At 51.8% G+C, this 55,279-nt stretch carries 65 protein-coding genes and 4 tRNA genes (2 of these 69 cut by a window edge); 52 read left to right on the top strand and 17 right to left on the bottom strand.

Going from position 1 to position 55,279, the window contains the following annotated elements:
• The 3 genes in view from GO013_RS00895 to GO013_RS00885 are tightly spaced (at most 1 nt apart) and all read right to left on the bottom strand, a layout consistent with a single transcriptional unit that may run on beyond the window.
• On the bottom strand, positions 1–1,101 hold the 5' portion of the coding sequence (locus tag GO013_RS00895) for a glycosyltransferase N-terminal domain-containing protein (protein WP_163808154.1). It extends 186 nt beyond the left edge of the window; the window shows 1,101 of its 1,287 coding nt (coding positions 1–1,101); the start codon lies at positions 1,099–1,101; the stop codon falls past the left edge of the window.
• 1 nt (position 1,102) lies between these two features.
• Positions 1,103–2,017: a D-alanine--D-alanine ligase gene (locus tag GO013_RS00890; RefSeq protein WP_163808153.1), complete on the bottom strand. Its 915-nt coding sequence runs from the start codon at positions 2,015–2,017 to the stop codon at positions 1,103–1,105.
• Entirely contained in the window at positions 1,983–2,624 is a 642-nt protein-coding gene (locus GO013_RS00885; protein WP_163808152.1) for an HDIG domain-containing metalloprotein, read from the bottom strand. The genes GO013_RS00890 and GO013_RS00885 overlap by 35 nt, the downstream gene beginning before the upstream one ends.
• A gap of 319 nt (positions 2,625–2,943) precedes the next feature.
• On the opposite strand from GO013_RS00885, the gene hypD reads away from it, so the two are divergent.
• Both hypD and hypE read left to right on the top strand, forming a co-directional pair.
• Positions 2,944–4,038 carry a hydrogenase formation protein HypD gene (gene hypD / locus GO013_RS00880; RefSeq protein WP_163808151.1) on the top strand — a complete coding sequence of 365 codons (1,095 nt, stop codon included), beginning with the start codon at positions 2,944–2,946 and terminating at the stop codon, positions 4,036–4,038.
• A 2-nt stretch (positions 4,039–4,040) separates the two neighbouring features.
• Entirely contained in the window at positions 4,041–5,045 is a 1,005-nt protein-coding gene (gene hypE / locus GO013_RS00875) for a hydrogenase expression/formation protein HypE (protein ID WP_163808150.1), read from the top strand.
• A gap of 531 nt (positions 5,046–5,576) precedes the next feature.
• On the opposite strand, the gene GO013_RS00870 is transcribed toward hypE, so the two are convergent.
• Entirely contained in the window at positions 5,577–6,590 is a 1,014-nt protein-coding gene (locus GO013_RS00870) for a chemotaxis protein (protein ID WP_163808149.1), read from the bottom strand.
• 62 nt (positions 6,591–6,652) lie between these two features.
• On the bottom strand, positions 6,653–7,672 hold the full coding sequence (locus tag GO013_RS00865; protein WP_163808148.1) for a tRNA-dihydrouridine synthase family protein: 1,020 nt from the start codon (positions 7,670–7,672) through the stop codon (positions 6,653–6,655).
• Positions 7,673–8,280: 608 nt separating this feature from the next.
• On the opposite strand from GO013_RS00865, the gene GO013_RS00860 reads away from it, so the two are divergent.
• From GO013_RS00860 to GO013_RS00630, 47 genes are all read left to right on the top strand, one after another.
• A tRNA-Thr gene (locus tag GO013_RS00860) sits at positions 8,281–8,356 on the top strand.
• 7 nt (positions 8,357–8,363) lie between these two features.
• A tRNA-Tyr gene (locus GO013_RS00855) sits at positions 8,364–8,449 on the top strand.
• 61 nt (positions 8,450–8,510) lie between these two features.
• A tRNA-Gly gene (locus tag GO013_RS00850) sits at positions 8,511–8,587 on the top strand.
• 188 nt (positions 8,588–8,775) lie between these two features.
• Positions 8,776–9,969, top strand: a complete 1,194-nt coding sequence (gene tuf / locus GO013_RS00845) for an elongation factor Tu (RefSeq protein ID WP_163808147.1) — start codon at positions 8,776–8,778, stop codon at positions 9,967–9,969.
• Positions 9,970–9,971: 2 nt separating this feature from the next.
• Positions 9,972–10,121 carry a 50S ribosomal protein L33 gene (rpmG, locus tag GO013_RS00840; RefSeq protein ID WP_163808146.1) on the top strand — a complete coding sequence of 50 codons (150 nt, stop codon included), beginning with the start codon at positions 9,972–9,974 and terminating at the stop codon, positions 10,119–10,121.
• 12 nt (positions 10,122–10,133) lie between these two features.
• Positions 10,134–10,210, top strand: a tRNA-Trp gene (locus tag GO013_RS00835).
• An 81-nt stretch (positions 10,211–10,291) separates the two neighbouring features.
• Positions 10,292–10,549 carry a preprotein translocase subunit SecE gene (secE, locus tag GO013_RS00830; RefSeq protein ID WP_163808145.1) on the top strand — a complete coding sequence of 86 codons (258 nt, stop codon included), beginning with the start codon at positions 10,292–10,294 and terminating at the stop codon, positions 10,547–10,549.
• A gap of 33 nt (positions 10,550–10,582) precedes the next feature.
• Positions 10,583–11,140, top strand: a complete 558-nt coding sequence (gene nusG, locus GO013_RS00825) for a transcription termination/antitermination protein NusG (protein WP_163808144.1) — start codon at positions 10,583–10,585, stop codon at positions 11,138–11,140.
• A 44-nt stretch (positions 11,141–11,184) separates the two neighbouring features.
• Positions 11,185–11,610, top strand: a complete 426-nt coding sequence (gene rplK, locus GO013_RS00820) for a 50S ribosomal protein L11 (RefSeq protein WP_163808143.1) — start codon at positions 11,185–11,187, stop codon at positions 11,608–11,610.
• A gap of 15 nt (positions 11,611–11,625) precedes the next feature.
• Entirely contained in the window at positions 11,626–12,333 is a 708-nt protein-coding gene (rplA, locus tag GO013_RS00815; RefSeq protein WP_163808142.1) for a 50S ribosomal protein L1, read from the top strand.
• Positions 12,334–12,494: 161 nt separating this feature from the next.
• Positions 12,495–13,016, top strand: coding sequence for a 50S ribosomal protein L10 (gene rplJ, locus GO013_RS00810; RefSeq protein WP_163808141.1), 522 nt, complete (start codon positions 12,495–12,497; stop codon positions 13,014–13,016).
• Positions 13,017–13,055: 39 nt separating this feature from the next.
• On the top strand, positions 13,056–13,436 hold the full coding sequence (rplL, locus tag GO013_RS00805) for a 50S ribosomal protein L7/L12 (RefSeq protein WP_163808140.1): 381 nt from the start codon (positions 13,056–13,058) through the stop codon (positions 13,434–13,436).
• Positions 13,437–13,733: 297 nt separating this feature from the next.
• Complete coding sequence (rpoB, locus tag GO013_RS00800; RefSeq protein ID WP_163808139.1) at positions 13,734–17,855, top strand: DNA-directed RNA polymerase subunit beta; 4,122 nt, start codon at positions 13,734–13,736, stop codon at positions 17,853–17,855.
• An 84-nt stretch (positions 17,856–17,939) separates the two neighbouring features.
• Positions 17,940–22,097, top strand: a complete 4,158-nt coding sequence (rpoC, locus tag GO013_RS00795) for a DNA-directed RNA polymerase subunit beta' (protein ID WP_163808138.1) — start codon at positions 17,940–17,942, stop codon at positions 22,095–22,097.
• A gap of 216 nt (positions 22,098–22,313) precedes the next feature.
• The gene (rpsL, locus tag GO013_RS00790; protein ID WP_163808137.1) at positions 22,314–22,685 is read left to right on the top strand and encodes a 30S ribosomal protein S12; all 372 of its coding nucleotides are present in this window, start codon (positions 22,314–22,316) and stop codon (positions 22,683–22,685) included.
• Positions 22,686–22,778: 93 nt separating this feature from the next.
• Positions 22,779–23,249 carry a 30S ribosomal protein S7 gene (gene rpsG, locus GO013_RS00785; protein WP_163808136.1) on the top strand — a complete coding sequence of 157 codons (471 nt, stop codon included), beginning with the start codon at positions 22,779–22,781 and terminating at the stop codon, positions 23,247–23,249.
• 15 nt (positions 23,250–23,264) lie between these two features.
• Positions 23,265–25,337, top strand: coding sequence for an elongation factor G (gene fusA, locus GO013_RS00780; RefSeq protein ID WP_163808135.1), 2,073 nt, complete (start codon positions 23,265–23,267; stop codon positions 25,335–25,337).
• Positions 25,338–25,468: 131 nt separating this feature from the next.
• Positions 25,469–25,789, top strand: coding sequence for a 30S ribosomal protein S10 (gene rpsJ, locus GO013_RS00775; protein ID WP_163808134.1), 321 nt, complete (start codon positions 25,469–25,471; stop codon positions 25,787–25,789).
• Between the two features lie 10 nt (positions 25,790–25,799).
• Positions 25,800–26,432 carry a 50S ribosomal protein L3 gene (gene rplC / locus GO013_RS00770; RefSeq protein ID WP_163808133.1) on the top strand — a complete coding sequence of 211 codons (633 nt, stop codon included), beginning with the start codon at positions 25,800–25,802 and terminating at the stop codon, positions 26,430–26,432.
• Between the two features lie 12 nt (positions 26,433–26,444).
• Entirely contained in the window at positions 26,445–27,065 is a 621-nt protein-coding gene (rplD, locus tag GO013_RS00765) for a 50S ribosomal protein L4 (RefSeq protein ID WP_163808132.1), read from the top strand.
• Positions 27,065–27,358 (top strand): 50S ribosomal protein L23, encoded by a 294-nt coding sequence (gene rplW, locus GO013_RS00760; RefSeq protein WP_163808131.1) that lies wholly within the window; start codon positions 27,065–27,067, stop codon positions 27,356–27,358. The genes rplD and rplW overlap by 1 nt, the downstream gene beginning before the upstream one ends.
• A 2-nt stretch (positions 27,359–27,360) precedes the next feature.
• Positions 27,361–28,191 (top strand): 50S ribosomal protein L2, encoded by an 831-nt coding sequence (gene rplB / locus GO013_RS00755; protein WP_163808130.1) that lies wholly within the window; start codon positions 27,361–27,363, stop codon positions 28,189–28,191.
• Between the two features lie 11 nt (positions 28,192–28,202).
• Positions 28,203–28,472 carry a 30S ribosomal protein S19 gene (gene rpsS, locus GO013_RS00750; protein WP_163808129.1) on the top strand — a complete coding sequence of 90 codons (270 nt, stop codon included), beginning with the start codon at positions 28,203–28,205 and terminating at the stop codon, positions 28,470–28,472.
• A gap of 14 nt (positions 28,473–28,486) precedes the next feature.
• On the top strand, positions 28,487–28,819 hold the full coding sequence (gene rplV, locus GO013_RS00745; protein WP_163808128.1) for a 50S ribosomal protein L22: 333 nt from the start codon (positions 28,487–28,489) through the stop codon (positions 28,817–28,819).
• A gap of 1 nt (position 28,820) precedes the next feature.
• A complete protein-coding gene (gene rpsC, locus GO013_RS00740) occupies positions 28,821–29,462 on the top strand; it encodes a 30S ribosomal protein S3 (RefSeq protein ID WP_163808127.1) in 642 nt (213 codons plus the stop codon).
• Complete coding sequence (gene rplP / locus GO013_RS00735) at positions 29,462–29,875, top strand: 50S ribosomal protein L16 (protein WP_163808126.1); 414 nt, start codon at positions 29,462–29,464, stop codon at positions 29,873–29,875. The genes rpsC and rplP overlap by 1 nt, the downstream gene beginning before the upstream one ends.
• Positions 29,876–29,878: 3 nt before the next feature.
• On the top strand, positions 29,879–30,070 hold the full coding sequence (rpmC, locus tag GO013_RS00730; RefSeq protein WP_163808230.1) for a 50S ribosomal protein L29: 192 nt from the start codon (positions 29,879–29,881) through the stop codon (positions 30,068–30,070).
• Positions 30,071–30,074: 4 nt separating this feature from the next.
• Positions 30,075–30,341, top strand: a complete 267-nt coding sequence (gene rpsQ, locus GO013_RS00725) for a 30S ribosomal protein S17 (protein WP_163808125.1) — start codon at positions 30,075–30,077, stop codon at positions 30,339–30,341.
• A 14-nt stretch (positions 30,342–30,355) separates the two neighbouring features.
• Entirely contained in the window at positions 30,356–30,724 is a 369-nt protein-coding gene (gene rplN, locus GO013_RS00720; RefSeq protein WP_163808124.1) for a 50S ribosomal protein L14, read from the top strand.
• Positions 30,725–30,731: 7 nt separating this feature from the next.
• The gene (gene rplX, locus GO013_RS00715) at positions 30,732–31,055 is read left to right on the top strand and encodes a 50S ribosomal protein L24 (RefSeq protein WP_163808123.1); all 324 of its coding nucleotides are present in this window, start codon (positions 30,732–30,734) and stop codon (positions 31,053–31,055) included.
• 8 nt (positions 31,056–31,063) lie between these two features.
• Entirely contained in the window at positions 31,064–31,603 is a 540-nt protein-coding gene (gene rplE, locus GO013_RS00710) for a 50S ribosomal protein L5 (RefSeq protein ID WP_163808122.1), read from the top strand.
• A gap of 11 nt (positions 31,604–31,614) precedes the next feature.
• Positions 31,615–31,800: a type Z 30S ribosomal protein S14 gene (locus GO013_RS00705; RefSeq protein ID WP_163808121.1), complete on the top strand. Its 186-nt coding sequence runs from the start codon at positions 31,615–31,617 to the stop codon at positions 31,798–31,800.
• 15 nt (positions 31,801–31,815) lie between these two features.
• The gene (gene rpsH, locus GO013_RS00700; RefSeq protein WP_163808120.1) at positions 31,816–32,199 is read left to right on the top strand and encodes a 30S ribosomal protein S8; all 384 of its coding nucleotides are present in this window, start codon (positions 31,816–31,818) and stop codon (positions 32,197–32,199) included.
• Between the two features lie 12 nt (positions 32,200–32,211).
• Entirely contained in the window at positions 32,212–32,748 is a 537-nt protein-coding gene (gene rplF / locus GO013_RS00695) for a 50S ribosomal protein L6 (RefSeq protein WP_163808119.1), read from the top strand.
• Positions 32,749–32,760: 12 nt separating this feature from the next.
• Complete coding sequence (rplR, locus tag GO013_RS00690) at positions 32,761–33,120, top strand: 50S ribosomal protein L18 (RefSeq protein ID WP_163808118.1); 360 nt, start codon at positions 32,761–32,763, stop codon at positions 33,118–33,120.
• Positions 33,121–33,137: 17 nt separating this feature from the next.
• Entirely contained in the window at positions 33,138–33,629 is a 492-nt protein-coding gene (gene rpsE / locus GO013_RS00685) for a 30S ribosomal protein S5 (protein WP_163808117.1), read from the top strand.
• 11 nt (positions 33,630–33,640) lie between these two features.
• Positions 33,641–33,811 carry a 50S ribosomal protein L30 gene (gene rpmD, locus GO013_RS00680; protein WP_343219512.1) on the top strand — a complete coding sequence of 57 codons (171 nt, stop codon included), beginning with the start codon at positions 33,641–33,643 and terminating at the stop codon, positions 33,809–33,811.
• On the top strand, positions 33,811–34,257 hold the full coding sequence (gene rplO, locus GO013_RS00675) for a 50S ribosomal protein L15 (protein WP_163808116.1): 447 nt from the start codon (positions 33,811–33,813) through the stop codon (positions 34,255–34,257). The genes rpmD and rplO overlap by 1 nt, the downstream gene beginning before the upstream one ends.
• Before the next feature lie 26 nt (positions 34,258–34,283).
• Positions 34,284–35,594 carry a preprotein translocase subunit SecY gene (gene secY, locus GO013_RS00670; RefSeq protein ID WP_163808115.1) on the top strand — a complete coding sequence of 437 codons (1,311 nt, stop codon included), beginning with the start codon at positions 34,284–34,286 and terminating at the stop codon, positions 35,592–35,594.
• Positions 35,595–35,596: 2 nt separating this feature from the next.
• Positions 35,597–36,367 carry a type I methionyl aminopeptidase gene (gene map / locus GO013_RS00665; protein ID WP_163808114.1) on the top strand — a complete coding sequence of 257 codons (771 nt, stop codon included), beginning with the start codon at positions 35,597–35,599 and terminating at the stop codon, positions 36,365–36,367.
• Between the two features lie 129 nt (positions 36,368–36,496).
• Entirely contained in the window at positions 36,497–36,610 is a 114-nt protein-coding gene (gene rpmJ, locus GO013_RS00660) for a 50S ribosomal protein L36 (RefSeq protein ID WP_014324049.1), read from the top strand.
• Between the two features lie 12 nt (positions 36,611–36,622).
• Positions 36,623–36,994: a 30S ribosomal protein S13 gene (gene rpsM / locus GO013_RS00655; protein ID WP_163808113.1), complete on the top strand. Its 372-nt coding sequence runs from the start codon at positions 36,623–36,625 to the stop codon at positions 36,992–36,994.
• An 81-nt stretch (positions 36,995–37,075) separates the two neighbouring features.
• Complete coding sequence (rpsK, locus tag GO013_RS00650) at positions 37,076–37,462, top strand: 30S ribosomal protein S11 (protein ID WP_163808112.1); 387 nt, start codon at positions 37,076–37,078, stop codon at positions 37,460–37,462.
• Between the two features lie 14 nt (positions 37,463–37,476).
• Entirely contained in the window at positions 37,477–38,103 is a 627-nt protein-coding gene (gene rpsD, locus GO013_RS00645; protein WP_163808111.1) for a 30S ribosomal protein S4, read from the top strand.
• A 12-nt stretch (positions 38,104–38,115) separates the two neighbouring features.
• Positions 38,116–39,156 carry a DNA-directed RNA polymerase subunit alpha gene (locus tag GO013_RS00640; RefSeq protein ID WP_163808110.1) on the top strand — a complete coding sequence of 347 codons (1,041 nt, stop codon included), beginning with the start codon at positions 38,116–38,118 and terminating at the stop codon, positions 39,154–39,156.
• A complete protein-coding gene (gene rplQ / locus GO013_RS00635; RefSeq protein WP_163808109.1) occupies positions 39,146–39,649 on the top strand; it encodes a 50S ribosomal protein L17 in 504 nt (167 codons plus the stop codon). Before GO013_RS00640 ends, rplQ begins: the two co-directional genes overlap by 11 nt.
• Before the next feature lie 78 nt (positions 39,650–39,727).
• Positions 39,728–40,618: a selenium metabolism-associated LysR family transcriptional regulator gene (locus GO013_RS00630; RefSeq protein WP_163808108.1), complete on the top strand. Its 891-nt coding sequence runs from the start codon at positions 39,728–39,730 to the stop codon at positions 40,616–40,618.
• 9 nt (positions 40,619–40,627) lie between these two features.
• On the opposite strand, the gene GO013_RS00625 is transcribed toward GO013_RS00630, so the two are convergent.
• The 4 genes from GO013_RS00625 to GO013_RS00610 all read right to left on the bottom strand — a co-directional run bounded on the left by GO013_RS00625 (position 40,628) and on the right by GO013_RS00610 (position 44,402).
• Positions 40,628–41,452, bottom strand: coding sequence for a menaquinone biosynthesis protein (locus GO013_RS00625; RefSeq protein ID WP_163808107.1), 825 nt, complete (start codon positions 41,450–41,452; stop codon positions 40,628–40,630).
• Positions 41,452–42,522, bottom strand: a complete 1,071-nt coding sequence (mqnC, locus tag GO013_RS00620) for a cyclic dehypoxanthinyl futalosine synthase (RefSeq protein ID WP_163808106.1) — start codon at positions 42,520–42,522, stop codon at positions 41,452–41,454. The genes GO013_RS00625 and mqnC overlap by 1 nt, the downstream gene beginning before the upstream one ends.
• Positions 42,523–42,642: 120 nt before the next feature.
• Complete coding sequence (gene mqnE / locus GO013_RS00615) at positions 42,643–43,737, bottom strand: aminofutalosine synthase MqnE (RefSeq protein WP_163808105.1); 1,095 nt, start codon at positions 43,735–43,737, stop codon at positions 42,643–42,645.
• 14 nt (positions 43,738–43,751) lie between these two features.
• Entirely contained in the window at positions 43,752–44,402 is a 651-nt protein-coding gene (locus tag GO013_RS00610; RefSeq protein WP_163808104.1) for a TetR/AcrR family transcriptional regulator, read from the bottom strand.
• 121 nt (positions 44,403–44,523) lie between these two features.
• On the opposite strand from GO013_RS00610, the gene GO013_RS00605 reads away from it, so the two are divergent.
• Positions 44,524–45,408 (top strand): 1,4-dihydroxy-6-naphthoate synthase, encoded by an 885-nt coding sequence (locus tag GO013_RS00605; RefSeq protein WP_163808103.1) that lies wholly within the window; start codon positions 44,524–44,526, stop codon positions 45,406–45,408.
• On the opposite strand, the gene GO013_RS00600 is transcribed toward GO013_RS00605, so the two are convergent.
• The 7 genes from GO013_RS00600 to GO013_RS00570 form a co-directional block, all read right to left on the bottom strand.
• The gene (locus tag GO013_RS00600) at positions 45,405–46,307 is read right to left on the bottom strand and encodes a DMT family transporter (protein WP_163808102.1); all 903 of its coding nucleotides are present in this window, start codon (positions 46,305–46,307) and stop codon (positions 45,405–45,407) included. The genes GO013_RS00605 and GO013_RS00600 overlap by 4 nt on opposite strands.
• Positions 46,308–46,444: 137 nt before the next feature.
• Positions 46,445–46,714 carry a hypothetical protein gene (locus GO013_RS00595; protein ID WP_163808101.1) on the bottom strand — a complete coding sequence of 90 codons (270 nt, stop codon included), beginning with the start codon at positions 46,712–46,714 and terminating at the stop codon, positions 46,445–46,447.
• Positions 46,715–46,806: 92 nt separating this feature from the next.
• Positions 46,807–47,340, bottom strand: a complete 534-nt coding sequence (yjgA, locus tag GO013_RS00590; protein WP_163808100.1) for a ribosome biogenesis factor YjgA — start codon at positions 47,338–47,340, stop codon at positions 46,807–46,809.
• The gene (locus GO013_RS00585; RefSeq protein ID WP_163808099.1) at positions 47,340–47,957 is read right to left on the bottom strand and encodes an ABC-type transport auxiliary lipoprotein family protein; all 618 of its coding nucleotides are present in this window, start codon (positions 47,955–47,957) and stop codon (positions 47,340–47,342) included. The genes yjgA and GO013_RS00585 overlap by 1 nt, the downstream gene beginning before the upstream one ends.
• A gap of 13 nt (positions 47,958–47,970) precedes the next feature.
• Complete coding sequence (locus GO013_RS00580) at positions 47,971–49,122, bottom strand: MlaD family protein (protein ID WP_163808098.1); 1,152 nt, start codon at positions 49,120–49,122, stop codon at positions 47,971–47,973.
• Positions 49,119–49,925, bottom strand: a complete 807-nt coding sequence (locus tag GO013_RS00575; RefSeq protein WP_163808097.1) for an ATP-binding cassette domain-containing protein — start codon at positions 49,923–49,925, stop codon at positions 49,119–49,121. The genes GO013_RS00580 and GO013_RS00575 overlap by 4 nt, the downstream gene beginning before the upstream one ends.
• Positions 49,926–49,927: 2 nt before the next feature.
• Complete coding sequence (locus GO013_RS00570; RefSeq protein WP_343219511.1) at positions 49,928–51,076, bottom strand: ABC transporter permease; 1,149 nt, start codon at positions 51,074–51,076, stop codon at positions 49,928–49,930.
• 154 nt (positions 51,077–51,230) lie between these two features.
• Here GO013_RS00570 and GO013_RS00565 point away from each other — a divergent pair, with 154 nt between their 5' ends.
• Together GO013_RS00565 and GO013_RS00560 are read left to right on the top strand one after the other, a co-directional pair.
• Positions 51,231–51,704, top strand: a complete 474-nt coding sequence (locus GO013_RS00565; protein ID WP_163808095.1) for an Lrp/AsnC family transcriptional regulator — start codon at positions 51,231–51,233, stop codon at positions 51,702–51,704.
• Positions 51,705–51,719: 15 nt separating this feature from the next.
• Complete coding sequence (locus GO013_RS00560; RefSeq protein WP_163808094.1) at positions 51,720–54,740, top strand: proline dehydrogenase family protein; 3,021 nt, start codon at positions 51,720–51,722, stop codon at positions 54,738–54,740.
• Positions 54,741–54,814: 74 nt separating this feature from the next.
• On the opposite strand, the gene GO013_RS00555 is transcribed toward GO013_RS00560, so the two are convergent.
• Positions 54,815–55,279, bottom strand: the 3' end of a protein-coding gene (locus GO013_RS00555; protein ID WP_163808093.1) for a methyl-accepting chemotaxis protein. It continues 1,419 nt past the right edge of the window; the window shows 465 of its 1,884 coding nt (coding positions 1,420–1,884); the start codon falls outside the window, past its right edge — the gene reads right to left on this strand; its stop codon occupies positions 54,815–54,817.

The following is a 55,279-nucleotide window of genomic DNA, read 5'->3' as shown; positions in this document are numbered from 1 at the left end:
AAGGCCTTGGCCGACCCAGGCGAAATTTGTCCAGTGGGGACCAATGACCGGGGTCACACCACACGTCAGCGGTTCAAGGAAATTCTGTCCGCCCAGCGGGGCGAGACTGCCACCCACAAAGGCCGCGTGTGCCAGACCATATGCCGGAACCAGTTCCCCAAACGCGTCCCAGAGGATCACGGTGCCGGGTGTGGCCGGGCCTGTCAGACGGGAACGGAGGGTCCAGTTCAATCCGGCGGAATTCATGGCGGATTCCCAGATTTTCATGTGGTGCATGTGTCGGGGAAACAATCCGAGAATCGAGGCCGGTCGTTCGTGCATCAACCCAGCGGCCAGGTGTGTAACATCGGTTTTTTCTTCTCGGCGGACCGAACCGAACACGACAAATGAACTGTCGCTTGGAATCAATGATTTGAGCGGATTGTTCGAGTGTGCCATGGGCGCGGCATCGGCCATGCGGTCGAATTTGATGTTGGGCATGACCCAGACATTTTTGCGTCCAAAGAGTGTACCGAACCGTCTGGCATCTGCTTCGGATACCGCCATGATCGCGTCGGGTGCGAGTGCGCGGAACATGCCCGGCCATGTCAGATATCCGGCCAGGCTCTTGGTGGACATCCGGCCATTGGCAAGCAGGATCTTGACCTCGTTTTTCTTGCAGGCACTCAGGAATCCAGGCCAGATTTCCGTTTCCAGAATCAGGGCCACTTTCGGACGGACATGACTGACGGTGCGGTCCATGATGTCTGGCGCATCGAACGGGAAATACCATGGTTGGACGGCCAGTCCATTCTTGCGACTGTTGATTTCGTCCGCCGCTCTGGTCAGGGTTTCATAGCCTTGGAGGGTGTTGGTGGTGACCAGTACACGCAGGCTTTCCGAAAAGGGCGACGTGAGATGCTTGAGAATTTCCCAGGCAAGATAGGCTTCCCCGCCGCTGGCCGCCTGTATCCAGATGTGGGCCGGGGCTGGCAGTCCGCCTGAAAGCGTGCGTTGGTCCCAGCCGTCCTTGAGACGGGAGTTGGTCTTCAGGAAGGGAATCGCACATTTCCACCCCAGTGTGTAGGCCTTCAGGCCCAGCCGCACGGACGATATGCCCATATTACCGAGACCTCGTGTTCTGGCCGAGCCGGATGAGTTCGGCGATCAACGCTTCAAAAGACAGACCGACCGTGGCTGCGGCACGGGGCAGCAGGCTGGTGGGAGTCATCCCGGGCAGGGTGTTGACCTCCAGAAGATAGGCTTCCCCATTTGGAGTGACCATGAAATCGCCACGGCTGTATCCGGTCAGCCCGAGCGCGGTGTGCGCTGTCATCATCTGTTGCTGGATGGAGCGTGTCAGTTTCGCATCAACAGGCGCGGGACAAATTTCTTCAGCTCCGTCTGCTGCATATTTGTTTTCATAGTCGAAAAAATCGGCGTCGCTTTTGGGACGGATCATGATGAGCGGCAATGGTGTGTCGCCAAGGATGCCGCAGGTCAGTTCCACGCCGGGAATAAAGGTTTCGATCAATGCGGATTGGCACATGGCGAAAACCTTGTCGAGTGCGGCCGGAAGGTCTTCCATGCGTTTGACCAACGACATGCCGAGACTGGAGCCGCCCTTGTTGGGTTTGACAAAGACCGGGAGGTCCAGTTCAAGCGGTGCTTCCCGTCCCTGGGTCGGGGTGATGATCTGCCAATCAGGGGTCTTGATGCCGTTATCCTCGAAGACCTCCTTGGATGCGGCTTTGTTCAGGGCCAGGTAAGACGCTGCTGGCCCCGCGCCCTGATAGGGACAGCCTGCCTTGTCGAGAACTGCCTGCACCAGGCCGTCCTCGCCGGGCGTACCGTGCAGATTGATGAAGGCGAAATCCGCGTGCTTGGCGGTTGCCAGTAATTCCTTGAAATTTTCAGCGGGATCAAAAAAAGAGACCTCGTGACCGAGTTCAATGAGGGATGTCCGAATCTTGGCGGCCCCTGACAGGGAAACGTCCCGTTCGTCAGACCAGCCGCCAGCTATCAAAATCACATGCATTCAAGTCCACCTTGAGAGTGTCGCATAATTGTTTTTCCAATGAAAGAGCCTGATCTTCGGTGGCTTTGATCCTGTCCATGAGGTTCAGGGGAATGCCGTATCGTTTGATCAGGTCCTTGAACCGTTCTTCTATGGAGACGATGTCGGTATGATTGACTCGTTTGTCCGCATAGATCACGGCGAGGGGGGTAAAGTATTTTTCAACATCCAGCTCGAACGGCCAGTAGACATGGTGTGTGACCCCGGATGCGATGATCGGGTTTCTGGTCAGGTCCATGGCCCAGGCTCCACCGAGTTGGCTGTGGTTGCCGCCGTGAAGTATGCAGTATGTCTTGGCTATATCATGGAGCAAAGCGGACGCTCGCACGGTCGGAACGTCCACGGGCAGGCCGACTTCTTTGGCACGTTGAGCCATGAAGGTCGCGATATTCGCAACCATCCGACTGTGATCGGCCACGTTGTCCAGCATGTCGTGGTATGCCCAGTATTCCGCGCATTGCGCGTCATCCGGGACAGGGTATACGGGATCAAACACGATGGCCGGAGGCGGCGTGAGTGGTGAACCGTATTGTTCTGTGGCGATATCGGATGTGTCTTTTTCACTCATATTCAGGCGGCGTGAAATACGGATTTCTGTTGCAGACTGCGTCAGTGCAGCCCTTGTCCGACATCTACCAGTCCCCCGAGGAAAAATAAAGCTGATGGGGCGAATAAAAAAAAAGAGGGGCAGCACAAAAGAATGAAACGGGCGTGTGCGGCAATTGAACAAAATCGGAAAGTCGTTGAGAATCGGTCTATTTTGGATCATTCTACAGCCTTGCCCATTCAAGAGCGTCGGTTTTTCATTTGCCCCCATCTTTGAGAAGGTATATGACTGTCGCTAATCTGTAGAATTTTGACCCACCTCTACCGTAAAGGATCATGCTTTGAGCTTTGAATTCTTGGAAAAATTTCGCGACCCCGGATTGTGTCGGAAAATGTTGGACAGGATGGAGGCCGGACTTTATGACGACCTCCGTTTCATGGAAGTATGTGGTACCCACACTGTGGCTATCTTTCAGAGCGGTCTCCGTTCACTTCTTCCTGAGAAGATCATTCATCTGAGCGGTCCGGGCTGTCCTGTGTGCGTCACGCACGAGTCCGAAGTCAACGCGTTTCTGGATCTTGCCGTTAACGAGCGGGTTATCATGGCCACGTTCGGCGATCTCATGCGTGTGCCCGGTAACAATGGGCGAAACCTGAAAAAAGCCGTTGCTGATGGTGCTCGGGTGAAGGTTGTCTATTCCCCGTTTGACACGTTGAAGCTAGCCCAGGAAAATCCTGACGACATCGTGGTTTTCATTGGTGTCGGATTCGAGACAACGGCCCCGACCATTGCCGCGACCATGAAGCTGGCTCGGCAGCAGGGTATCACCAATTTGCGGATTCTTTGTTTTCACAAGACGGTTCCCCTCGCCTTGGATGCGTTGTTGTCCGACGACGCCATCAATGTGGACGGTTTTATTCTGCCCGGTCATGTTTCGGCCATCATCGGAACTCATCCGTATGATTTCATCGCTGAAAAATATGGCAAATCCGCAGTGGTCACCGGGTTCGAGCCGCTGGATATCCTTCAGTCATTGAATCAGATGGTGGATTGGCGCAACAAGGGTGAGGCCCATGTCGTCAACAACTACACGCGTATTGTCGGTGACGAAGGCAATCCCAAGGCCGTTGAAATCATGTACGAAGTTTTTGAACCGACCGACGCTCTCTGGCGTGGGATTGGGCTTATTCCCGGCTCCGGGTTGGAGATTCGGCCAGAGTGGGAAGAGTTCGATGCCAAAAAGGAATTTGGCATCACCATAGAAGATTGCCCCCCACTCAAGGGGTGCAAGTGTGGTGATATTTTGAAAGGAATCAAGCAGCCGGACGAATGTCCGCTTTTCGGCAAAGCCTGTACACCGGCCAATCCGGTCGGTCCCTGCATGGTTTCTACCGAGGGCAGTTGCGCTGCATATTATAAATACAAACTGGATTAACCATGTCTGACAAAGTACTTCTCGATTACGGCAGCGGAGGACGCGCTTCGCAGCGTCTCATTTCCCAGCTCTTTCTGGGACACCTTGGTAACGATGAATTGAATCGACTCAACGACGCTGCCGAATTGTCCATGTCCGGCAAACTGGCAATGTCTACCGATTCCTTTACCGTTGACCCCATTTTCTTTCCCGGTGGCAACATCGGCTCTCTGGCGGTTCACGGGACGGTGAATGATGTCGCCATGATGGGGGCCATTCCCAAATATTTGACGTGTGGCTACATCATTGAGGAAGGATTGCCCATGGATGATCTCGAAAAGATCGTTCAGGCCATGGGCGAGGCCGCCCGACACGCTGGTGTTGCCGTGGTCACAGGTGACACCAAAGTTGTTCCCAAGGGAGCGGTTGACAAGATCTTCATCAATACCACCGGCATTGGTGACATCATTGCCGATCCGGTTCCCAGTGGTGATGCGGCCCGGCCCGGTGACGCCGTTCTCATCTCCGGCACCATTGGTGACCACGGTTTGACCATTCTCGGCACTCGCGAAGGATTGGAATTCGAGGCGAACGTCCAATCCGATTCCGCAGCCCTGAATCATTTGCTCGTCAAACTTGTGCAGGAATTGCCCGAAGTACACGTCATGCGTGATCCCACTCGCGGCGGTTTGGCCACTACGCTCAATGAAATTACCACCAGTTCCAACGTCTGTTGCGAATTGCAGGAAAACGACATTCCCGTTCGGCCAGAAGTCAAGGGTGGTTGTTCCATCCTCGGACTCGATCCGCTCTATCTCGCCAACGAAGGCAAGTTTATCTGTATTCTGCCCGAGGAATATGCTGAAAAAGCCCTTGAAATCATGCGCGCCGATCCCCTTGGACAGGATGCCTGTCGTATCGGCACCATGACTGACGCTAATCCCGGCAAAGTCGTGATGGTTACCCAGCTCGGTGGCAAACGCTTGCTCGGTATGCTCGAAGGCGAACAGCTCCCTCGTATCTGTTAACGCTTCATAGCTTTTCACACACAAAAGGCTCTCGATTCGTCGAGAGCCTTTTCTTTTGTGAATGTAGAGTGCCTCCCGGCGGGCGCCTTCAGCGTGACCAGCCCTACCGGGGGTCGCTTTCAGCGTGACCAGCCCTACCGGGGGTCGCTTTCAGCGTGACCAGGACGCTGTCCTGGACCTGCCAAAGGCCCCTTTGAAAAGGGGCCTCTGGACTCCCCGAAACTTTTTGTCGCTCGCTTCGCTCGAAGCTGTCGGCAGCATGAGTTCGTGCGTTTTTTGGGAGAGCGTTGTAAAAAATTGTATTTTTTACAGACTTTATGAAAAAATGTGAATCCTATTCTTTTTGCAAAGCTTTCTTGTTTCTTAAATTATTTGTTCTTTTATCCTACTTCCTTCTTCAATCCCACTCAACTGATAACGGATGCCCTCGCCGAAGGCGCGACAAAAAGTTCTGGCCGTCGGAGACATCATCCTTCCACACGGCAGCCGTGCTCTTACGCGAACACGCACACCTGCCGAAGGCATTGCAGCCTATCGTTTCATTTTTTTGCGTTCTTCGATGAGAAGGGCGGCCTTTTGTGCGAGGTAGGTAATTTCAGGCTTGGAGATTTGTTCGTCTGCGCCCACGCTTTCGCCTCGGTGGCGGAGCTTTTCGGTAATAAGCGAGGAAAAGAGGATGACTGGCAGTTCGTGGAGGACGGGATCTTCCTTGATGCGCTTGGTGAGATGATGGCCGTCCATCATGGGCATTTCAATGTCTGACACGACGATTTGGACGTAGTCGGTGATAGGGCGGTTGTCCATGGTGGCCAAGCGTTTGTATTCTTCGAGGCGTTCCCAACATTCGCGACCATTGTTGGTCTTTTCGACGCGAAATCCAGCTTGGCCGAGCATGTCTCGAATCATTTCACGGATAAGGGGCGAGTCGTCAGTGATAAGGGCCTTGTAGCCGGCTGAGCCGTCGAATTCGACATTGTCGTCGAATTGCAGCCGCATGTTCGGGTTGAGTTCCGAGACGATGCGCTCAAGGTCGAGAATGAAAACGATCCGGTCATCGAATTTGACGACACCGGTGATGGAGTCGGACGACAGGGCGGAAACGTATTTGTTGGGTGCTTCGACGTCTTCCCAGGAAATGCGATGAATTCGGGTGACACCGGAGACCATGAAAGCGGATGTGACCTGGTTGAATTCCGTGACAATGATTTTGGGAGGTTCGTTTTCCACCCGTTTTTTGTTCAGCCAGATGGAGAGATCAAGAAGAGGAATGATCCGCGAACGGAGGTTGAACGCGCCGAGTACTGATTTGTGTGACGTTTGCGGCATTTCGGTGACGTCCGGCTTTCGAATAATTTCGAGAACCTTGGCAACATTGACGCCATAATAGGCCTTGCGACTGGGTTTGCGACCTTTGTCCTGAGCAAGATCTTCCTGGTTCAATTCGATCTGTTCATCTCCCTTGGGTTCTTCTTCAAGGTAGAATTCGACGATTTCGAGTTCGTTGGTTCCGGCTTCCAGAAGGATGTCAGTTGACTCTGTGGCCATGGGGATATCGCTTCCTTTTCAAAAGTATGAAATTAATCAAGGCAGTTAAAATTGTGTAAACCCTATTGGCAAATCCCGTCAACGTCTGGTTTGTCAGATATGTTGCTGGCTGGTTCCATGCGTGCGATATCACTGGCGGCTTCTTCCAGATCCTCCCAGGTTTCGCATTGCAACAAAGAACCACGCAGGGCGCGAATGCCTTTCAATCCCTTTGCGTAGCGTGGGATGATGGATCGGATTTTTCGGAAAGAACGATCATCGCCTTCATACTCACGAGTCAGGCGAATGTGTTCTCGGACGATTTCGGCGAGGAATTGGCCATCCCGTGCGGGAAGCGGTGTGCCGTGGCGCAATGCGACAAATCGGGCGAAAATGGATGGGTCGTATAAGGCACCTCGTGCGAACATGATGGCGTCAATGCCTGTCTCTTCGATGCAGCGAATGCCGTCTTCTGCGGTGAACAGATCGCCTGACCCGACCACAGGAATGGAAATGGCTCGTTTGAGGTCTGCGAGTTTTGACCAGTTGGCTGTTCCGGCAAACATCTGCTTGCCGTAGCGGGGGTGCATGGTGACCCAGTCCACCCCAATCGCTTCAAGACGCTTGGCCAGATCAATGAAAACCTCTTCACCTTTGTTGAACCCAAGACGAAATTTGACACCAACACGGCCAGTGTCAGAATGTTCGGCAACTTTTTTGACCATGATTTCGGCCAGGGCAACCAGCGTATCAAGATCGTCCATCAGTTTGACGCCGGAACCGGACTTCAGCACCTTACGGACAGGGCATCCGGCATTGAGATCAAAATTGCGGTATCCCATGCCGATGAGTTTTTCCATGACCGGTTCAAAATAGGATTTTTCTGCACCAAAAAGTTGGAGGACCATGGGGTCATCTTCCGGACAGGTGGCAAGAAGCCGCTTTGTCCCGGCATTTTTGAAAGCAAGTCCTTTGACAGAGACCATTTCGGAACAACGCACGCCACATCCAAATTGTTTGGATAGGAGCCGGAAGGGCAGGTCGGAATATCCGGCAAGCGGAGCCAGCCATGGAGCATCGGGTGTTATTGTGAAGGTATTCATGGTCAGGGCCAATACGGCCAGATGTCGGAAGAGTCAAAGAAAATGTGCAATTGTGGTGGCGAGACTCGAACTTGATGATGTTTTTTGGGGGGAGGGAATGAGTAAATAAGGAAATGGTGGAAGTGGTATATATCTCTATAAGAAGCATGAGGGAGAAAAAAAAGAGAAGACGGACGAAGAAGAGGGTGGGAAAGAAAAAGATCCAATTAAGAGACGGAATGAGGGAGAATTGTAAAAAAAAATCGTACGAAAAATGAAATATCCATGCAGTGAAGACAGGGAAAAATATCAAAAAATGAGACATGAGTTTGGCGGGTGAAAGTTTTCTGGAATTCTCGAGAGTTGGGGAAAAAGAGAGAGAAATACCAAATAATGGCTCTATGCGGGAGATTGCTGGTCATAGACGAGTTTTTATGCAATGGTGCGGTTTGTCAGTATATGCAGAAAAATTGAAAAAAAAAGAGAAACGGGGTTGACAAACTGAGCAAATTGAAATTAAACCGACTCCTCCTTGAGCGGATGAAGACCTTGCTCAAACGAATTGAAAAAGGTCTCAAAAAACTCTTGATTTTTGACATTATGGCGTATATAGACTTCGTTCTTCGTGAGCTGGCGTAGCTCAATTGGTAGAGCAGCTGATTTGTAATCAGCAGGTTGCGGGTTCAAGTCCCATCGCCAGCTCCAAATAAATGGTGGGGTTCCCGAGTGGCCAAAGGGAACAGACTGTAAATCTGTCGGCGTTCGCCTTCGGAGGTTCAAATCCTCCCCCCACCACCATATTTCGAATCACACTGTAGGAGGCCGGACGTAAGAGCCGCTGATGGACTACAGAGAGTGAGCGGGAATAGCTCAATTGGCTAGAGCATCAGCCTTCCAAGCTGAGGGTTGCGGGTTCGAGTCCCGTTTCCCGCTCCATTAACGCTCTATCCATCTCCTTCATAAACAGTGTATTTAGCTCCGCTCGTAGAGCATGTCCCCTTGGGGGCAGGGAGCCGGTCCTTATAAGGACTCAGGTTGCAGAGCGATGTTTTGTTGTTATTGATTTGTTAGAAAGTATTTAGAGAATAAAACCTACACAACTTTATGATTAGGGGGTTACTGTAATGGGTAAAGCTAAATTTGAACGGAGCAAGCCTCACGTCAACATTGGTACCATTGGCCACATTGACCATGGTAAAACCACTCTGACAGCAGCTATCACCAAGCTGGCCGCTATGGCTGGCAATGGCGAATTCATCGCATTTGATGAAATCGACAAGGCTCCTGAAGAAAAAGAGCGCGGCATCACCATCGCCACCGCTCACGTCGAGTACGAGACCGAGAACCGCCACTACGCACACGTAGATTGCCCCGGTCACGCCGACTACATTAAAAACATGATCACTGGCGCCGCCCAGATGGACGGTGCAATTCTGGTTTGCGCAGCAACTGACGGTCCCATGCCTCAGACTCGTGAGCACATCCTGCTCGCTCGTCAGGTTGGTGTCCCGGCCATGGTCGTTTTCATGAACAAATGCGACATGGTTGATGATGAAGAGCTGCTCGAATTGGTCGAAATGGAAATTCGTGAATTGCTCGACAAGTACGAATTCCCCGGCGACGACATTCCGGTCATTCAGGGTTCCGCTCTGAAGGCTCTGGAAGCTGATACCATTGAAGATGAAGCCGCCAAGCCTATTTTTGAACTGCTGGCCGCTTGTGACAGCTACATCCCCGAGCCTGAGCGCGACATCGACATGCCGTTCCTCATGCCTGTTGAGGATGTCTTCTCCATCTCTGGCCGTGGTACAGTTATCACCGGTCGTGTGGAACGCGGTGTCATCACCGTTGGTGAAGAAATCGAAATCGTCGGTATCAAGGACACCATCAAGACTACCTGTACTGGTGTCGAGATGTTCCGCAAGCTGCTTGACCAGGGTCAGGCTGGTGACAACGTCGGTCTCCTGATTCGTGGCGTAAAGCGCGAAGAAGTGGAACGCGGTCAGGTCGCAGCCAAGCCCGGTACCATCAACCCCCACACCAAGTTTAAGGCTGAGGTCTATGTCCTCTCCAAAGACGAAGGTGGACGTCACACTCCGTTCTTCACCGGCTATCGTCCCCAGTTCTACTTCCGTACAACGGATATCACTGGTGTCGTGACTCTGGACGACGGTGTCGAGATGGTCATGCCCGGCGACAATGCGACTTTTAACGTCGAAATGATCGCTCCTGTCGCCATGGAAGTTGGTCTTCGCTTCGCTATCCGCGAAGGTGGACGGACTGTTGGTGCAGGTGTTGTCACTGAAATCGCGGAGTAATCATGCGAGTCAATATTCAGCTGCAATGCACCGAGTGCAAGCGTAAAAACTACGCAACGCACAAGAATAAGAAGAACACTACCGGACGTTTGGAAGTGAGCAAGTATTGTCCTTGGGACAAGAAGCACACGATCCACAAAGAGTCCAAGTAGTTTCGATAGAGCAGGGGTATAGTTCCAACGGCTAGAACGCCGGTCTCCAAAACCGGATGTTGGGGGTTCGAATCCCTCTACCCCTGCCAACTGAGTCTTTGAAAGCAGCGCGGGGTCTTGCTTGAAATAGGCAGGACCCCGCAAATCGCTCAATAATTTGGGAAAGTGATATGGCCAGGAAAAAAAGCAAAAAGGTCGCTGACAAGCAGGCCGCACAGGCTCAGGCTGCCGGTCCGATAGGCAAAATCAAAGAACTGATGCAGTTTTTTGAAGAGTCCAAAGTCGAGATCAAAAAGGTAGTTTGGCCCTCCCGCAAAGAGACAATCACCACATGTATAGCTGTGTTGGTTGTTTCTGTGGTCATTGCTCTTTACCTGGGCGTGGTCGACCTGGCGTTCTCCAAGATCGTCGAGTTTGTCCTGTCCTAGGACCAAAGTTACTTGCAAAGGCTGGAACATAATATGGATGCCAATATGGAAAACGCTTCTCCTCGTGGTCGCTGGTACATAGTTCATACCTATTCAGGGTTTGAACAGCGTGTCGAGCAGACTGTCCGAGAGATGATGCGAACCGGACAAGACAAGGGCCTCATCGAAGAGGTCGTCATGCCAACCGAAAAGATCGTCGAGATGGTCAAAGGTGAGCGCAAGACGTCAACCCGAAAGTTCTACCCGGGCTATATCATGATCAAGATGATCCTGACGGATGACTCTTGGCATCTTATTCAGTCCATTCCGCGTGTCACCGGGTTTGTTGGCGGCAAAAACCGTCCGACTCCTATGCGCGACAGTGAGGCGGAAAACATCCTCAACATGATGGAAAGCCGCCAGGAAAAACCCCGTCCCAAGTTCAATTTCGAGCGTGGAGACGAGGTACGGGTCATTGATGGTCCGTTCAGCGGTTTCAATGGTGTTGTGGAAGAAGTCAATTACGACAAGGGTAAGCTCAAAGTCTCCGTCTCTATTTTCGGGCGACAGACTCCTGTGGAGCTCGACTTCGTCCAAGTGGACAAGGGATAGCCCGGATATAATCGCTAACAGCGAATTTCTCATCGAGGAATACAATGGCCAAGAAAGAATTAGGAAAGATTAAACTGCAGATTCCCGCAGGCAGTGCGAACCCCTCCCCGCCGGTCGGTCCGGCTTTGGGTCAGCACGGCGTGAACATCATGGAATTCTGTAAGGCGTTCAACGCCAAGACTCAGGACCAGAAAGGCCTGATTATCCCGGTTGTCATTACCGTATATCAGGACCGTTCCTTCGATTTTATCACCAAGACTCCTCCGGCATCAGTGCTGCTGCTCAAAGCTGCCAAGTTGGAGAAGGGTTCTGGTGAACCCAACAAAGAAAAGGTCGGCACGGTCACCAAGGCTCAGGTCCAGGAGATCGCCGAACTTAAAATGGTCGATTTGAACGCCAATGACATTGAAAACGCCATGCTTCAGATCGAGGGCACAGCCCGCAGCATGGGTATCGAAGTCAAGGGTTAATAGAGGAAATACACAATGCCTAAGCATGGAAAAAAATACCGTAACGCCATCGGTGAACGTGACACCGCTGCGCGAGTCGGTGTCGAGGAAGGCGTCAAAGTCACCGTCGAAAATGCATTTGCAAAATTCGATGAGACTGTTGATGTCGCTATCAACCTCGGCGTGGATCCCAAATACTCCGATCAGATGATTCGTGGTGCAGTCAGCCTGCCCAACGGACTCGGCAAAGACGTTCGCGTCGCCGTCTTCTGTAAGGGTGACAAAGAAAACGAGGCCAAGGAAGCCGGTGCCGATTTCTACGGTTCCGACGAGTTGGTCGAAAAGATCAAGGGCGGTTGGCTTGGTTTCGACAAAGCTGTTGCCACCCCTGATATGATGGCCGTTGTTGGTAAAATTGGTCGTGTGCTCGGTCCCCGTGGATTGATGCCTAACGCCAAGACCGGCACCGTCACCATGGATGTCACCAAGGCTGTCACCGAACTCAAGGCCGGTAAGGTCGAGTTTAAAGTCGATAAGGCCGGCGTTCTGCACGCTCCCATCGGCAAGGTCTCTTTTGGTACCGAGAAACTTCTCGAGAACCTTCGGGTTCTGTTGGATCTCATCGTTCGCATGAAACCTTCCTCTTCAAAGGGAGCGTACATGAAGGCGATCGCCATGTCCTCCACCATGGGACCGAGTGTTAAGATAGACCCCCTGACTGTCCGGAAATTTCTGGACGTCTAGGGACAAAAATAGAATGCCGGACTCCCGTTTAGGCGGGAGTCCTGTAGATAATTGCACGGAAGGTTGAGTCAGAGACGGCAGGTGAGGGTTGTAACCCGCTTAATATCCTGCTTAGACAACGCTTTGACCTGCTTTCCGGGCCGAACGACGAGGAGTGGTAGATGAACAGGCAAGAAAAGGCCCAGATCATCGAGCAGTTGCACGAAAAAGCTTCGCGCGCCAGCATCGCCGTCGTCACTGATTTCAAAGGTCTTTCTGTTGAAGAAATGACCATTTTGCGCGCTAAGTGCTTTGAAGTTGGTGTAGACTACCAAGTCGTCAAGAATACCCTGGCCCGGTTGGCTCTCAAGGATACCGAACACGGTGAATTGAGTGAACACTTGAAAGAGAACTGCGCAGTAGCGTTGGGATATGACGATCCAGTCGCCCTTGCTAAAGCGTTGGCTGATTTCGGCAAGGAAAACAAAAAGTTTTCCATGCGTTTCGGTACTCTCGAAGGCCAGTTTCTTGACAGCGACAGCGTCACCGAACTCTCCAAGATGCCCAGCAAGCCTGAGCTGTTGAGTTCTGTACTTGGCACGATGCAAGCAGTCCCACGCAATTTTGTGTGTCTGTTCGCAAACATCGAACGCAAGTTCCTGTATGCCTTGACCGCCATCAAGGATCAAAAAGAAGCTGCGTAAACACGGTTCAAAGCGAATCAATTTTAAGGAGAATTTATCATGGCTGATATCACCAAAGAACAAGTTGTCGAATTCATCGGCAGCATGACTGTCCTGGAACTGTCCGAATTCATCAAAGAACTGGAAGACGTCTTCGGCGTCGAAGCTGCCGCTCCCGCTGCTGCCGTTATGGCTGCTCCTGTTGCCGGTGCTGCTGAAGCTGAAGAGCAGACCGAGTTCGATGTTATCCTGAAGGGCGCTGGCGGCAACAAGATTGCTGTCATCAAGGCAGTCCGCGCTATCACCGGCCTGGGCTTGAAAGAAGCCAAGGGTCTGGTTGACGGAGCTCCCAAGGCTTTGAAAGAAGGCGTTTCCAAAGAAGAGGCAGACGAAGCCGCAAAGCAGCTTGAAGAAGCTGGCGCAGACGTTGAAGTTAAGTAATTTCGACTCTTTAAGCTAATACAGCAGAGAGCGCTCGCCCTTGCATGAAGGGTGTTGCGCTCTTTGCTCTGTATGTATATATACTAGTTTAATCGCCTTTTTATTTTTGGGTTTACAGCTGTACCATTTTACGTCTGCTTCTTGCAGGCGTGCCGGGGTTTTGGTTCCGGCAACAGCACATCTACCCGTTTTTTCGCATCAATTGCATCATTTCGATGCCTGGTGCGCCAGACAGAGGGTAAGGGTCTCCCATAGGCTCCGCGCCCTAACCATCAACCGCTCATGCATGAGGGTACAATGGGTCAACTGAGAAAAAAATTCGGCAAAATCGTTACCACGCTTCCCATTCCGCATCTGTTGGAACTTCAGGTGGACTCGTACAAACGTTTTCTCCAAGAGGATACGCCGCCGTCCAGCCGTGGAGATTTCGGTCTTGAAGGCGTGTTCCGTTCTGTGTTTCCCATTGAAGATTTCAACAAGACCGCTAGCCTTGATTTCGTCTCTTATGAAATCGGCGAACCAAAATACGACGTCGATGAGTGTATCGCTAAAGGCGTAACTTACGAAACACCCATCCGTATCACCGTCCGTCTCGTAGTTTTTGACGTTGACGAAGAGACTGACAACCGTACGATTCGCGATATCAAGGAACAAGACATTTACTTCGGAACGCTTCCGCTGATGACCGTGAAGGGAACGTATGTCATCAATGGCACTGAGCGTGTCATTGTCAACCAGCTTCAGCGTTCACCCGGTATCATTTTCGAACATGATTCCGGTAAGTCGCATTCGAGTCGTAAAGTTCTGTATTCCAGCCGCATCATTCCGATGCGTGGATCCTGGTTGGACTTCGATTTCGATCACAAGGATATCCTTTATGTCCGTATTGACCGCCGCAGGAAAATGCCCGTCACGATCCTGCTCAAGGCAATGGGACTTTCCCGTACCGATATCCTCGATTATTTCTACGATGTTGAATCCTATTCTTTGCTCAAGACCAAAGTTCAGCGCAAGGTTGTTGAAGACCAATATCGTAAGGAAGAAGCGTATTCCGCCATCAAGATTGGTGACAAGGTTGTTGTCAAGAAAGGCAGCAGCATCACCAAAGGTGCTTGGAAAAAGCTTGTTAAGAATGAGGTAAAAACTATTGATGTCGATCCGATGTCTCTGCTTGGCTTGTTCCTCGCACGAGATATCGTTGACAAAAATGGTGAAGTATTGGCCGAGGCCGCTGAAGAAGTGACCGTGGAATTGCTCGAAAAACTTCGTGACGCCAAGATCAAGGAATTGAACGTACTGCATACTCGCGGTATGGACGTTTCCTCTGCTTTGCGCGACACGCTGCTTTTGGACAAGACCACCGATCTTGAGACCGCGCAGATAGAAATTTATCGCCGCCTTCGTCCGAGTTCGCCTCCCACGCCGGAAATTGCCTCAAACTTCTTTGAGAATTTGTTCCGATCTTCCGATTATTACGATCTGTCGAGCGTGGGTCGCTACAAATTGAATTCTCGCCTGAACCAGGAAGTCGATCTGTCGACTCGTACCCTGACCAACGAAGATATTCTTCTGGCGGTCAAGGAATTGATGCGACTGAGAGACACCCATGGTCCGGCTGATGATATTGATCACTTGGGTAACCGTCGTGTGCGCCCTGTGGGCGAACTGGTGGAAAACCAGTACCGCATCGGCCTTGTCCGCATGGAACGCGCCATTAAAGAGCGTATGTCCTTGCAGGAAGTGGCCACTTTGATGCCGCATGACTTGATTAACCCGAAGCCTGTTGCTGCTGTGCTGAAAGAGTTTTTCGGAACTTCGCAGCTCAGTCAGTTCATGGATCAGACCAACCCGCTTTCCGAAGTGACGCACAAACGCCGTTTGTCCGCTCTTGGACCCGGTGGTTTGACTCGTGAACGTGCCGGTTTTGAAGTGCGCGATGTGCACACTTCGCACTATGGTCGTATTTGTCCGATTGAAACGCCTGAAGGACCAAATATTGGTCTGATCGTTTCCTTGACGACATACGCCAAGGTCAACGACTTCGGCTTTATTGAGACCCCGTATCGTCGGGTTATTGATAAGAAAATGACCGATGACGTCTCCTACATGGATGCGTCCAAGGAAGCCAAGGAAGTCGTGGCCCAGGCCAGCGTTCCGGTGGACAAGAATGGCGTCTTCACTGATTCGCGTGTGAATGCGCGTTTGGCCGGTGACGTCTTGCTGACTGCGGCTGAAGATGTGACCTGCATGGACATCAGTCCAAGCCAGACCGTGTCCATTTCAGCAGCCTTGATTCCGTTCCTGGAACACGATGATGCGAACCGTGCGCTCATGGGTTCTAACATGATGCGTCAGGCCGTGCCGTTGTTGCAGGCGGAAGAGCCGTTGGTCGGAACCAACATGGAAGGCCCGGTCGCTCGCGATTCTGGTGCCTGTGTGTTGGCCGAAGAAGACGGTGTTATCCATTTTGTTGATGCTGAACGTATCATTATCAATTATGATAAAGGCTATTCACCGAATACCGGTGGTGCCAAGCATTACGAATTGCAGAAATGGCACAAATCCAACCAAAGTTCCTGCTTTGGCCAGACCCCCCGTGTTCAGGTGGGGCAACGGGTCAAGAAGGGCGCAGTGTTGGCTGATGGTCCTGGTATCGATCATGGTGAACTCGCTTTGGGTAAGAACCTGCTTGTCGCGTTCATGCCTTGGTGCGGATTCAACTATGAAGACTCCATTCTCATTTCCGAGCGTATGGTCAAGGAAGACGTGTTCACTTCCATTCATATTGAGGAATTTGAACTCGTTGCCCGTGATACCAAGCTTGGACCCGAAGAAGTGACCCGCGATATATCCAACGTCTCTGAAGAAATGCTTCGGAACCTGGACGAATGCGGTATCATTCGCATTGGTGCTCGCATCAAACCGGACGATATCATGGTCGGTAAGATCACTCCCAAGGGTGAAACGCAGCTGACTCCCGAAGAAAAGTTGCTTCGTGCCATCTTTGGTGACAAGGCGCGGGATGTGAAAAACACGTCCCTCAAGGTTCCACCGGGAATCTCTGGTACTATTGTCGATGTGAAAGTGTTCAACCGCCGTTCCAGCGACAAGGACGACCGCACGAGAGCGATCGAGGACGCCCACCTTTCCGCTTTTGACGTCAAGGAAATGAAGCATATCGCTTCGTTGACTGATGCCACGAGAGACAGAATTTGGGCCGCATGTGAAGGCGGTCAGATTCGTCGGGAACTGGTTGGTGCCAAGAAAGTGAAACTCGGTGCTGTCGGTGAAATTATTGAACGTGAAGCCCTTGATGCCGTTCCGGTCAAGAGGATGCTCAGCATCTTTGATAAAGACATCAACGATCAGATCAGATTGATTGTTGCGGATTACGAGCAGCAGGTCGCTTTTATTAATCATATATATGATGTCAAGCGCGAGAAAGTCACCGAAGGTGACGATCTGCCTCCGGGCGTCATCAAGATGGTCAAGGTCTACGTCGCCGTGAAGCGTAAGCTGAGCGTGGGTGATAAGATGGCTGGCCGTCACGGTAACAAGGGTGTTGTTTCCAATATCCTCCCCGAGGAAGATATGCCGTTCTTCGAAGATGGAACTCCCATGGATATCGTTTTGAATCCGCTGGGTGTACCTTCTCGTATGAACATCGGGCAGATCATGGAAACCCACTTGGGTATGGCCGGTCGCAAGCTCGGTCAGCAGGTCACGCAAATGATGGAAGAAAGCGGCAATTCGATTGCTTCCATGCGTGAGGACGTCAAAGACATCCTTGATACAGCCGATATGACTGAACTCATCGACAGTATGACTGATGAAGAGTTCGTCGAAGCCGTGAAAAAATTGAAAAATGGTATTGTTGCCAAAACACCCGTGTTTGATGGTGCCAACGAAGAAGGCATCTGGGGTTGGCTGGAAAAAGCCGGACTCGCTTCGGACGGTAAATTCATTCTATATGATGGCCGGACTGGTGATCCCTTCTACAACCGGGTCACTGTTGGCATTATGTATATGTTGAAATTGCATCACCTGGTTGATGAGAAAATTCACGCCCGTTCCACGGGACCGTATTCTCTCGTCACGCAGCAGCCGTTGGGCGGTAAAGCCCAGTTCGGTGGCCAGCGTCTGGGTGAGATGGAAGTCTGGGCCCTTGAGGCCTATGGAGCCGCCTATCTGTTGCAGGAGTTCCTCACCGTCAAGTCTGACGATGTGCAGGGCCGTGTGAAGATGTACGAGAAAATCGTTAAGGGCGACAATTTCCTGGAAGCCGGCTTGCCGGAATCCTTCAACGTTTTGGTCAAGGAACTCATGTCGCTGGGTCTTGATGTGACACTGCATTATGAGGACCGCAAGCGTCCGGCTGGTCCCGCTGTTTCTCCAAAGATGAAACCGCTGGTTGACTAAGGTCGGATTGCTACCAAGGTAATAGGCCCGGCCGGTCGAATGATCGGCCGGGCATGAAATAACATTTTACGATAGGGGATATCCATGACGTTGGACGATCTGTTCACATTGCGTGGAGCGCCGAATGCTGCTGCCCAAGGGCGTAATTTGAAGGCTATCCAGATATCCATTGCTGCGCCGGAGACCATTCGAGAATGGTCCTACGGTGAGGTTAAAAAGCCTGAAACCATCAACTACCGTACTTTCAAACCGGAACGTGATGGCCTTTTTTGTGCCAAGATTTTCGGTCCCGTGAAGGACTACGAGTGCAACTGCGGCAAGTACAAGCGCATGAAGCACCGTGGTATCGTTTGTGAGAAGTGCGGTGTTGAAGTCATTGCCTCCAAAGTGCGTCGTGAACGCATGGGGCATATCGAGCTTGCCGCACCTGTTGCACACATATGGTTCCTGAAGACGCTGCCTTCCAAGATTGGTACCTTGCTGGACATCACCATGGCCGACTTGGAAAAGGTTTTGTACTTCGACTCGTTCATTGTTCTTGATCCGGGTGAAACCCCGCTCAAGGTGCATCAGGTCGTGTCTGAAGATCAGTACTTCCAGGTTATCGACCATTTTGGTGAAGATGCTTTGACCGTTGGCATGGGCGCTGAAACCGTTCGCACGATGTTGCAGGCACTTGATCTGCCGACATTGCGTGCCGAACTGCGTGAAGAGTCTCAGACCACCCGGTCGCAGACCAAGAAAAAGAAAATTACCAAGCGACTGAAGATCGTTGAGGCGTTCCTGCAATCAGGGAACAAGCCTGAATGGATGATTTTGGAAGTGATTCCCATCATTCCGCCAGAACTCCGTCCGTTGGTTCCTTTGGATGGTGGCCGTTTTGCCACATCCGACCTCAATGATTTGTACCGTCGTGTTATCAACAGGAACAATCGTCTGAAACGGCTGCTGGAGCTGGGTGCTCCTGAAATCATCATCCGGAACGAAAAACGGATGTTGCAGGAAGCTGTTGACGCATTGTTCGACAACGGTCGTCGTGGCCGTGCCATTACCGGCACCAATGGTCGCCCGCTGAAATCCTTGTCTGACATGATTAAGGGTAAGCAAGGCCGTTTCCGTCAGAACCTACTGGGTAAACGTGTTGATTATTCGGGCCGTTCCGTTATTGTTGTCGGTCCGAAGCTTAAACTGCACCAGTGCGGTCTGCCCAAGAAGATGGCACTCGAACTCTTCAAGCCGTTCATTTATTCCGAGCTTGAAAAGCGTGAGTTGGCTACCACCATCAAATCCGCCAAGAAGATGGTCGAACGCGAAGACCTGGTCGTCTGGGATATCCTGGAAGACGTGGTTCGCGAATATCCGATCATGCTCAACCGTGCGCCGACTCTGCATAGATTGGGTATTCAGGCGTTTGAGCCGCTGTTGGTCGAAGGAAAGGCCATCCGTCTGCATCCCCTCGTTTGTTCCGCGTACAACGCTGACTTCGATGGTGACCAGATGGCTGTTCACGTTCCGCTGTCCATGGAAGCGCAGATTGAGTGCCGCGTGCTGATGATGAGCACCAACAACATTCTGAGCCCGTCCAACGGAACGCCGATCATTAACCCGTCTCAGGACATCGTCCTCGGGTTGTACTATCTGACCACACCCCGTTCGTTTGAAAAGGGTGAGGGCATGATTTTCTCCAATTCGGAGGAAGTGATCTCGGCGTATGACTTCGGAGCGGTTGGTATCCATGCACGGATCACGGTTCGTATTAATGGTGAGCTGGTCGAAACGACGACCGGACGTATCATTGTATCCGAGCTGTTGCCTGACAAGGTGCCGTTCAAGTTGGTCAACTGCGTACTGAACAAGAAAAATATTGCTGCATTGGTGACCGGCGCATATCGCTTGGCCGGAACCAAGGCGACAGTCATTCTGTGTGACAGGATCAAGGATCTCGGGTACGAATTTGCGACCCGCGCTGGTGTGACCATTGGTGTGAAGGACCTCAAGATTCCTGATGCCAAGGCTGGAATGCTTTCGACCGCCAACGCTGAAGTTGACGAGATCGAAAATCAGTTCCAGGACGGTATTATCACCAGAACGGAAAAATATAACAAGGTTGTTGACGTCTGGACCAAGGTGACCAACGACATTTCCAATGAAATGATGCAGGAAATGTCGACTGATATTCTGACCGATCCCAAGACCGGGAAGACAGAGGTCAACTCCAGCTTCAACCCGATTTACATGATGGCGACATCCGGTGCTCGTGGTAACCAGGACCAGATGCGTCAGTTGGCTGGTATGCGTGGTTTGATGGCCAAGCCGTCTGGTGAGATCATCGAAAGCCCGATTACCGCTTCCTTCCGTGAAGGGTTGTCGGTCCTCCAGTACTTCATCTCCACTCACGGTGCTCGTAAAGGTTTGGCCGATACCGCACTGAAGACCGCGAACTCAGGATATCTGACTCGTCGTCTGGTGGATGTTGTGCAGGATGTGACCATTTCCGAAATTGATTGCGGGACTGTTGACGGTCTCGAAATCGGTCACTTCATGAAGGGCGGTGAAATCAAGCAGCGTCTGGCCGAACGTGTCGAAGGTCGTGTGACCATGTTTGACACTTTTGATGAGGATTCTGGCGAATTGCTGATTCCTGCCAACACGATTATTGATGAAGTTTATGCCAAAAAGCTTGATGAATCCGGTATCAATTCCATTGTGATTCGGTCCGGCCTGACATGTAAGGCCAAACATGGCATCTGCGCCATGTGCTATGGTCGTGATCTGGCTCGTGGGCATCTGGTCAACGTCGGTGAAACGGTCGGTATTATTGCCGCCCAGTCCATTGGTGAACCCGGAACCCAGTTGACCATGCGTACCTTCCATATTGGTGGTACTGCATCCAAGGAAATTGAATCGTCCAACATTGAATCCCAGCACAATGGACGCATCGTGACTTCCCGTATGCGGACCGTTGTCAACGCTGAAGGGCACAAGATGGTGCTCGGCAAGAGTTGTCAGGTGGGAATCGTTGACGAACAGGGACGTGAACGTGAGAAATACACGTTGCCGTCCGGTGCTCGTCTGTTGGTTGAAGAAGGGCAGGACGTCAAGAAGGGTGTCCCCTTGGCTGAATGGGATCCATATATGGAACCGTTCATTGTTGACGTTTCTGGTACCATCAAGTTCAAGGATATCGTTGAAGGAAAGACGGTGCAGGAAGACCGGACATCCAAGGCATCCTTTACGATCATGGAATACCGGACAACCAACTACCGTCCTTCGGTCGGTCTGTTGGGTGAAGACGGTGTCCCGGTCAAACGACCTGGTACTGAGATCGACGCCAACTTTGCCATGCCTGTCGGTGCTATTCTGATGGTCAAGGACGGCGATGCGGTGCAGGCGGGTGATGTTATCGCTCGTAAGCCTCGTGAGTCTTCCAAGACCAAGGATATCGTTGGTGGTCTTCCTCGCGTCGCAGAGCTGTTTGAGGTCCGCAAGCCCAAGGATATGGGTGTGGTTTCCTCCATTGACGGCATTGTCACCTTCGGTCCCGAGACCAAGGGTAAACGCAAGGTTGTCGTGACGCCTGAGACTGGCGATGTCCAGGAATTCCTTATTCCCAAGGGTAAACATATCACGGTTCAGGAAGCCGACTTTGTTGAAGCAGGTGACCTGCTGACTGAAGGCAACCCCGAACTGCATGATATCCTGCGAATCAAGGGTGAAAAATACCTGGCTCGGTACCTGGTTGAAGAAATTCAGGATGTGTATCGTTTCCAGGGTGTTAATATCAACGATAAGCATATTGAAATTATTGTGCGGCAAATGCTTAAAAAGGTCTCCATTATTGATCCGGGTTCAACTCCTTTCCTGATGGGAGAGCAGGTGGACAAACTGCGGTTCATGGAAGAGAATGCCAAGGCGGTCGCCAAGGGCGAGACGCCGGCTGTGGCCCAGACATTGGTCTTGGGTATCACGCAGGCTTCCTTGTCAACGGATTCCTTTATCTCCGCAGCTTCCTTCCAGGAAACGACCAAGGTTTTGACCGAGGCGTCCATGAAGGGTAAATGCGACCATTTGCGCGGCTTGAAAGAAAACGTCATTGTTGGTCGTCTGGTACCTGCTGGTACCGGCTTCCGTAAATATACCCAATCGCGGATTGCGGTTCCTGAACAAGAGGAACGCGCTGACAAATTCCTTGAGGAACTTGAAGAAAGTCCGTTGCTGGTCGACGTCGCCCAAGAAGCCTAAATGTACAAAGATAATAACACGGTTTCAACCGTGGAAAATTGATGAAAAAAGTTGGAGGGGTTGGACCCCTCCAACTTTTTTTTATACGAAAACCCAAAAGTATTCTGGAAGTTCTGGGCGATTTACTTGACAAGCCCCGAGTTTTTGGATTACTTGCGGTCCTCTTTGCGCAGTATTTGCGCGTGGGTAATCTATTAACTAATGATTGGAGGATGAATGCCCACCATTAACCAACTCATCCGTAGTGGCCGCAAAGCGCAGTCCAAACGGAAGAAGACCCCGGCCTTGATGGAATGCCCTCAGCGCCGCGGTGTTTGCACCAGAGTGTACACCACAACCCCTAAGAAGCCGAACTCCGCGCTTCGTAAGGTTGCTCGTGTGCGTCTGACCAACGGCATGGAAGTCACCGCTTATATCGGTGGTGAAGGCCATAACCTTCAGGAACACTCCGTGGTACTTATCCGCGGCGGTCGTGTAAAAGACTTGCCCGGTGTCCGTTACCACATTGTCCGCGGTACTCTCGATACCTCTGGTGTTGATGATCGTCGTCGTGGTCGTTCCAAGTACGGCACCAAGCGTCCTAAATAGGTTAAGCCTTTTTTAATGCCCGGGGAGGGATGACAAAGTAGGGCGGAGGCTGCCTGAAATAATGTCCCCCCGGATGAACTCAAGGAGAAAAAAATGCCTCGTAAAGGTCCTGTCCAAAAGAGACAGATTCTGCCGGACCCCGTGTACGGCAGCAAACTCATTACTCGCTTCATCAACCGTCTGATGCTGGACGGTAAGAAAAGCACTGCTGAAAGAATTTTCTACCAGGCAATTGAAACCCTGGCCAACAAGACGAACGAAGAGCCTTTGAAGGCCTTCGAAAAGTGCTTGGACAACATTCGTCCAGCTCTGGAAGTCAAATCCCGTCGTGTCGGTGGTGCTACCTATCAGGTACCCTTGGAAGTTCGTCCTGACCGTCAAACCGCTCTCGCCATTCGTTGGCTGATCGGATATGCGCGCGGTCGCGGAGAGAAGGGCATGGTTGCCCGTCTGTCCGGAGAACTCCTCGACGCATTCAATAACCGTGGCGGCGCCGTCAAAAAGCGCGAAGATACCCACAAGATGGCCGAAGCGAATAAAGCTTTTGCCCACTACCGCTGGTAGTCACGGAGTATTACAGTGGCGAGAAAAGTACCCAGAGATAAACAGCGCAATATTGGTATCATGGCTCACATCGATGCGGGCAAGACGACCACTACAGAGCGCATTTTGTTTTACACCGGTGTTTCCCATAAGATCGGTGAAGTTCACGATGGCGAAGCAACCATGGACTGGATGGTTCAGGAGCAGGAACGTGGTATCACTATCACGTCTGCTGCAACCACTTGTATGTGGCGGGACCATCGTGTCAACATTATTGACACACCTGGTCACGTTGACTTCACCATGGAAGTTGAGCGCGCACTGCGCGTCCTTGACGGCGCCATAGCCGTCTTCGACTCCGTGGCCGGAGTTGAACCTCAGTCCGAAACGGTGTGGCGCCAGGCGGATCGGTACGACGTGCCCCGCATGGCATTTGTCAACAAGATGGACCGCACTGGTGCGGATTTCTTCCGTTGCGTTGACATGATGAGGACTCGTCTCGGTGCTAAGGCCGTGCCTGTCCAGTTGCCTATCGGTGCAGAGGACGAATTCCAAGGTGTTGTCGATCTCATCGAAGGCAAGGCATACATCTATGATCATAAAGATCATGGTGCCAGCTTCTCCACCGTTGACGTCCCGGCAGACCTTCAGGATCAATATGAACTGATGCGTTCCGAGATGATCGAAGCCATTGCAGAAGAAGACGAAGTGCTTCTTGAAAGGTACATGGCTGACGAGGAATTGACTCCCGACGAACTGCGCGAGGGCGTGCGTAAGGCGACGAACAGCCTGACCATCTGCCCCGTGCTGTGCGGCACCGCATTCCGTAACAAGGGTGTACAGCCGTTGCTCGACGCCGTTGTCGATTACATGCCTTCTCCGCTCGATATCGAGACCATGAAAGGCATCGACCCCGACACCGAAGAAGAGATCGAGTGCCCCTGCGACGACGATAAGCCGCTCGCAGCACTTGCCTTCAAACTGATGACCGACCCCTTTGTTGGCCATCTGACCTTTTTGCGTATCTACTCCGGTAAGATCGTCAGCGGTGACACTGTCATGAACGCTGCAACCGGCAAGAAAGAACGCATTGGTCGTCTCTTGAAAATGCACGCCAACAAGCGTGAAGAAATAAAAGAGGCATTCGCCGGTGACATTGTCGCCGCCGTCGGCCTCAAATACGTAGCCACTGGCGATACCATGTCCGATCTCAAACACGCAGTCGTGCTTGAGTCCTTGGACATCCCTGATTCGGTTATCGAAGTGGCTATTGAACCCAAGACTAAGGCAGACCGTGACACATTGTCCGCGGCTCTCGTCAAACTTGCCAAGGAAGATCCGTCTTTCCGCGTCAAGGGTGATGAGGAAACCGGACAGACTCTGATCGCCGGAATGGGCGAGTTGCATCTCGAAATCATTGTTGATCGTCTCCTCAGGGAGTTCAACGTGAACGCCAATGTGGGCGCGCCCCGCGTTGCGTACAGAGAGACCATCTCCGCACCGAAAAAGGTTGATGTCAAACATGCCAAACAGTCTGGTGGTCGTGGTCAGTATGGCCACGTTGTTCTCGAAGTTGAACCCAATCCTGAGAAAGGGTACGAATTCGTGGACGAAATCAAGGGCGGCGTGATTCCCAAGGAATACATTCCCGCTGTTGATAAGGGCATTAAAGATGCCATGAAGAACGGTATCGTCGCCGGTTTCCCGGTTGTCGATGTGAAGGTCAAGCTTGTGTACGGCTCCTATCATGAAGTCGATTCAAGCGAACAGGCCTTCTACATTGCCGGTTCTCAGGCTATCAAACAAGCCTGCAAAGGTGCCAAGCCGGTCCTTCTCGAGCCGATCATGTCGGTGGAAGTTGTGACCCCTGAAGACTATCTTGGTGATGTCATGGGTGACTTGAACGGTCGTCGTGGACGCGTGGGTGAAATGGAAGCCCGCACAGGTGTTCAGGTCGTTCGGTCGTTTGTCCCGCTTTCCGAAATGTTCGGATACGCTACGGATCTTCGTTCGAAGACCCAGGGCCGCGCGACATTCACCATGCAGTTCGATCATTACGAGAAGTTGCCGAACAGCTTGGCCGAAGAATTGATGAACGGAAAAGATTAACGTAGAGCCGAGGATTTTCCCTTTGCTTGACAGTGTAGCGGGGCGGGTGTATTTAACCCGACCGCTGCAATAAATCGTGCTGTGAGTAATTATGGCACGGGCAAAGATAAATCCTTTGAGGAGAAAGCACTATGGCTGCTTCGATGGCGAGCGATCGCATCAGAATTAAATTGAGATCATACGATTACCGTATTCTTGATAAGGCTGTCACCGAAATCGTTGACACCGCTCGGAATACGGGTGCGGCAATTGCCGGCCCTGTGCCGCTGCCCACCGACATACATCGTACCACTGTTCAGAAGTCTGTTCACGTTGACAAAAAGTCTCGTGAGCAGTTTGAAATGCGTATTCACAAGCGTCTTCTGGATATTCTTGAACCCACTCAGCAGACTGTTGACGCTCTTGGCAAGCTTTCCTTGCCCGCAGGCGTTGACGTCGAGATCAAGCTCTAGGAGTATAGTTATGGCTAAGACTCTCGGATTGCTTGGCAAAAAGCTGGGCATGACACGCATATTCAAGGACGATGGTACGATTTGTCCTGTGACCGTAATCAAGGCTGGTCCTTGCCCGGTCATGCAGATCAAGACCACGGATAATGAAGGCTACAACGCTTTGCAGCTCGGTTATGATTCCATTGCCGAACGCAAAGTGAACAAGCCCATGAAAGGCCATATGGCAAAGGCCGGTAAGGATCTCTACCGTACACTCAAGGAATTTCCCCTTGAAGCGGTTGCAGAATACGAACTGGGCCAGGAAATTACCGTCGACATCTTTGCCGCCGGTGAAAAGGTCAAGATTACAGGTACCTCCAAGGGTAAGGGTTTCCAGGGTGTCATGAAGCGTCACAACTTCGCTGGCTCCCGTGCCTCCCATGGTGCTGAGAAAGTTCACCGCGTTCCCGGTTCTGTCGGTAATGCCACTTTCCCGGGCCGCGTCTGGAAGGGCAAGAAAATGCCCGGACAGATGGGTAATGCACGTGTAACCTTGAGCAACGTGGAAATCGTCGATGTCAGGCCCGAGGACAATGTCCTGTTGGTCAAGGGCCAGGTGCCCGGTCCCAACAACGGCCTCGTGATGATCCGCAAGAACGGCTAAGAGGTATACGTCATGGCTAAAATACAAGTTGTAGATCAGAATAATACGAAAGTGGGTGACTTCGAGTTGGCCCCTGAGGTTTTCGAGGTAGAAATCATGCCTGAAATCCTCAACCACGTTGTCCGCGCCCAGCGCGCTTCACAGCGTCAGGGAACCCACGCTACTAAGAATCGTGCTTTGAAGACCGGTGGCGGTCGCAAGCCTTGGCGGCAGAAGGGCACAGGCCGTGCTCGTGCCGGCTCCGTCCGTTCGCCTCTGTGGCGCGGTGGTGCAACCACCTTTGGCCCGCAGCCCCGCGATTACTCCTTCAAAGTCAATAAAAAGGTTCGCAAATTGGCCCTGAAGATGGCATTGTCCTCCCGTGCTTCTGAAGAGAAGATTACCGTGGTCAACACCATCGATCTCGCAGAGATCAAAACCAAGGCCTTTGCAGCTGTTGCTGAGAAGCTCGGCATGACCAAGACGCTTATCGTCGCCAAAGACGTTGATAAGAATTTGGAGCTGTCCGTCAGGAATATGCCCCATATCAAGGTTATTGAAGCCGACAAGCTGAATGTTTACGACGTGCTGCTGTACCCCGAGCTGGTTATGCTCGAGGCCGCCGCGCAAGACGTTCAAGAGAGGTTGAAGTAATGGATTATTCACAAGTTCTGCTCAAGCCCGTTGTTTCTGAAAAGGCCAACGATGCAAAAGAGCAATCCAATCACGTCTCTTTCTACGTCCACCCCGATTCCAACAAGATCGAGGTGAAGAAGGCCGTTGAGACAGCCTTCGACGTCAAAGTCGAGTCAGTGAATATTGTCCGGAAGAAAGCAATGCCCCGCAAGAAGTTTGGTCGTTCCACTGGTGGTCGGATTTCCGGCTACAAGAAGGCATACGTCAAGCTTGCTGTCGGTGACAAAATCGAAATATTCGAAGGAGTGTAACCATGGCAACCCGTAAGTTGAAGCCTACTTCTCCGGGTCGTCGGTTCCAGACGATCTCCGATTTCGCCGAGATCACCAGGACCACTCCCGAGAGGTCGTTGACAAAGGGCCTGACGAAAAAGTCTGGCCGTAATAATAATGGTCGTGTCACCATGCGCCGTCGCGGTGGAGGACACAAGACTCTGTACCGTCTCATTGATTTCAAACGCAACAAGGTTGGCGTTCCTGCCACGGTTGCCGAGATTGAATATGATCCGAATCGCAGCGCTCGTATTGCTCTTTTGCATTACGTCGATGGCGAGAAACGGTATATCCTGGCCCCTGTCGGCCTGAATCAGGGTGATTCCATCGTTGCTGGTGAAGGTGCTGACATCAAGCCCGGTAACGCCATGGACCTGACCCGGATTCCGACAGGTACCATCGTGCACAACATCGAACTGCATCCTGGAAAGGGTGGACAGTTCTGCCGTGCAGCCGGTACCTATGCACAGCTGGTCGCCAAAGAAGGCAAATATGCTCTTCTGCGGATGCCTTCTGGTGAGGTTCGCAAGATCCTGGCCACATGTTGTGCCACAGTCGGTCAGGTTGGAAATATTCAACATGAGAAAATCAAGATCGGTAAAGCTGGCCGTAACCGTTGGCTCGGTCGTCGCCCGAAAGTTCGTGGTGTGGCAATGAACCCGATCGATCACCCGTTGGGTGGTGGTGAAGGTCGTAGTTCCGGTGGTCGTCATCCGGTTTCCCCGTGGGGTACCCCGGCCAAGGGTTACAAGACCCGGAATACGAAGAAGGCTTCCTCGAAGCTCATCGTCAAACGCCGCGGCCAGAAGTAGGAGTATAACTAATGCCTAGATCTCTTAAAAAGGGTCCGTTCCTTGACGGGCACCTGATAAAGAAAATTCAAGTGGCTGCTGAAAATCAGGATCGCCGCGTGATCAAAACTTGGTCCCGCCGTTCCACGATCGTCCCTGAGATGGTCGGTATGACTTTCGCTGTCCATAATGGTCGTAAGTTCATCCCCGTGTTCGTTACCGAAAATATGGTCGGACACAAATTGGGTGAATTTTCCCCGACCCGTACTTACTTCGGCCATCTTGCCGATAAGAAGAAGTAGGTTAGGAGGACATCATGGAAGCTAAAGCAGTCTCTAAATTCATCCGTGTATCTCCGCGCAAGACTCGTCTTGTTGCCGAGAATATTAAAGGCAAGGGCGTGGAAGACGCGCTCAACATTCTCCGGTTCACTCCGAAGAAAGCTGCCAAAATTCTCAGCAAGGTGCTCTTTTCCGCTATTTCCAATGCGGAACAGATGCCCGGCGTTGATGTTGATTCCCTGATCGTTGATTCGGTCATGGTTAACGAAGGTCCTACCTGGAAGCGTATCCAGCCGCGTGCCATGGGCCGCGCCTATCGCATCAGGAAGCGTACCAGCCACATTACAATCGTAGTGAAGGAACAGTAATATGGGACAGAAAGTACATCCTTACGGTTTTCGTCTGGGGTATAACAAGAACTGGCTGTCCCGCTGGTACAGCAAAAAGGACTATCCTGCGTTCGTTCTTCAGGACGACCAGGTACGCAAGTTCGTTAAGAAAAAATTGTATCAAGCTGGCGTTGCCCGTATCGAAATCGAGCGGGCCGGCGGCAAGATGCGCCTGATCATCCACACTGCACGTCCCGGTATTGTTATCGGTCGTAAAGGTGTCGAGATAGAAAAGTTGCGTGAAGAATTGCGCAACAAGTTTCAAACTGAATTCACCATTGAGGTCAACGAGATCCGTCGACCGGAGGTTGAAGCTCAGCTCGTAGCTGAGAACATTGCCCAGCAGCTTGAACGTCGAATTGCCTTCCGCCGTGCCATGAAGCGTACGGTGGGCCTTGCCAGGAAATTCGGTGGAGAGGGTATCAAGGTCGCATGTGCAGGTCGCCTGGCTGGCGCCGAAATCGCACGCGCCGAATGGTACCGTGATGGGCGTGTGCCTTTGCACACACTCCGTGCCGACATCGACTATGGTTTCGCCGAAGCAGCTACTACGTACGGCGTGATCGGAGTCAAGGTCTGGATTTTCAAGGGTGAGATTCTGGACAAAGAGGTAGAACAGTAATGCTTGCTCCAAAAAGAGTAAAATTCAGAAAGCGGCAGAAAGGCCGCCTCAGAGGCAAGGCCCAACGGGGTAACAGTGTGTCCTTCGGCGATATCGGCCTGAAGGCATTGGAGCACGGAAAGATTACAGCCCAGCAAATCGAATCCGCCCGTGTCGCTATTATGCGGCACATCAAGCGCGGCGGTAAAGTCTGGATCCGCATCTTCCCTGATTTCCCCGTCACCTCCAAGCCCGCGGAAGTCCGCATGGGTAAGGGTAAAGGCGCTCCCGATGGTTGGGTTGCGCCGGTGAAACCGGGTCGTATTATGTACGAAGTTAAAGGTGTTGACATCGAGTTGGCCAAGGAAGCACTCAAGCGCGCTTCTTACAAGCTGCCGATCAAGACATCCATCGTTGTGAAGGAGGGTCTGTAAATGCTGACTTCCAAAGAACTTCGTGAACTGGATGACGCCAAGTTAAACGAGAAACTGACTGAATCTCGGAATGAGTTGTTTTCCATGCGTTTCAAGCATGCCACAGCTCAGCTCGAGAACACACAGACTCTTGTTGGCCTCAAAAAGACTATCGCCCGTATCCTGACTATTCAGCGGGAACGACAGGGAGCGTAGAGAAATGGCTGAGTTTAAATACCAAGGCAACAAGCGCGTGCTCACCGGCTTGGTGATCTCCGACAAGGCAGACAAGACGATTGTCGTCCGTGTCGAGACACTGGTGAAGCATCCGCTGCTGAAGAAGTACATTCGCCGCCGCAAAAAATTCATGGCCCATGATCCGGCTAATGATTGTGGTGTTGGCGACAAGGTGCAGATTGTCGAATCGAGGCCCATGTCCCGCCGTAAACGGTGGCATTTGGTGCAAATTCTCGAAAAGGCCGTCTAGGTTTAGGAGGAAACATGATACAAGTTGAATCCAGACTCGACGTTGCTGACAACTCTGGGGCCAAAGAGGTCCTGTGCATCAAGGTGCTTGGTGGTTCCAAGCGCCGTTACGCCAGCGTCGGTGATATTATTGTAGTGTCCGTCAAAGAGGCCATGCCCCATTCCAAAGTGAAGAAGGGCTCGGTCATGAAGGCAGTTGTCGTTCGCACCAAGAAGGAACTCGGTCGTCCCGACGGTTCCTACATCAAGTTCGACAACAATTCCGCCGTTCTGCTTAACTCAGGCATGGATCCTGTGGGAACCCGTATTTTCGGACCCGTGGCCCGTGAACTGCGTGCAGCCGGCTTCATGAAGATCGTTTCCCTCGCTCCCGAGGTCCTGTAAGGATATGATGATGAAGACTAAAATTCGCAAAGACGACAAAGTCATGGTCATCGCCGGCAAGGACAAGGGTAAGATCGGTAAGGTGTTGAAGATTCTCAAGAAGCAGGACAAAGTCCTGGTTGAGAAGGTGAATATGGTCCAGCGCCACACCAAAGCCAACCCCTATGCCCAGCAACCCGGCGGTATTATCGAGAAGGAAGCCCCGATCCATGTATCCAATGTGGCTATTGTATGCGACGCATGCACCAAGCCCACGCGGGTCGGGTACAAGAAGACTGAAGATGGAAAGAAGGTTCGCTTCTGCAAGAAGTGCAACGAAACCTTCAAGTAGGTATCAGTATGACACGTCTCGAGACAGTATATAATGAAAAGGTCGTCCCCGAACTCTTGAAAGAGTACGGTTATTCCTCTTCCATGGAGATTCCTCGCATGACGAAGATCTCCTTGAACATCGGACTTGGTGAAGCGAGCCAGAATAGCAAGCTCATCGAACCCGCTGTGAAGGAATTGACCGCCATCGCAGGCCAAAAAGCCGTTGTGACCCTGGCAAAAAAGTCCATCGCTCAGTTCAAGCTGCGCGAAGGTCTGCCGGTCGGTACTCGCGTCACTTTGCGCGGCGATGTAATGTGGGACTTTTTTGACAAGCTCGTGAGCTTTGCTCTGCCCCGTGTCCGCGACTTTCGCGGTATCCCTGATCGTGGTTTTGACGGTCGTGGTAACTTCACAATGGGCATCAAGGAACACACCATCTTCCCTGAGCTTGACATTGATAGAGTAGAGATGGTGAAGGGCATGAACGTGACAGTGTGCACGACCGCTAAGACCGATAAGGAAGGCAAAAGCCTCCTCGATCTGCTCGGTATGCCCTTTAAAAAGTAGGAGGACGGAAAGTGGCCAAAACAAGCTTACGTGTTAAGGCACGCCGCAAACCCAAGTTCAAGGTCCGCGCATATAATCGTTGTCCGATTTGTGGCCGTCCTCGAGCTTTTCTGAGGCATTATGGCATCTGCCGTATTTGCTTCCGTAACAAGGCTCTCGCTGGAGAACTTCCCGGCGTCCGCAAGGCGAGCTGGTAATTAAGGAGAAATGAAATGGCTGTTGTTGATCCTGTAGCCGACATGTTGACCCGCATTCGGAATGCGTATGGCGCATATCATAAAGATGTCGCTATCCCGACTTCCAAGATGAAGTCTTCCATCGCGGGTATTTTGAAGGAAGAAGGTTATATCACCGACTACGCTGTCGAGGACAGGGACATCAGTATTACCCTCAAGTACGTTGACGGAAAACCGCTTATTACTGGCCTCAAAAAGGTCAGTAAGCCCGGTCGTCGCGTATACGTAGGTGCTTCTGATATCCCCCGAGTCCAGAACGGCATCGGTATTTGTATCGTGTCCACATCCAAAGGGTTGCTTGAAGGTGCCAAGGCCAAAGAGGCCAATGTTGGCGGCGAGCTGCTCTGCGAAATCTGGTAAAGAGGTTCCACTATGTCTCGTATAGGAAAGAATCCCATCGACATCCCTGCGGGTGTTGAGGTATCTGTTGGAGCCTCCGAGATCCAGGTTAAGGGCCCGAAGGGGACCTTGCAGACTCCGGTCCACCCGACCGTTGAGTATAAGATCGAGGATGGCAAGGTGTATGTCTCCCGTACTGATGATTCTCGCCAAGCGCGTGGTCAGCATGGTCTTCGTCGGACCTTGCTTGCCAACTGCATTGATGGCGTGACCAAGGGCTTTTCCAAGGCCTTGGAAGTGATCGGTGTAGGTTACAAGGTGTCCGTACAGGGTAAAAAAATCGTGCTGAACGTCGGATTTTCACATCCGGTCGAGTTCGATTTGCCTGCCGGTCTCGAAGCCAAGGCGGAAGGCTCTAAGCTGACCATTGAAGGCCTCGATAAGCAACTTGTTGGAGAAGTCGCGGCACAAATCCGCCGTGTACGTCCGCCGGAACCCTACAAGGGCAAGGGCATTAAGTACACTGACGAATACATCCGCCGTAAGGCTGGTAAGTCCGGCGCTAAGTAGGGGTATAAGTCAATGAGTAAAAGCAAAAATGCACAGAGGCTTCTTCGGAAGCCCCGCATCAGAAAGAAAATATCCGGAACCGAAGTCAGGCCTCGTTTGGTCGTGTATCGGTCCAACCAGCATCTGTATGCTCAGTTGGTCGATGACGTGAACGGTGTGACTCTGGCCTCCTCCAGCACGCAAGTGCTGAACAAGGATGGCGAGACTCTCAAGGCCAACAAGGACTCTGCAACCAAAGTGGGTAAGGCTATTGCCGAAGCCGCTTTGGCCAAGAAAATTGAGACCTGTGTCTTTGACCGGAGTGGATATATCTATCACGGCAAGGTAAAAGCTCTTGCCGACGGCGCCCGTGAAGCCGGGCTTAAATTCTAGGTAGCTAGGAAAGAACAATGGAACAGAATGATAGTGGATTGATTGAAAAGATCGTCTACCTCAATCGCGTCGCCAAAGTTGTCAAGGGTGGCCGCCGTTTCAGCTTCAGCTGCCTGGTGGTCGTCGGAGACGGTGAAGGTGGAGTCGGTTATGGTTTGGGTAAGGCTAATGAAGTCCCCGAAGCCATCCGCAAGGCGTCTGAACGAGCGAAGAAGAACATGATCAATGTTCCTTTGCTCGACGGCACTCTTCCGTATGAGGTTCTTGGACGGTATGGCGCAGGCCGCGTTATGTTGAAGCCTGCAAGTCGTGGTACCGGTATTATTGCTGGTGGTCCTGTTCGTGCAATCATGGAAGCCATTGGCGTTCATGATATCCTGACTAAGGCTATTGGAACAAATAATCCGCACAACGTGCTGCGTGCCACCATGGCTGGTCTGGAGTCCCTGCGGAGTGCCGAGGAAATGTCCGCCCTGCGCGGTGTCCCGGTATCTACGCCGAGAAAGTAAAGGAGATCGCCGTGATTAAAGTAAAACAGATCAAAAGCAAGATCGGCTGCAAGCCTGACCAGGTGAGAACCCTGGAAGCATTGGGCTTGCGTCGCATCAGCCAGGTCAAAGAGCACGAAGACACTCCGGTTATTCGTGGCATGATCTATAAGGTTAGACACCTGGTGGAGGTAGTGGAATAATGAAACTGCATGAACTCTACGCCTTCCCGGAAGAATACAAGAATCGCAAACGGATTGGTCGTGGTTCCGGCTCAGGCTGGGGCAAGACATCCGGCAAAGGCCATAAGGGACAGAATGCTCGCTCCGGCGGTGGTGTTCGTCCTGGATTTGAAGGCGGCCAGATGCCTCTGGCTCGTCGTCTGCCTAAGCGCGGATTCAAGAATCCCTTCCGCGAAGAGTACCAAGCTGTGAACGTTGGCCGACTGATGGCCCTGTTCGAAGGCAAGGCAGAAATCACTTTGAACGACATGTATGAACGTGGTGTTGTCAAGAACAACGCCCCGGTCAAAGTGCTCGGGACTGGTGATGTTGCTCAGGCCGTGACCATTGAAGCTCATCGCTTCAGTGCGTCTGCAGCCGAGAAAATTGCCAAGGCCGGCGGTACCGCCAAGGCCATTGAAGCTTAACACTCTACTCGAAGGGTATTGATACGATGTCAGGAGTTGATAATATTGCCCGATTGCCAGAGCTGCGTAAAAAGCTGCTCTGGACGTTCGCACTGCTTGCTGTCTACCGGATGGGCATTCATATACCTATTCCCGGCGTTGACAGTGCGGCTCTGACGGAGTTTTTCGCCCAGGCGCAGAACACCCTCTTCGGGATATTCGATATGTTCTCGGGCGGTGGACTGTCCAATATGTCCATCTTCGCACTGGGCATCATGCCCTACATTTCGGCGTCGATTATTCTTCAGCTCCTGACCGTCGTGTCGCCCGAGCTGAAGCGCCTCCAAAAGGAGGAAGGCGAGGCCGGACGGAAAAAAATAACCCAGTACACCAGGTACGGGACCGTACTCATCACCATCGTGCAGGGCTTTGCCATTGCCACTGGTCTTGAGTCGATGAGTAGCCCCACGGGCGCGCCCATGGTGCTGTTCTCCGGCATCAGTTTCAAGTTGATTACCATCTTGACGCTGACTGCTGGGACCGTATTCCTGATGTGGCTGGGTGAGCAAATGACTGAAAAGGGAATCGGAAACGGTATCTCCCTGATCATTTACGCTGGTATTATCGCGGGTCTTCCGGCCGCAGTGATTAATACTATCCAGTTGATGACCGTCGGTGAAATCACCCTGTTCATTCTGCTCTTTCTGATACTCGTGATGATCGTCACTTTGGCTTTCATCGTGTTTATGGAAAGAGGGCAGCGCAGGATTCCGATTCACTATGCCAAACGTCAGCAAGGACGTCGCATGTTCGGTGGGCAGACAACGCATCTGCCGTTGAAGATCAACACCGCTGGTGTTATTCCTCCGATCTTTGCTTCATCCATACTGATGTTCCCTGCAACGCTTGCACAGTTCTCCAATAACGAGTTCCTGCAAGATTTTGCAGCCTTCATGAGCCCAACTTCCATTGTCTACAACTTGTTGTTCATTGGAATAATCATATTCTTCTGCTATTTCTACACGGCGATCATGTTTGATCCCAAGGGAATTGCCGAGAATATTCAGAAGCAGGGCGGTTTTATCCCGGGCATTCGTCCGGGGAACCGTACTCGCGAATACATTGACAGAGTGCTGTCCCGTATTACATTGTGGGGAGCGTTTTATGTGTCCGCGGTCTGCGTGCTGCCAATGGTCCTGATCAGCAAGTTCAGCGTGCCGTTTTATTTCGGCGGAACATCCCTGTTGATTGTGGTTGGCGTAGCCATGGATTTCATGGGGCAGGTCGAGTCTTATCTGATCTCTCGTCAGTACGAAGGTTTGATGGGCAAGGCTGGTAAATTGAAGGGCAGGCATTAGCTTTGAAAAAGTTCAGAGGTGTTTTCCTCAAAAACGATAAAGAGATTGGCCTCATGCGTGAGGCCAATCGCATTGTTTCCACTATCCTTGATGAACTGGGAGAGAACGTCAAACCTGGCATCTCAACCATGTTTCTAGAGGATATATGCCGTTCTATGTGCGATCAATATGACGTGCGTCCGGCATTTCTGGGGTATCAGGGATTCCCTTTTGCCCTGTGTTGTTCTGTGAATGAAGAGATTGTTCACGGCTTTCCTTCCAAGGAGCGTATCCTGAATGAAGGGGACATTGTCAGCGTTGACATGGGTGTCGTGTTCAAAGGATTCTACGGAGATTCCGCTCGGACCTTCGCAGTGGGACAGGTTTCGGACGAAGCAAAAAAGCTTATGGACGTAACCAAAAAGTCTCTTTATAAGGGTATTGAAAAAGCCATTCCTGGAAACAACCTGTATGACATCTCCGCGGCAGTCCAGTCATACGTCGAAGGGTTTGGTTTTGGTATAGTCCGTCGTTTTGTAGGACACGGGATCGGCAGTCATCTTCATGAGAAGCCTGAGATCCCCAACTTTGTTCCCAAGGGCATGTCCGGCGTTCCTCTTAAAGCCGGAATGGTGCTTGCCATTGAGCCGATGGTCACGCTTGGGAGTTATGAAGTTGAAGTTCTCGAGGATCAATGGACAGCGGTGACCAAGGACAGGAAACTGTCCGCTCACTTTGAGCATACGATTGCTGTCACCTCCGATGGACCAAGGATATTGAGCTCGACCGATTAGTCTTCATGGAGATGAGACAATTCGGACTTGCTTATTGTCGTAAAACGCTGTAGTAAACACAGCTTCGTTTAAAAGGCCACCCCCAATAGGGGGCATAGGCATTATTGTATTCAGACAATGGAGATGGTCATGAAAGTAAGACCTTCTGTTAAGAAAATGTGTTCCAAGTGCAAAGTAATCAGGCGCAACGGTGTCCTGCGGGTGATCTGTGAGAACCCCCGGCACAAGCAGCGTCAAGGATAGAGGGAAATAACTATGGCACGTATTGCTGGTGTTGATCTGCCGAAGAACAAGCGCATTGATGTTGCGCTGACGTACATTTACGGCATCGGCCGGACCATGGCCCTGCAGATTCTCGAGACCTCGAAAGTGGACTGGAAAACCAACAGTGATAACCTCACTGCTGAAGAAGTCAGCCAGATTCGTCTTGAGATTGAAAACAACTACAAGGTTGAGGGTGACCTCCGTCGTGAGATCACCACCAATATCAAACGTTTGATGGACATTGGCTGCTACCGTGGCCTGCGCCATCGTCGCGGTCTGCCCGTTCGTGGACAGAAATCCAAGACAAATGCTCGTACTCGCAAGGGTCCCCGTCGTTCTGTCATGGGCCGCAAGAAGAAATAAGTACGCGACATCGCGAATATCGCTCTTTGGTGATATACCAAAGAGCGTTGTATAGACATTTATTCAACGGAGATTAAGGCAATGGCTAAACCCCGTCGATCTGGGAAGAAGAAAGAGAAGAAGAATATTCCCGTCGGCATTGCCCACGTCAAAGCCACGTTCAATAACACGATCGTGACCTTCTCAGACGTAAAAGGTAATGTCGTCAGCTGGGCTTCTGCAGGTGCTCATTTTAAAGGCTCCCGCAAGTCCACTCCTTTCGCGGCACAGATGGCAGCAGAATCCGCCGCCAAGCGCGCTCAGGATTCCGGAATGCGTACAGTCGGTATTTACGTCAAGGGCCCTGGCTCTGGACGTGAGGCCGCCATGCGCGCCATCAACAACGCAGGCTTTAAAGTGACCTTCATTCGGGATATCACACCGATTCCCCACAATGGTTGCCGTCCGCCTAAACGCCGCAGGGTCTAATAAGGAGAAGTATCGTGGCAAGATATACTCAAGCAAAATGCAAGCTGTGCCGTCGAGAGGGAGAGAAACTCTTTCTCAAGGGCGATCGCTGCTACACTGATAAGTGCGCTTATGAAAAGCGCCCCTACCCGCCGGGACATTCCGGACGTATGCGTCACAAGATGAGCGATTACGCCATCCAGTTGCGAGAAAAACAGAAAGTCCGCCGTATGTACGGAGTGCTGGAAGGCCAGTTCCGTATGTATTACCATCGTGCTGATGGCATGAAGGGTGTGACCGGTCATAATTTGTTGATGCTGCTCGAGCGTCGCCTTGACAACGTGATCTATCGCCTTGGCTTTGCCAACTCCCGCGATCAGGCTCGTCAGTTGGTGCGTCATGGTATCTTCAAACTCAATGGCCGTCGCGTGAGCATCCCGTCCATGCAGGTTCAGTCCGAAGATATCATTGAAGTTCGAGAAGAAGCTCGCAAGATCCCTGTGATCAGCGAAGCCCAGGAAGTCATTGCCCGTCGCGGTTGCCCTGAGTGGTTGGAATCTGACGGTGCCAACTTCAAGGGCACGGTTAAGGCCATGCCGAGCCGGGAAGACATCCAGTTCCCGATCAACGAGCAGCTTATTGTCGAATTGTACTCCAAGTAAATAGGGGACTTCATGCTTATTGAGAACGGCGACAAACTCATCAACACCCGCAATTGGAGCGAATTGGTCATGGCCGACAAACTGGTCCGTGATCCCAAGTCCTCCGAGATGTACGGTAAATTCATTTGTGAACCACTTGAGCGTGGGTATGCCACAACCATTGGTAATGCCATGCGCCGGGTTCTTCTTTCTTCTATGCAAGGCTGTGCCATCGTGTCTGCCTCGCTTGAGGGAGTACAGCATGAATTCACCACCGTGCCTGGTGTTCTTGAGGACATGACCGAGGTCGTGTTGAACCTGAAAATGGTTCGCATGGCTATGACAACGGATGAGCCTCAGCGTTTAACTCTTGAAGCCAATAAGAAAGGGCAGGTCACTGCCGGCATGATCCAGGAAAATCAGAACGTCACTGTTTTGAACAAGGATCAGCTCATTGCCACCCTGACTGAAAATCGTAGCTTCAAGATGGAGTTGGAGGTCCGCATGGGCAAAGGGTACGTCCCGGCTGACATGCATGAAGGACTCACCGACGAGATCGGCTCCATGATCCTCGACGCCAGTTACTCCCCAGTCAAAAAGGTCGCATACGCTGTTGAACAAGCGCGTGTCGGCCAGATGACCAACTACGACAAGCTCATTCTCGAGGTCTGGACCGATGGTTCAGTCTCCCCCGAGGATGCCTGTGCATACAGTGCCAAAATCCTGAAAGAGCAATTGTCCGTCTTTATCAATTTTGATGAACTCTCTTCGGAGACTCAAGAAGAAGAAGACGATGCCATTGATCTGAACCCGAACCTCTTCAAATCAATTGATGAGCTTGAACTGTCAGTTCGCGCCACCAACTGCTTGAAGGCCGCCAACATTCAGTTGGTTGGTGAATTGGTTCAGCGTACCGAACAAGCCATGTTGAAGACCAAGAACTTTGGTCGTAAATCTCTTGATGAGATTCGTCGGGTGCTTGATTCCATGACGTTGAAATTCGGTATGACGGTTGAGGATTTTGACAAGAAATACCAGGAATGGTTGAAGAGGAAAGAGAAAAATGAGGCATAGAAAGTCAGGCCGTAAACTGAACCGGTCCAATACTCATCGTGCCGCCATGTTCAAAAACATGGCCCGCGCCCTGCTGACCTACGAGCAGATCCGCACGACTGAACCCAAGGCAAAAGAACTTCGTCGCATTGTCGATAAGCTCATCACCTTGGCTCTCCGTAACGATCTTCATGCTCGCCGCCAGGCCTATAAGGTTCTTGGCAGTCATCAGTTGGTTCAGCGTCTCTTCGACGAAATTGGGCCTCGCTTTGAAGGTGGAACGGGTGGATACACTCGCATCATCAAACTCTCCCAGCCCCGTAAGGGTGACTGCGCCCCCATGGTCATTATTGAATTGACCCAGAAGGCTGCAGACGCTCCGGCTGAGAAGGAAGCGAAACCTGCCAAAGAAGAGAAAAAAGCTGCTCCTGAAAAGGCCGCAGCCAAAAAAGAAACTCCTGCTGAAGAGAAGCCTGCTGAGAAAGCTGCTTCTGAAGAAGCCGAAGAAAAGTAATGTTAAAAGGCGGGTCTTTGACCCGCCTTTTTTTATGCTTTTTAATATAGATTTTATCGATAGACAGGATAGAAAACAATGGATGTCCGAAAGCTTGAAGCCTTTTGTCGAGTCTATGAATTGCAAAGTTTTTCCAAGGCTGGTGATGTGATGTTTTTGTCGCAGCCGACTATCAGTTCTCATGTTGCCAACTTGGAAGAGGAACTTGGCGTCAAACTTTTTGATCGCTTGGGACGCACTATTTTACCCACCGACGCTGGTGAAGTTCTGTATGTGAGTGCGGTCAAGGTTTTTGCCAATCTGGATCAGGCGCGGGCGTCCATCGAAATGTTACGGAATAGGGTGGTTGGTGATATGGGAGTCGGGTGCAGCACGATTCCCTCGTTGGGACTTTTGCCGCAGATTTTGTCCGGTTTTTCGCGAAAGTATCCAGCGGTCAATTTCACGGTTCACACGCATGATTCTACAGAAATAATTCAGCGTGTTCTTTCTGGTGAATTCCCTGTGGGGATTGTTGGGCAAAAGCCTGAGGAACCAGAATTGGTCGCGGTGCAATTGGCAGATGATGAGCGAGTCCTTGTGGCATCTCCAAAAGTGTCGTGGCTGCCAGACAGAGGTCCTGTTTCGCTCTCTCACGTCGCGTCTCTGCCCTGGATTATGCGTGAACGAGGGTCAGCCACCAGACGGGTGTTGGAAAAAGCTCTGGAAGAGGCTGGGCACAGTATTCATGACTTGCCGGTTCGGTGTCGTGTTGAAGGAACATCAGAAGGACTTGCGTATGCTGCGCAAGGGATGGGTGTGTGTTTTACATCCCGACTGGTCGCTGAGGACATGATTGCACGGAATGTGCTGACCGCCCTTGATGTCCCTGCGTTGGCAGGGACACGGCAATTCTACCTCATTTACCATAGCGGTCGGCACATGTTTCCGGCGTTGAAGGCCTTTGTGGGGTTTAACTCTTCGGAATAGCGTATTTTTTTATGGAATGAACGCAATCTCCGGGGTCGATTCTATGAGTCCGGTGTTTTTGAGATGCTTGTAAAACAAAGTCAGTCCCTTGCGCTCTTCTTCACCGAGATCATAGACCAATCCATCGAAATATGAGCGCATTTCCTCAGTGGACAGACAGCTTTCGTTGGCTGCCAACTGGCACATCTGTTCGATGTTTTCAATCCCCCATTGCTTTGCTTCGAGAAGCATGGTGACGGCTTTTGCCAAAATGGGTGCGGATTTCTCCCAGCTTTTTCGCTGCACGATCCAGACGCCGAAGATGAACGGCAGTCCAGTGAGTTCCCGCCATGCTTCGCCCAGATCGATTCGGTGTGGGTAATCCGGGTGATAGCGAAGGTTCAGGGCTTCATCTCCAATGGCAAGGATGGCGTCTGGGCGTTCGCCTTTTTCAAGGACAACCGTTGCATTTCCTGTGACCGATTCCGTTGATATATTCCAGAGTTCCTTTTGCAATACTGCGAGCAGGGCTGCCGAAGTATGCGTTTGAGAACTGACCAGAATGGTTTTCCCCTGAAGGGCTTTCACTGGGTGGCGGCTCAATAACAACACGCTTTGGACAGGCCCGCGACTTCCGATGGCCAGATCCGGAACCAGATAATATTTCTCAGGGTGACGTGCATATTCAATGGATGAAGCGGCTGAAATATCCAACTTTTCGGCATCCATCAGTCTGTTCAAGGCCGACGGTGGCCCGGATTGGATGTGAAAACTGTTCGGGATTTCTTGGGTTTCCAGTGGATGGTAGATGGGCAGCACGTTGAGATACCCGATTTTTCCGAGTTGAATAGTCATTATCGAGTCTCCAGAAGTGTATAGTCCATGGTCCGTTGCCGTGGCGTGAAACCGGCTGCCGTGACGAGTCGATTGATTTCCTGTTGCGATAAGCGAAATGACACCCCAGCCGCCTTGACCACGTTTTCTTCAAGCATGGTTGAGCCAAAGTCGTTTCCGCCAAAATAGAGGGCGAGTTGAGCGATTTTTGGTCCCATGGTGACCCAGGAAACCTGCACGTTGTCGATATTGTCGAGCACGATGCGTGAGACCGCCAACAGACGAAGGTATTCGATGCTGGTGAGTTTTCGACACTCAGGCAATTCTGTGTGATCCGGTTGGAATGTCCATGGGATGAACGCGGTGAATCCGCCGGTTTTGTCCTGGGTGTCACGAACTGCGAACAGGTGCTCCAAACGTTGTGTCGGCGTTTCTTTATGTCCGAACATCATGGTGGCAGTTGTCCGCAAACCCTGTTTGTGAGCTTGTTCCATGACATTGAGCCATTCATCTGTTGGACATTTGTTGGGCGAAACCGTTGACCTTACAGCATCAACCAGGATTTCGGCACCGCCACCCGGGATGGAATCCAGTCCGGCGGCGTGGAGTCTGGCAATGACATCGGCCACGGGGATGCCTTCCTTGTCGCTCCAGAAAACGATTTCCGGCGGTGAAAAGGCGTGGATGTGGACGGTGTAATTTGCTTTGATATACCGCAGCATTTCTTCGTACCACGTTAATGGAAGGTCTGGGTGGTGCCCCCCCTGCATGAGGATTTGAGTGCCGCCAAGATCCAGCGTTTCCTTGATCTTCTGGCCTATTTCTTCATGGCTTAGTACATAGCCACCGTCCTGATTCGGCGTCTTGTAGAAGGCGCAGAACTTGCAGCAGCAGACGCAGATGTTGGAGTAGTTGATATTTCTGTCAACTACGTAGGAGACAATCGGGTCAGGGTGTTTGGTCAAGCGGACATGATGGGCCAATCGTCCCAGATCGTGAAAATTCGCTGTTTCGTAGAGCAGTGTGGCTTCGTCAAAATCAATTCGTTCGCCACCCATGATCTTATCAAATATGGTATCCAATTTGCGCATACGTTTACTCACATGGCTCATATGGTGTGTGTCCCTGTCGCGTCTGCGAAAGCGTGGACTGACAAGGGATGTAAAATTGGCGCACGGTGCAAAGCCGTGGCACCATTCGACAGAGTTGTTCTATAATTTGTTGAAAAATCCGTCGCGTTCAACCGGGGTGCATCCGCAGCCGCGAATCATTTCCATCAGTTCGGTCCGAGTCATTCCCTGTTCGGATGTGGCTCCGGCTTCGTGCCCGATTTTTTCTTCCACGACGGTGCCATCAAAGTCGTCAGCACCGAATTTCAAGGCCGCCTGCGCCTGTTTGACGCCGAGCATGACCCAATACGCCTTGATGTGCGGGATGTTGTCGAGCAGGAGTCGGCTGACCGCAATAGTGCGGAGTTCTTCCAGGCCCGTGAGCGGATTGCCAATGGTCAATTGGCTGTTTTCCGTCAGGAAAGGCAGGGGGATGAAACAGGTATATCCGCCACCACGATCTTGGGATTCCCGGAGTTGGATAAGGTGATCGACGCGGTCTTCGATGGATTCAATGTGTCCGAAAAGCATGGTGCAATTGGATTTGAGTCCCAGACCGTGTGCCTGTTCGTGAACGGCCAGCCATTCCTTGGCCGTGGCTTTGCGTGCGCATATCTGTTGTCGAATGGCCGGGGCAAAGATTTCGGCACCGCCTCCGGGCAACATGTCCAGACCAGCGGCTTTGAGTCGGGTGAGGACTTCAAGGGTGGAAACGCCTTCGACCTCGGCGAAATGGGCGATTTCTACGGCGGTGAAACATTTCAGGACCACATTGGGCAGTCGGGTTTTGATCGCTGTGAGCATGGCTTCGAAGTACGCCAGTCCGAGTCTTGGATGACACCCGCCCACGATGTGGATTTCACTGGGGGTGAGTGCGGCAGCGTCAATTTTGGCGATGACATCGTCCGTGCTCAGCACGAAACCGCCGTCCTGGCCTTCTTCCCGTTGATAGGCGCAAAAGATGCAGCCGTTGACACACACGTTGGTATAATTGACGTGCTGGTTGACCACATAAAATGCTGTGTCGCCGTGCATTTGGGTTCGGACCTGGTGGGCAAGTGCGCCCACAGCCAGCGGTTCGGGGCATTCGAAGAGGGTGATGCCGTCTTCGAAGCTCAAGCGTTCGCCGTTATCAATTTTCTTTTTGATAGTGGCGAGGCCCATGTTTTCATAGTACGTGTTTTTGAATAGACGCATGTCGTCTCCTGTGTTCAGGATGGGGTGGTCAGTCCGCGCCGGAGCATTTCCGTGATGGCGTGGGCCTTGGCTTCCGTTGTTTGCCTGTCCGTGTTGTACAGGGTGATGGGACCGTCCAATGCGGGAACGGTGTGGGCTTGAAAAAAGCGGTCCATGACCGAATCCAGATAAAAAACTGCCATGTCCGGGTCCAAATCCTTGCGTAATTCACCGGACTCCATGGCCGCCGTGATAAGCGGACGGAGGTATTTGGTGGACCGCCGCCGGACTTCGCCCAGAAATTTGTCACGCATGGGGAAATTTTCCTGAAAGAGCATTTTCAGGTAAATTCGGTAAATGTGTGGGTGCGCTTCGATGAAATCCACGCCGGCCAACAGGCTCTTTTCAATGCGTTCGAAAAAGTCCTTATCCGACGTAGTGTCGCGAATGTGTTTGAGTGGCTGTTTGAACTGGGTGACGGCGTGGCTGAAAATATAGTCGAAAAGTCCCTGCTTTGTGCCGAAATATTTGAATAACGACCCCTTGGCGATACCTACGCGAGTCACGATTCGATTGACACTCGCCTGATGGTAGCCATGCTCGGCGAATTCGGATGTTGCTTCTCGCAGGACGCGTTCCTGCTTTTCTTTGGGGAGGTTTTCAAAAGTTTTTGGATTCTGTACCATGGATGTATTCTTGCTTTCCTTGAATGGTTCGATTAGTGGTGACCACCTGGTCACTATCCCTATAAGCGATATTCGTGGCTGTCAATAGCGGGTATTCAATTGACGAATTTTGGAGAAATGTATGCAACGGAAACTGACGATTGGGTATTCGCCCTGTCCCAATGACACCTATATTTTTCACGCTCTGGCATCCGGCACAGTTGCTTGGCCGGGTGGCGTGGATGTGACTTTGGCTGATGTCGAAGAGCTGAATGGACTCGCGTCATCCGGTTCTCTCGATGTGGTGAAAATCTCGGTGGCTGCTGCTGCCGGGGTGTTGGATAAATATATTTTGTTGCGTGCCGGTGGGGCCATGGGCTATGGCGTCGGTCCGATTGTGGTTGCGCGTGACGGGTGTGACATCGCGTCACTGGATGGGCAACGGGTCGCCATTCCTGGACGGCATACCACGGCCAATCTGTTGTTTGGGTTGTGCTGCAAGGATGCGGGGATTTCCGTTGATCTGGTCGAAATGGTGTTTGACGAAATCATGCCAGCAGTTGACGCCGGAAACGTGGCCGCTGGGGTCGTGATTCACGAAGGACGGTTTACCTTTGGAGAAAGGGGATTGTGTCGGGTGCTCGATCTTGGTGCCTGGTGGGAAGAGTATACCGGAATGCCGATTCCGTTGGGGGCTATAGCCATCAAGCGGTCATTGGGGCAGGATATCGCATTGCAAATGAATGAAGCCATCCGTCAGAGTGTGCTTGAAGCCCGGTCAAATCCTGAAGGCGCGCACGACTATATCAAGTCCTATGCGCAGGAAATGGATGATACCGTCATTTCCACGCACATCGAGACCTTTGTCACGGAATACAGTTTGGATGTCGGCGATAGCGGTGTCGAGGCAGTGGCTCGATTGCTCAAGGAAGCGGGCTGTACGCGTGAAGATCTTTTCATCCCTGCGCCCGAGACGTCAGGGGAGCCAGGCGATTTTCGGATGGTTCATGCCGCCGAATCCCGTTAGATCGCTTTTTTTGGGTTTTTGGATTTTCCTTGGCTCACGTAGACACCGATAATGACCAGTGCGGACGCGGCGTATTGAACCCAGTTGAGACGTTCATTGAGAAAGACCATCCCGAAGATCAGGGTGAGGACCGGAATCAGGTTGATGAAAGAGGATGCTTGTCCCACCGGGATTTTCGACATGCCGTAGTTGTAGAGTCCATAGGCCAGGATAGTGACCATGATCCCCAGATAGACGACGGTGAAGACACCGAATGGGTCAAAGGATGTGGGCAGTGTCGTTGTTGGCAGGAACAGGAGTGGAAAATAGAAGATGGCACCGATAAAGGCCTGAATCATGGTCAAAAACCATGAATTGTATCGTGGGCTGAGTTTCTTGAGAGAAATCATGTACCCGACTGCGCAGACCATAGCCATGAATTCCAGAAAATTCCCCAGAACGGGATTGGATGCAGTTGTTGTTGGTTCGGCAGCTACAGAGAGCACCACGGCTCCAACAATGGCGAGACAGAAGCTGACGACCATGCGGCGGGTCAGTTGTTCGCCGAGGGTGAATCGGGCGACCACGGCGGCCATGAGTGGCAACAGGGCGCAGATCATGCCCGCCTGTGAGGCATCCGTGTAGGTGAGGGCCATGGCTTCAAAGACAAAGTAGAAACCCGGCTCGCATACGCCCATGAAGAGCAGGAGTTTCCAATCCCCCGGACGGTATTCGATATTTTTCAGATTTTTGAAAATTAGCAGAAAACAGAGACTGGCAATGAGCATTCGTCCAAAGATGACCACCATCGGATCAAAGTATTGAAAGGCGAATTTAAGAACGATAAATGAGCTGGCCCAGAGCACGACGGCTGCGCCGAGAGCCAGAAATGCCTTGGTTTGGCCGGTCGTCTGTATCAAAGCGGTATCCTTTTTTGCAAATGGTCACAAAATTTAGCATCGATTGGTGGGGAAAGGAATAAGAATGAGTGGGGGAGGAAAACATAAAAAGGGTTCCGCAGAACGAAACCCTTTTTACGGTGTTCTATGAAAAACGGTTAGTGCGGGCAGACGGCAAGAACATTGACGGGTTTGAATCCATTGTCCGGATCTTCTGCATATCGGCATCCCAGATGGGAATCGTCCCGTTTGTGGAGAATATCTCCTTCGGACTCCAGATAATGTGAACAATTGTTGTTGTTGCAAATCAGAATGACATTCCAGCCGGATTCCGGCGGTGCGAGCCATGCGTCCATTATCTTGCCACAGTGCGGGCAAGCTCTGTCGGGCAGTTCGGTGACAACTCCGGCATATTCATGAATGACCATAAGTTACTCCTTGCAGTATGGCGGAAGAAGCCGCCGATCATGTTCTATCGACACTAGATAAAACCGAAAAGCCTCTCGTCAAGGGGAAAATGCTATTTTCCCTCATCAAAAGTCATGGTTCGAAGGAGTTTGAACAGGTTTCGTGCGTCTTTTGGTGGCTTGTCGCTGGTCTTTGCCCGGCGTGCTCCCAAGGTGAGTTGGCGCAGTCGTTGTCCCTGCTCCGGGTTGGTGTCGAATAGTTTCTGCAAAAGATCGTCATCACCATCGATTAATCGTTCTCGAATAATCTCAAGACGATGAAACTCGGCGGTTTTAATGGAGTGCCCTTGTTTGGCCGCATCCACTATTTCCCGAACATGGGTGGTATCAAAGGTCCGCATGAGTTTGCCGACGTATTGCATATGTCGTCGGCTGGCTTCGTGTTTGGGGATTTTCTTGATGAGCAGCAGTGCCTTTTCCACTTCAGCCGGGAGGCAGGCCTCTTTGACCATGGTATCACCCAAGGCTGCGAGGTCGGCACCAAGCTTTTGTAATTCCTTCATGTCCCGTTTTAATTGGGAGCGGCTCGGGCGATCATCAATTTCGTCGAATTCTTCGGGGCGGTAAATTTTGTTTCTTTTTGCCATTATTTCTTCAGGCCTGCTGATATCAGGTCGGTTTCAAGATTGGTATATATAGTGTGTACCCCCGTGGTCATGGCCTGGACCAGCGCGGTAGCCGATGATTCGGCCATGGGGATACGTTCGCTGTAGGTCTTGGAAAAAATGATGTCGTTATTCGCTGACGTTTCATCGACCATGAAGAACTGCATTTCCACTACAGCGGCTGGTGTGTCAAGCGAATAGTCGCCATAGAGCGCGTTAACGACGCCTTCAAGGGTCAAATCCGGCACAACCATACTGCCTGGTTCAATGATGTGAGAAAAAAGCGCACTTCCTCTGATCCAGGCACGCAACTCGGACGTCAGCATGTCCGCTGGTGGAATAAAAAACGTGTTGTAAAAGTCGGATTCGATCCGGCCATTTTGTCCTCGATAAATTAATTCTCGCGTGTTGTAGAGTTGGGATATGGATAGGCGTCGTACCTTGAGAACGATGTCATATCCGGTCTCGACTGCGGGAGCGTTTCGTGTTGATGTTATTTGATAAAATCGCTTGTCCAGCGGCTCACTGCCCAGTTTGACGCAGGCCACGGATGTCAGGCTGACGGCCACGAAAAGAAAGAGTATGACATATTTTTTCATGATATGGTCCCGATTACTGGTCTTGAGGGTTTGATTTGCTTGGTGGCGTGCCGAAGATCATTCCGGAGGGGTATCTTTTGGCGTCTCCCGTGAGTTCCTTAACATTCTGCATGATTTCACGCGTATCGGTGATGATGGCGTGAATATTGGTCTCTTCGGACGCCACCACCCCGTTGAGCCGGTTGACCAGCACGTGGACCTTGGCAACCGCAGCTGTGAGGTCGGCCGATGCCTGGGAGATGTTGTTTAATGTCGGGGCGATTTCTTCCATGGCCGTGCTCATGCCCGGATCATTGAGTGTCTTGTTCAAGGTATCGGAGACTTCTTTGAAGCTGGCAATGGCGATTTTTGCCTCATGGGCCGCAGCGATGATGTCATCCGCGGATTCGGCAAGGATTCGATTGGCGCCTTCCACGGTCCCGGCCACATTGGGTAAAATGGTGTCCAGGGCTGGGTCGGCCATCAGGGTGTTTGTCCTATCCAGAATACTACGGGTGCTTTCAAGAATGCCCAGCATCTTTTTCCCGGCTTCACGGCCACTGTCCGTTTTCATGAATTTATCGATGGAATCGACGATGGATTTGACATCCTTGATGATGGATTCTAGGTCTTCTTTTTTGAGACTGCTCAGGGTTTTGCTGATGGTGGCGATGGCTCCTTCTACTCGACTGAGTGTTGAAGGGGCGGACGGGATGTACGCATGTTGCGGTGTCCACTGGATAGGCAGTGGCGGATTGCTTTTGGGGTCGTCGTAAATGATGTTCAGGAAAAGTTGCCCGGTCAGACCGAGTGACGTGGGGCGGATGCGCAGCCCCCGTTTGACGTCTTTTCTGAGTAGTTCGATGAATTTTTCTTCGGAGATGGAATCAAAAAGATCCGGATTTATTTCACATTCCACATAGACATATCGGACATCATCCAGGTTGGCGTCTTCGTATTTGTTGGAGACGAAATTGATAGACGCAACTCGGCCTATATTGACCCCTCGGAGTTTGACCGGTGAGCCGACAGCGAGGCCGTTGATGGATTCGTCGAAGTAGGTTTCCATCGCATAGGTCGTCTGGAAATATCGTCCTGCTCCGAGGATGATCACCATGGCGACGAGCATACTGATCCCGATGATGATGAACAAACCCAATTTGAAATACTCTCTTTTTCGTGTCATTCCATATCCTTGTTTGCCGTTTGAGAGGGGGCCTCTTCAATGGCTTCCAGCTCCGGTTCTCGGCGGAAAAAACGTCTGACAAATGCGTTATCCGAGGTGTCCCTGAGTTTTCTGGGATCCCCTTCGGCAACGATTGATTGAGCGTCCTTGTCAAGCATGATAACTCGATCCGCGATTTTGTAAATGGATTCCAACTCGTGGGTGACGATGACAAAAGTGATGCCAAGGTTGTTGGACAGATCGAGGATGAGTTGGTCCAATGACGCACTGGAAATGGGATCAAGCCCAGCTCCTGGTTCGTCCAGAAAAAGAATGCCGGGGTCCAAAGCCATGGCACGGGCAATGGCTGCCCGTTTTTTCATGCCTCCGGACAAGGCTGCGGGCATTTTGTGGATCGCAGTGCCCAGATCCACCATATTCAGTTTGGATGTGGCGATGATGCGTATGGCCTCTGGTGGAAGGTCCGTGAATTCTTCCAGCGGAAGCATGACGTTTTGCAGGAGTGTCATGGAGCCGAACAAGGCCCCCATCTGGTACATTACTCCAAATTTACGGATGATTTCGTTGCGTTTGTCGCCGTGTGCTGCGGTCAGGTCCTGCTCACCGTACAGGACGTGTCCTTGCATGGGGGGGATCAGGCCGATCATGTTTTTGAGCAATGTGGATTTCCCACAGCCTGACCCGCCAAGAATGATGAAGATTTCTCCTTTCGTGATATCAAAATTGATATCCTTGAGGATGACAGTGTCCCCATATCCGCAGGTGAGGTTTTTGACGCGTATGACGGTTTCGTGTTCGCTCATGTCTATATTCCTATATAATAGAATGCCATGGCGAAGATACCGTCGGCAAAGGCGATGAGGATGATGCCGGAGACCACTGCGCTGGTGGTGGACAACCCGACGGCACTGGCACCGGATCGAGTCTGGATGCCGCGGAGGCATCCCACACCGGCAACCAGGAAGCTGAAGATGATTCCCTTGCCCATGCCGCTCCAGAAATCACTGTAATCCAGATAGGAAAAAACGCGCGAGGTAAACGTGACCAGTGGGTATCCCATGGAGAGCATGACCACGGCCCCGCCGACCAGCGATGCGAGATTGAAAAAAAGAATCATCAAGGGAACCACTATCATGGTGGCGATGATTTTTGGCACAACCAGAAAGCGCATGGGGGAGAGTCCCATGGTGGTCAGGGCGTCCAGTTCTTCGTTGATTTTCATGGTGCCGATTTCGGCGGCAAAGGCCGAGCCTGATCGGGCAGCCAACAGAATGGCCGTGACCAGTGGTCCCATTTCACGGAACATGACCAGCCCGAGCATGTTGGGAACAAATATTTCGCCACCAAAGCGTTCCAGACTGACAGCGGATTGGAACGACATGATAAGCCCCATGAGAAAGCCGATGAGCGTGATGATGAACAGCGAGTCCACACCGACGTTGATGCAGGAATGGAGAACATTTTTCCAGCGAACTTGTCGAGGATGTATCATGGCCTGAGTCAGGAGTACCGCAGATTCTCCGACAAAGGCGATCATTTCATGGATGCCAAGCCAGACGTCTTTGATGTGTGCGTTGATGGATTCGACCAGTCCCGGGCGGTCCTGTTCATCCAGTGGCTGTGCGGTGGGGGTGCTGTTCCAGGCCAGATCGATAAGGTGTCGATCTTCGTCCCGGAGATGGGCCAGCGAAAATTTGGCATGGTGTTCCGTTGCCATCTGTTTGAGTTTGAGAAGAAGGGCAACCCCGGCCCCGTCGAGGTAGGTGACGTCTCGTAAATCGGCAGTGAGGTCCGAGGACGAAACAGGAGACAGCATCGAGAGCGTCTGGTCCCAAATAGCCGCGATACCAGCCGCGTCAAGACGACCGCCCAATGTGATGATTCGGGTGCCTTTGTGGTCGGAAACGGACACCGTTGCGTCAGAAATGTGTAGTGTCTGCGATTGTTTTTTCACTCCATGCCGTCCTGCGTATGTCTCCTGTTTGGATTGAATCGACTCCTTTAAATAGCTGAGGTTTTGAAAAATGGAAAGGTTGACATGTGGATTAATCATGCAGTTTGGGAAGGGGGATTGACAGAAAATAGAAAGAATATTATTCATTTTAACTATGAATAATAGAAAAATCGACAAATTGGACTTGGAAATTTTGAACATCCTTCAGGCTGACGGGAAGGTTTCCAACGCAGAAATTGCCAGAAAGGTCGGTAAGGCACCGTCTGCAGTGCTTGAACGTGTGCGGAAGCTGAAGCAGGCCGATGTCATTGAGGGGTATGAGTGTATTGTGAACCATAAAACCCTTGGCCGAGGGCTGACCGCGTTTACTTCGCTTCGGGTGGAGGAGGGAGTTGGGGCCACGGAGGTTGGCCAGCGGCTGGCCGAGTTTCCCGAAGTGCTTGAAGTCCACTATACGGCTGGACGGGATTCCTATCTGGTCAAGGTTCGGGTCGAGGATACCGAGGCATTGCAGGCCACGTTGGCCAAGTTCGGAACCATTGGTCCGGTCCGGGACACCAATTCGACGATTGTATTGACCACGGTTAAAGAGTCCAGAGTGATACCGCTTCCTTTTGATATCGAATAATCTGAGGAGTCTTTTATGACAGCGCAACTTTCCTCCTTGGACCCGCGGATTCTCGCGCGGGGCAAGGAGTTTTTTGTATCCATTGCCGGAGAGGCCCCGTCTGTTTTCAATAAGGGCTGGTGGACCGGAAAGGTCATGGATTGGGCCATGAAAAATGAGGATTTCAAGGTCCAGATGTTTCGTTTTGTGGATGTGCTGCCATATTTGACAACCGCCGAATCCCTGTCTCGGCATATCGAAGAATATTTTTCCGGTGACGACACTTCGTTGCCAGATGTCTTGAAATGGGGCGCGACCAAAACGACTTTTGGTGGCGGATTGGTCGCCAAGGTGTTGAACAAGACCATTCGGTCGAATATCGAATCCATGGCGCGTCAATTCATCATTGGTCAGACATCGAAGGAAGCGGTCAAGGGAATCCGCAAACTTCGCAAACAGGGGTTTGCCTTTGTTCTTGATCTGTTGGGAGAGGCCACGGTGTCCGGCGTTGAATCCCGGGCCTATCGGGATGGATACCTGACAGTGTTGGACGCGATTCAGCAGGAGTTGAAGAAGTGGAAACCGCTCGATAATGGGGATAATGACCATGATTGGGGACATGCTCCCATGGTCAATGTGGCCGTGAAACCGTCGGCCTTTTATTCGCAATCCAAGCCGGTTGATCTGGAAGGGACGGTCGAGGGCATGATGGCGGGGATCGAACCCGTGTACAAAAAGGTCATGGAAATGGGCGGGTTCCTTTGTATTGATATGGAGTCGCTTTCATACAAGGAAGCCACGGTCGAATTGTTCAAGCGATTGCGTCAAAAATATCCGGAGTACCCACATCTCGGGTTGGTTCTTCAGGCATATTTGCGGAGTGTGGATGACGATGTTCGGCATTTGTTGGACTGGGCGCGTGCGCACGAACTGCCGATTTCCATTCGTCTGGTCAAGGGGGCGTATTGGGATTACGAGACGGTCATCGCCAAACAGAATGGCTGGCCTGTGCCGGTATGGACGCATAAGCCGGAAACGGACATGGCGTATGAACGGGTGGCTAGGATGATTTTGGAGAATGCGGATATCTGTCATTTCGCTTGTGCCTCGCACAATATCCGGACGCTGTCGGCGGTCATGGAAACGGCTGCGGCCTTGAAAGTGCCGGAGGATCGGTACGAATTTCAGGTGTTGTACGGTATGGCCGAGCCGGTCCGTAAAGGCTTGAAAAATGTTGCCCGGCGTGTGCGTTTGTATTGTCCATATGGCGACCTGTTGCCCGGCATGGCCTATCTGGTCCGCCGGTTGCTTGAAAACACGGCCAACGAATCCTTTCTGAAACAGACATTTGTTGATGAGGCCGACATGGATCGGCTTTTGGAAAATCCTGAAATTACATTGGGTCGGCAGTTGGCTGGTCGTTCAGAGCCTGAAGAATCCGTGCAGGAAGGCGTGTCACGGTTTACCAATTTCCCGGTGGTTGATTTCACGATCGAGGCCGAACGGCGCGCTTTTCCCGCAGCCATTGCCTCGGTTCGGGGACGGCTGGGCGAGACGATTCCCTTGTGGATCAACGGGCAGGCCGTCACGACCGAAGACCAGCTTGCGTCATATAATCCGGCTGATCCCTCTGAGATCATCGGGTCCGTGTGTCAGGCCGGGGTCCATGAAATTGACACGGCCATTGAAGCCGCATCCGAGGCGTATCTGTCATGGCGGGATGTGGCCCCTGAAAAACGGTCAGCCGTATTATTCAAGGCCGCCCGGTATCTCGAAGAAAATATGCATGAATTGTGTGCGCTTCAGGTACTGGAGATTGGTAAGCAATGGGATCAGGCCCATGCCGATGTGGGCGAGGCCATTGATTTTCTGGAATATTATGCCAGAGAAATGATTCGGCTCGGACAGCCGCGCCGTATGGGGCGTGCGCCCGGGGAAATGAGTCGGCTCATGTATCAGGGCAAGGGCGTTGCCGCCGTCATTGCGCCGTGGAATTTCCCCTTGGCCATTTCCGTGGGCATGGTGTCCGCTGCGATCGTTTCCGGGTGTAGCGTGGTGTACAAGCCGTCCGGCCTTTCTTCCTGTATTGGGCAGCGTCTGGTCGACATGTGGAATGCAGCAGGGTTGCCCGATGGTGTTTTCAATTATTGTCCGGGGCGCGGATCGGTCATGGGCGATCATCTGGTGGACCACCCGGATGTGTCAGTGATCGCGTTTACCGGGTCCATGGAGGTCGGATTGCGGATTCAGGAGCGGGCGGCTGTCGTTCAGCCCGGTCAGCAGCATTGTAAGCGAGTGATTGCGGAAATGGGTGGGAAAAACGCGACCATTATTGACGATGACGCCGATTTGGATGAAGCCGTGCCGGGTGTGTTGTATGCCGCCTTTGGGTTTCAGGGGCAAAAGTGTTCTGCCTGTTCCCGGGTTATTGTGCTCGATGCCATTTATGATCGGTTCGTGAAGCGACTCTCCGAGGCGGCCACGTCTGTCAAACTCGGTCCGTCCGAAAACCCGGCCAATGTCATGGGACCGGTGGTGGATAAGGGAGCACAGGAAAACGTGTTACGGTATGTTCGGATTGCCGAAGAAGAAGGGAATATCCTGGTCCGGCATGAGGTGTCTGATGACCTCAAGGCGACCGGTGGTTGCTATGTGCCGATGACAATCGTGGACGGCATTACTTCGGATCATCGGCTTGCTCAGGAAGAAGTCTTCGGTCCCATTCTGGCGGTCATGCGGGCCAAGGACATGAAAGAGGCCGTCGAGATCGCCAATTCAACGCGGTTTGCCTTGACCGGAGCGATTTATTCCCGCAGTCCGGGGAACTTAGAGTTTGCGTCTCGTGAGTTTCGTGTGGGGAATCTGTACCTGAATAAACCGTCAGTGGGTGCGCTTGTTGAACGGCACGCATTTGGCGGGTTCAAGTTGTCCGGTGTCGGGTCCAAGGCCGGAGGGCCGGATTATCTCGTGCAGTTCATGGACCCGCGTCTTGTTTGCGAAAATACCATTCGTCGGGGATTTGCTCCAATTGAAGAGGATGACGAATGGGTCAAATAACTCCTTGATATTGCGTGAAAAAGCCCTGTCAGAAACGTTTTGACAGGGCTTTTTGTGTGAGAGGTGCCGAGGTCCTAAAACCGTTCGAAAGAATCTTCCCCTGAAGATTGTGGGAGTGCCTTGGTGTGTGACGGTTGTGACGTGACCATGGTTTGCACGGTGGACGTCGTTTCGTCATGTATCGAAAAGAAACCGATTGCGGTCGCCAGTTGCTGGGCCTGTCGTGACAGTTCTTCTGAGGTGGCATTCATTTCTTCGGCGGTGGAGGCATTGTCTTGAACCACTGAATCAAGCTGATGTACGGCGATGTTGATTTGATCGGCTCCAGCGTTTTGTTCGGCGCAGGCAGTGGCAATTTCCTTGACCAGTTCTGCCGTTTGTTCGACGTCGGGAACGATCTTTTTGAGCATTTCTCCCGCTTTTTCTGCGATTTTCACACTGGATGTAGACAGCTCGCTGATTTCCGCTGCGGCCTGTCCGCTTCGTTCCGCCAGCTTGCGTACTTCTGCAGCGACGACGGCAAATCCTTTGCCATGCTC

Source organism: Pseudodesulfovibrio sp. JC047 (assembly GCF_010468615.1).
In the GTDB taxonomy this organism is placed as follows: Bacteria; Desulfobacterota; Desulfovibrionia; order Desulfovibrionales; family Desulfovibrionaceae; genus Pseudodesulfovibrio.
Note: the sequence above shows the minus strand (reverse complement) of the source record. Positions and strands in the feature narration are given on the sequence as shown.

Bases quoted from the DNA above. Each gene is read 5' to 3' on its own strand.
- GO013_RS00890 (WP_163808153.1), bottom strand. From the start codon at position 2,017: ATGCATGTGATTTTGATAGCTGGCGGCTGGTCTGACGAACGGGACGTT.
- GO013_RS00885 (WP_163808152.1), bottom strand. From the start codon at position 2,624: ATGAGTGAAAAAGACACATCCGATATCGCCACAGAACAATACGGTTCA.
- hypE (WP_163808150.1), top strand. From the start codon at position 4,041: ATGTCTGACAAAGTACTTCTCGATTACGGCAGCGGAGGACGCGCTTCG.
- GO013_RS00870 (WP_163808149.1), bottom strand. From the start codon at position 6,590: ATGGCCACAGAGTCAACTGACATCCTTCTGGAAGCCGGAACCAACGAA.
- GO013_RS00865 (WP_163808148.1), bottom strand. From the start codon at position 7,672: ATGAATACCTTCACAATAACACCCGATGCTCCATGGCTGGCTCCGCTT.
- tuf (WP_163808147.1), top strand. From the start codon at position 8,776: ATGGGTAAAGCTAAATTTGAACGGAGCAAGCCTCACGTCAACATTGGT.
- rpmG (WP_163808146.1), top strand. From the start codon at position 9,972: ATGCGAGTCAATATTCAGCTGCAATGCACCGAGTGCAAGCGTAAAAAC.
- secE (WP_163808145.1), top strand. From the start codon at position 10,292: ATGGCCAGGAAAAAAAGCAAAAAGGTCGCTGACAAGCAGGCCGCACAG.
- nusG (WP_163808144.1), top strand. From the start codon at position 10,583: ATGGATGCCAATATGGAAAACGCTTCTCCTCGTGGTCGCTGGTACATA.
- rplK (WP_163808143.1), top strand. From the start codon at position 11,185: ATGGCCAAGAAAGAATTAGGAAAGATTAAACTGCAGATTCCCGCAGGC.
- rplA (WP_163808142.1), top strand. From the start codon at position 11,626: ATGCCTAAGCATGGAAAAAAATACCGTAACGCCATCGGTGAACGTGAC.
- rplJ (WP_163808141.1), top strand. From the start codon at position 12,495: ATGAACAGGCAAGAAAAGGCCCAGATCATCGAGCAGTTGCACGAAAAA.
- rplL (WP_163808140.1), top strand. From the start codon at position 13,056: ATGGCTGATATCACCAAAGAACAAGTTGTCGAATTCATCGGCAGCATG.
- rpoB (WP_163808139.1), top strand. From the start codon at position 13,734: ATGGGTCAACTGAGAAAAAAATTCGGCAAAATCGTTACCACGCTTCCC.
- rpoC (WP_163808138.1), top strand. From the start codon at position 17,940: ATGACGTTGGACGATCTGTTCACATTGCGTGGAGCGCCGAATGCTGCT.
- rpsL (WP_163808137.1), top strand. From the start codon at position 22,314: ATGCCCACCATTAACCAACTCATCCGTAGTGGCCGCAAAGCGCAGTCC.
- rpsG (WP_163808136.1), top strand. From the start codon at position 22,779: ATGCCTCGTAAAGGTCCTGTCCAAAAGAGACAGATTCTGCCGGACCCC.
- rpsJ (WP_163808134.1), top strand. From the start codon at position 25,469: ATGGCTGCTTCGATGGCGAGCGATCGCATCAGAATTAAATTGAGATCA.
- rplC (WP_163808133.1), top strand. From the start codon at position 25,800: ATGGCTAAGACTCTCGGATTGCTTGGCAAAAAGCTGGGCATGACACGC.
- rplD (WP_163808132.1), top strand. From the start codon at position 26,445: ATGGCTAAAATACAAGTTGTAGATCAGAATAATACGAAAGTGGGTGAC.
- rplW (WP_163808131.1), top strand. From the start codon at position 27,065: ATGGATTATTCACAAGTTCTGCTCAAGCCCGTTGTTTCTGAAAAGGCC.
- rplB (WP_163808130.1), top strand. From the start codon at position 27,361: ATGGCAACCCGTAAGTTGAAGCCTACTTCTCCGGGTCGTCGGTTCCAG.
- rpsS (WP_163808129.1), top strand. From the start codon at position 28,203: ATGCCTAGATCTCTTAAAAAGGGTCCGTTCCTTGACGGGCACCTGATA.
- rplV (WP_163808128.1), top strand. From the start codon at position 28,487: ATGGAAGCTAAAGCAGTCTCTAAATTCATCCGTGTATCTCCGCGCAAG.
- rpsC (WP_163808127.1), top strand. From the start codon at position 28,821: ATGGGACAGAAAGTACATCCTTACGGTTTTCGTCTGGGGTATAACAAG.
- rplP (WP_163808126.1), top strand. From the start codon at position 29,462: ATGCTTGCTCCAAAAAGAGTAAAATTCAGAAAGCGGCAGAAAGGCCGC.
- rpsQ (WP_163808125.1), top strand. From the start codon at position 30,075: ATGGCTGAGTTTAAATACCAAGGCAACAAGCGCGTGCTCACCGGCTTG.
- rplN (WP_163808124.1), top strand. From the start codon at position 30,356: ATGATACAAGTTGAATCCAGACTCGACGTTGCTGACAACTCTGGGGCC.
- rplX (WP_163808123.1), top strand. From the start codon at position 30,732: ATGATGAAGACTAAAATTCGCAAAGACGACAAAGTCATGGTCATCGCC.
- rplE (WP_163808122.1), top strand. From the start codon at position 31,064: ATGACACGTCTCGAGACAGTATATAATGAAAAGGTCGTCCCCGAACTC.
- rpsH (WP_163808120.1), top strand. From the start codon at position 31,816: ATGGCTGTTGTTGATCCTGTAGCCGACATGTTGACCCGCATTCGGAAT.
- rplF (WP_163808119.1), top strand. From the start codon at position 32,212: ATGTCTCGTATAGGAAAGAATCCCATCGACATCCCTGCGGGTGTTGAG.
- rplR (WP_163808118.1), top strand. From the start codon at position 32,761: ATGAGTAAAAGCAAAAATGCACAGAGGCTTCTTCGGAAGCCCCGCATC.
- rpsE (WP_163808117.1), top strand. From the start codon at position 33,138: ATGGAACAGAATGATAGTGGATTGATTGAAAAGATCGTCTACCTCAAT.
- rplO (WP_163808116.1), top strand. From the start codon at position 33,811: ATGAAACTGCATGAACTCTACGCCTTCCCGGAAGAATACAAGAATCGC.
- secY (WP_163808115.1), top strand. From the start codon at position 34,284: ATGTCAGGAGTTGATAATATTGCCCGATTGCCAGAGCTGCGTAAAAAG.
- rpmJ (WP_014324049.1), top strand. From the start codon at position 36,497: ATGAAAGTAAGACCTTCTGTTAAGAAAATGTGTTCCAAGTGCAAAGTA.
- rpsM (WP_163808113.1), top strand. From the start codon at position 36,623: ATGGCACGTATTGCTGGTGTTGATCTGCCGAAGAACAAGCGCATTGAT.
- rpsK (WP_163808112.1), top strand. From the start codon at position 37,076: ATGGCTAAACCCCGTCGATCTGGGAAGAAGAAAGAGAAGAAGAATATT.
- GO013_RS00640 (WP_163808110.1), top strand. From the start codon at position 38,116: ATGCTTATTGAGAACGGCGACAAACTCATCAACACCCGCAATTGGAGC.
- rplQ (WP_163808109.1), top strand. From the start codon at position 39,146: ATGAGGCATAGAAAGTCAGGCCGTAAACTGAACCGGTCCAATACTCAT.
- GO013_RS00630 (WP_163808108.1), top strand. From the start codon at position 39,728: ATGGATGTCCGAAAGCTTGAAGCCTTTTGTCGAGTCTATGAATTGCAA.
- GO013_RS00625 (WP_163808107.1), bottom strand. From the start codon at position 41,452: ATGACTATTCAACTCGGAAAAATCGGGTATCTCAACGTGCTGCCCATC.
- mqnC (WP_163808106.1), bottom strand. From the start codon at position 42,522: ATGCGCAAATTGGATACCATATTTGATAAGATCATGGGTGGCGAACGA.
- mqnE (WP_163808105.1), bottom strand. From the start codon at position 43,737: ATGCGTCTATTCAAAAACACGTACTATGAAAACATGGGCCTCGCCACT.
- GO013_RS00610 (WP_163808104.1), bottom strand. From the start codon at position 44,402: ATGGTACAGAATCCAAAAACTTTTGAAAACCTCCCCAAAGAAAAGCAG.
- GO013_RS00605 (WP_163808103.1), top strand. From the start codon at position 44,524: ATGCAACGGAAACTGACGATTGGGTATTCGCCCTGTCCCAATGACACC.
- GO013_RS00595 (WP_163808101.1), bottom strand. From the start codon at position 46,714: ATGGTCATTCATGAATATGCCGGAGTTGTCACCGAACTGCCCGACAGA.
- yjgA (WP_163808100.1), bottom strand. From the start codon at position 47,340: ATGGCAAAAAGAAACAAAATTTACCGCCCCGAAGAATTCGACGAAATT.
- GO013_RS00585 (WP_163808099.1), bottom strand. From the start codon at position 47,957: ATGAAAAAATATGTCATACTCTTTCTTTTCGTGGCCGTCAGCCTGACA.
- GO013_RS00580 (WP_163808098.1), bottom strand. From the start codon at position 49,122: ATGACACGAAAAAGAGAGTATTTCAAATTGGGTTTGTTCATCATCATC.
- GO013_RS00575 (WP_163808097.1), bottom strand. From the start codon at position 49,925: ATGAGCGAACACGAAACCGTCATACGCGTCAAAAACCTCACCTGCGGA.
- GO013_RS00565 (WP_163808095.1), top strand. From the start codon at position 51,231: ATGAATAATAGAAAAATCGACAAATTGGACTTGGAAATTTTGAACATC.
- GO013_RS00560 (WP_163808094.1), top strand. From the start codon at position 51,720: ATGACAGCGCAACTTTCCTCCTTGGACCCGCGGATTCTCGCGCGGGGC.